This window comes from Lentzea albida, assembly GCF_900111005.1.
GTDB classification, from domain to species: Bacteria; Actinomycetota; Actinomycetes; order Mycobacteriales; family Pseudonocardiaceae; genus Lentzea; species Lentzea albida.
On record NZ_FOFV01000004.1, the window covers coordinates 391,812 to 447,855 of the forward strand.

General features: G+C 68.1%; 60 protein-coding genes and 4 tRNA genes (2 of these 64 only partly in view). 17 read left to right on the forward strand and 47 right to left on the reverse strand.

The genetic code is table 11. From position 1 onward, the window contains the following. A protein-coding gene (locus BMY74_RS13905; protein WP_245786108.1) for a TetR/AcrR family transcriptional regulator crosses the window boundary here: on the reverse strand, nt 1-97 show its start. Its footprint begins 479 nt before the window's first position; only the first 97 of its 576 coding nucleotides appear in the window; it begins with the start codon at nt 95-97; its stop codon lies off the left edge, out of view. An 82-nt stretch (nt 98-179) separates the two neighbouring features. Here BMY74_RS13905 and BMY74_RS13910 point away from each other — a divergent pair, with 82 nt between their 5' ends. Then, nucleotides 180-1,277, forward strand: a complete 1,098-nt coding sequence (locus BMY74_RS13910) for a DUF418 domain-containing protein (protein WP_089915349.1) — start codon at nt 180-182, stop codon at nt 1,275-1,277. Between the two features lie 54 nt (nt 1,278-1,331). Here the strand turns inward: BMY74_RS13910 and BMY74_RS13915 are convergent, their stop codons facing one another. The 15 genes from BMY74_RS13915 to rplJ all read right to left on the reverse strand — a co-directional run bounded on the left by BMY74_RS13915 (nt 1,332) and on the right by rplJ (nt 22,233). Beyond that, the gene (locus tag BMY74_RS13915; protein WP_089915352.1) at nt 1,332-5,228 is read right to left on the reverse strand and encodes a DNA-directed RNA polymerase subunit beta'; all 3,897 of its coding nucleotides are present in this window, start codon (nt 5,226-5,228) and stop codon (nt 1,332-1,334) included. A gap of 102 nt (nt 5,229-5,330) precedes the next feature. Next, nucleotides 5,331-8,816: a DNA-directed RNA polymerase subunit beta gene (gene rpoB, locus BMY74_RS13920; protein ID WP_089915355.1), complete on the reverse strand. Its 3,486-nt coding sequence runs from the start codon at nt 8,814-8,816 to the stop codon at nt 5,331-5,333. 1,072 nt (nt 8,817-9,888) lie between these two features. Continuing rightward, complete coding sequence (locus BMY74_RS13925) at nt 9,889-10,722, reverse strand: hypothetical protein (RefSeq protein ID WP_089915358.1); 834 nt, start codon at nt 10,720-10,722, stop codon at nt 9,889-9,891. 87 nt (nt 10,723-10,809) lie between these two features. Next, nucleotides 10,810-11,310: a hypothetical protein gene (locus tag BMY74_RS13930; RefSeq protein WP_089915360.1), complete on the reverse strand. Its 501-nt coding sequence runs from the start codon at nt 11,308-11,310 to the stop codon at nt 10,810-10,812. Next, nucleotides 11,310-12,542: an MCE family protein gene (locus BMY74_RS13935; protein WP_089915363.1), complete on the reverse strand. Its 1,233-nt coding sequence runs from the start codon at nt 12,540-12,542 to the stop codon at nt 11,310-11,312. The genes BMY74_RS13930 and BMY74_RS13935 overlap by 1 nt, the downstream gene beginning before the upstream one ends. Next, entirely contained in the window at nt 12,539-13,693 is a 1,155-nt protein-coding gene (locus tag BMY74_RS13940; RefSeq protein WP_089915367.1) for an MCE family protein, read from the reverse strand. The genes BMY74_RS13935 and BMY74_RS13940 overlap by 4 nt, the downstream gene beginning before the upstream one ends. Next, the gene (locus tag BMY74_RS13945; RefSeq protein WP_089915370.1) at nt 13,690-14,856 is read right to left on the reverse strand and encodes an MCE family protein; all 1,167 of its coding nucleotides are present in this window, start codon (nt 14,854-14,856) and stop codon (nt 13,690-13,692) included. Before BMY74_RS13945 ends, BMY74_RS13940 begins: the two co-directional genes overlap by 4 nt. After that, entirely contained in the window at nt 14,853-15,854 is a 1,002-nt protein-coding gene (locus BMY74_RS13950) for an MCE family protein (RefSeq protein ID WP_089915767.1), read from the reverse strand. Before BMY74_RS13950 ends, BMY74_RS13945 begins: the two co-directional genes overlap by 4 nt. Further along, on the reverse strand, nt 15,851-16,882 hold the full coding sequence (locus BMY74_RS13955) for an MCE family protein (RefSeq protein ID WP_089915373.1): 1,032 nt from the start codon (nt 16,880-16,882) through the stop codon (nt 15,851-15,853). Before BMY74_RS13955 ends, BMY74_RS13950 begins: the two co-directional genes overlap by 4 nt. Beyond that, nucleotides 16,879-18,183, reverse strand: coding sequence for an MCE family protein (locus BMY74_RS13960; RefSeq protein WP_089915377.1), 1,305 nt, complete (start codon nt 18,181-18,183; stop codon nt 16,879-16,881). Before BMY74_RS13960 ends, BMY74_RS13955 begins: the two co-directional genes overlap by 4 nt. Next, complete coding sequence (locus tag BMY74_RS13965) at nt 18,180-18,989, reverse strand: MlaE family ABC transporter permease (protein ID WP_089915380.1); 810 nt, start codon at nt 18,987-18,989, stop codon at nt 18,180-18,182. Before BMY74_RS13965 ends, BMY74_RS13960 begins: the two co-directional genes overlap by 4 nt. Before the next feature lie 2 nt (nt 18,990-18,991). Continuing rightward, nucleotides 18,992-19,777 (reverse strand): MlaE family ABC transporter permease, encoded by a 786-nt coding sequence (locus tag BMY74_RS13970; protein WP_089915383.1) that lies wholly within the window; start codon nt 19,775-19,777, stop codon nt 18,992-18,994. Continuing rightward, nucleotides 19,774-20,841, reverse strand: coding sequence for an ABC transporter ATP-binding protein (locus BMY74_RS13975; RefSeq protein ID WP_089915386.1), 1,068 nt, complete (start codon nt 20,839-20,841; stop codon nt 19,774-19,776). The genes BMY74_RS13970 and BMY74_RS13975 overlap by 4 nt, the downstream gene beginning before the upstream one ends. A 394-nt stretch (nt 20,842-21,235) precedes the next feature. Continuing rightward, on the reverse strand, nt 21,236-21,622 hold the full coding sequence (rplL, locus tag BMY74_RS13980; RefSeq protein WP_089915389.1) for a 50S ribosomal protein L7/L12: 387 nt from the start codon (nt 21,620-21,622) through the stop codon (nt 21,236-21,238). A gap of 56 nt (nt 21,623-21,678) precedes the next feature. After that, nucleotides 21,679-22,233 carry a 50S ribosomal protein L10 gene (gene rplJ / locus BMY74_RS13985; RefSeq protein ID WP_089915392.1) on the reverse strand — a complete coding sequence of 185 codons (555 nt, stop codon included), beginning with the start codon at nt 22,231-22,233 and terminating at the stop codon, nt 21,679-21,681. Between the two features lie 245 nt (nt 22,234-22,478). Between rplJ and BMY74_RS13990 the strand changes: the two genes are divergently transcribed. Beyond that, complete coding sequence (locus BMY74_RS13990) at nt 22,479-23,180, forward strand: hypothetical protein (RefSeq protein WP_089915395.1); 702 nt, start codon at nt 22,479-22,481, stop codon at nt 23,178-23,180. A 9-nt stretch (nt 23,181-23,189) separates the two neighbouring features. Beyond that, complete coding sequence (locus tag BMY74_RS13995) at nt 23,190-23,960, forward strand: methyltransferase domain-containing protein (protein WP_089915398.1); 771 nt, start codon at nt 23,190-23,192, stop codon at nt 23,958-23,960. On the opposite strand, the gene BMY74_RS14000 is transcribed toward BMY74_RS13995, so the two are convergent. Then, nucleotides 23,919-24,809, reverse strand: a complete 891-nt coding sequence (locus BMY74_RS14000; protein WP_089915770.1) for an NAD(P)-dependent oxidoreductase — start codon at nt 24,807-24,809, stop codon at nt 23,919-23,921. The two genes, BMY74_RS13995 and BMY74_RS14000, sit on opposite strands and share 42 nt — an antisense overlap. 84 nt (nt 24,810-24,893) lie before the next feature. Here BMY74_RS14000 and BMY74_RS14005 point away from each other — a divergent pair, with 84 nt between their 5' ends. Then, nucleotides 24,894-25,862, forward strand: coding sequence for a GlxA family transcriptional regulator (locus tag BMY74_RS14005; protein ID WP_089915401.1), 969 nt, complete (start codon nt 24,894-24,896; stop codon nt 25,860-25,862). A gap of 61 nt (nt 25,863-25,923) precedes the next feature. Here BMY74_RS14005 and rplA read toward each other — a convergent pair whose 3' ends face one another. The 12 genes from rplA to BMY74_RS14065 form a co-directional block, all read right to left on the reverse strand. Continuing rightward, complete coding sequence (rplA, locus tag BMY74_RS14010; RefSeq protein ID WP_089915404.1) at nt 25,924-26,634, reverse strand: 50S ribosomal protein L1; 711 nt, start codon at nt 26,632-26,634, stop codon at nt 25,924-25,926. 80 nt (nt 26,635-26,714) lie between these two features. Next, a complete protein-coding gene (gene rplK / locus BMY74_RS14015; RefSeq protein WP_065915943.1) occupies nt 26,715-27,149 on the reverse strand; it encodes a 50S ribosomal protein L11 in 435 nt (144 codons plus the stop codon). Between the two features lie 85 nt (nt 27,150-27,234). Continuing rightward, a complete protein-coding gene (gene nusG / locus BMY74_RS14020) occupies nt 27,235-28,035 on the reverse strand; it encodes a transcription termination/antitermination protein NusG (protein WP_089915406.1) in 801 nt (266 codons plus the stop codon). Between the two features lie 40 nt (nt 28,036-28,075). Next, nucleotides 28,076-28,489, reverse strand: coding sequence for a preprotein translocase subunit SecE (gene secE / locus BMY74_RS14025; protein WP_089915773.1), 414 nt, complete (start codon nt 28,487-28,489; stop codon nt 28,076-28,078). A 36-nt stretch (nt 28,490-28,525) separates the two neighbouring features. Continuing rightward, nucleotides 28,526-28,598: transfer RNA gene (locus BMY74_RS14030), tRNA-Trp, on the reverse strand. Nucleotides 28,599-28,836: 238 nt separating this feature from the next. Continuing rightward, on the reverse strand, nt 28,837-29,256 hold the full coding sequence (locus BMY74_RS14035) for a MaoC/PaaZ C-terminal domain-containing protein (RefSeq protein WP_089915409.1): 420 nt from the start codon (nt 29,254-29,256) through the stop codon (nt 28,837-28,839). After that, on the reverse strand, nt 29,253-29,702 hold the full coding sequence (locus tag BMY74_RS14040; RefSeq protein WP_089915412.1) for a MaoC family dehydratase N-terminal domain-containing protein: 450 nt from the start codon (nt 29,700-29,702) through the stop codon (nt 29,253-29,255). The genes BMY74_RS14035 and BMY74_RS14040 overlap by 4 nt, the downstream gene beginning before the upstream one ends. 70 nt (nt 29,703-29,772) lie before the next feature. Continuing rightward, the gene (gene rpmG / locus BMY74_RS14045) at nt 29,773-29,937 is read right to left on the reverse strand and encodes a 50S ribosomal protein L33 (RefSeq protein ID WP_053733184.1); all 165 of its coding nucleotides are present in this window, start codon (nt 29,935-29,937) and stop codon (nt 29,773-29,775) included. A 101-nt stretch (nt 29,938-30,038) separates the two neighbouring features. After that, nucleotides 30,039-30,111 (reverse strand) — tRNA-Met (locus BMY74_RS14050). Nucleotides 30,112-30,156: 45 nt separating this feature from the next. Further along, nucleotides 30,157-30,229 (reverse strand) — tRNA-Thr (locus BMY74_RS14055). 72 nt (nt 30,230-30,301) lie between these two features. Then, nucleotides 30,302-32,908 (reverse strand): putative bifunctional diguanylate cyclase/phosphodiesterase, encoded by a 2,607-nt coding sequence (locus BMY74_RS14060; RefSeq protein ID WP_089915415.1) that lies wholly within the window; start codon nt 32,906-32,908, stop codon nt 30,302-30,304. A 158-nt stretch (nt 32,909-33,066) separates the two neighbouring features. Then, nucleotides 33,067-33,819 (reverse strand): PhzF family phenazine biosynthesis protein, encoded by a 753-nt coding sequence (locus tag BMY74_RS14065; protein WP_089915418.1) that lies wholly within the window; start codon nt 33,817-33,819, stop codon nt 33,067-33,069. 30 nt (nt 33,820-33,849) lie between these two features. Between BMY74_RS14065 and BMY74_RS14070 the strand changes: the two genes are divergently transcribed. Next, nucleotides 33,850-34,662 (forward strand): GNAT family N-acetyltransferase, encoded by an 813-nt coding sequence (locus BMY74_RS14070; protein WP_177229732.1) that lies wholly within the window; start codon nt 33,850-33,852, stop codon nt 34,660-34,662. A 140-nt stretch (nt 34,663-34,802) separates the two neighbouring features. Beyond that, a complete protein-coding gene (locus tag BMY74_RS14075) occupies nt 34,803-35,012 on the forward strand; it encodes a hypothetical protein (RefSeq protein ID WP_245786109.1) in 210 nt (69 codons plus the stop codon). A 122-nt stretch (nt 35,013-35,134) separates the two neighbouring features. Here BMY74_RS14075 and BMY74_RS14080 read toward each other — a convergent pair whose 3' ends face one another. Next, on the reverse strand, nt 35,135-35,869 hold the full coding sequence (locus BMY74_RS14080) for an SDR family NAD(P)-dependent oxidoreductase (protein ID WP_089915425.1): 735 nt from the start codon (nt 35,867-35,869) through the stop codon (nt 35,135-35,137). Beyond that, nucleotides 35,866-36,684, reverse strand: a complete 819-nt coding sequence (locus BMY74_RS14085; RefSeq protein WP_245786110.1) for an NAD(P)-dependent oxidoreductase — start codon at nt 36,682-36,684, stop codon at nt 35,866-35,868. The genes BMY74_RS14080 and BMY74_RS14085 overlap by 4 nt, the downstream gene beginning before the upstream one ends. Nucleotides 36,685-36,766: 82 nt before the next feature. On the opposite strand from BMY74_RS14085, the gene BMY74_RS14090 reads away from it, so the two are divergent. Continuing rightward, on the forward strand, nt 36,767-37,120 hold the full coding sequence (locus BMY74_RS14090; protein WP_089915428.1) for a winged helix-turn-helix transcriptional regulator: 354 nt from the start codon (nt 36,767-36,769) through the stop codon (nt 37,118-37,120). An 8-nt stretch (nt 37,121-37,128) separates the two neighbouring features. Here BMY74_RS14090 and BMY74_RS14095 read toward each other — a convergent pair whose 3' ends face one another. Both BMY74_RS14095 and BMY74_RS14100 read right to left on the reverse strand, forming a co-directional pair. Continuing rightward, entirely contained in the window at nt 37,129-37,806 is a 678-nt protein-coding gene (locus BMY74_RS14095; protein WP_089915431.1) for a protein phosphatase 2C domain-containing protein, read from the reverse strand. Between the two features lie 92 nt (nt 37,807-37,898). Continuing rightward, entirely contained in the window at nt 37,899-38,249 is a 351-nt protein-coding gene (locus BMY74_RS14100; protein ID WP_089915434.1) for a nuclear transport factor 2 family protein, read from the reverse strand. A 78-nt stretch (nt 38,250-38,327) separates the two neighbouring features. Between BMY74_RS14100 and BMY74_RS14105 the strand changes: the two genes are divergently transcribed. Continuing rightward, a complete protein-coding gene (locus tag BMY74_RS14105) occupies nt 38,328-39,122 on the forward strand; it encodes a MerR family transcriptional regulator (protein ID WP_089915437.1) in 795 nt (264 codons plus the stop codon). Between the two features lie 492 nt (nt 39,123-39,614). Here the strand turns inward: BMY74_RS14105 and BMY74_RS14110 are convergent. Then, a tRNA-Tyr gene (locus BMY74_RS14110) sits at nt 39,615-39,695 on the reverse strand. A gap of 119 nt (nt 39,696-39,814) precedes the next feature. Between BMY74_RS14110 and BMY74_RS14115 the strand changes: the two genes are divergently transcribed. Together BMY74_RS14115 and rfbA are read left to right on the forward strand one after the other, a co-directional pair. Continuing rightward, complete coding sequence (locus tag BMY74_RS14115; RefSeq protein WP_089915440.1) at nt 39,815-40,306, forward strand: YajQ family cyclic di-GMP-binding protein; 492 nt, start codon at nt 39,815-39,817, stop codon at nt 40,304-40,306. Continuing rightward, nucleotides 40,303-41,175 carry a glucose-1-phosphate thymidylyltransferase RfbA gene (rfbA, locus tag BMY74_RS14120; protein ID WP_089915443.1) on the forward strand — a complete coding sequence of 291 codons (873 nt, stop codon included), beginning with the start codon at nt 40,303-40,305 and terminating at the stop codon, nt 41,173-41,175. Before BMY74_RS14115 ends, rfbA begins: the two co-directional genes overlap by 4 nt. A gap of 8 nt (nt 41,176-41,183) precedes the next feature. On the opposite strand, the gene htpX is transcribed toward rfbA, so the two are convergent. From htpX to BMY74_RS14140, 4 genes are read right to left on the reverse strand one after another with little or no spacing between them, the layout of a single operon-like run. Then, nucleotides 41,184-42,047, reverse strand: coding sequence for a zinc metalloprotease HtpX (gene htpX / locus BMY74_RS14125; protein WP_089915446.1), 864 nt, complete (start codon nt 42,045-42,047; stop codon nt 41,184-41,186). Between the two features lie 17 nt (nt 42,048-42,064). Continuing rightward, on the reverse strand, nt 42,065-42,517 hold the full coding sequence (locus BMY74_RS14130; RefSeq protein WP_089915449.1) for a 4Fe-4S binding protein: 453 nt from the start codon (nt 42,515-42,517) through the stop codon (nt 42,065-42,067). After that, nucleotides 42,514-43,044, reverse strand: a complete 531-nt coding sequence (locus BMY74_RS14135) for an NADH-quinone oxidoreductase subunit C (RefSeq protein ID WP_089915452.1) — start codon at nt 43,042-43,044, stop codon at nt 42,514-42,516. Before BMY74_RS14135 ends, BMY74_RS14130 begins: the two co-directional genes overlap by 4 nt. Beyond that, nucleotides 43,041-43,451, reverse strand: coding sequence for an NADH-quinone oxidoreductase subunit B (locus BMY74_RS14140; RefSeq protein WP_089915455.1), 411 nt, complete (start codon nt 43,449-43,451; stop codon nt 43,041-43,043). Before BMY74_RS14140 ends, BMY74_RS14135 begins: the two co-directional genes overlap by 4 nt. 225 nt (nt 43,452-43,676) lie before the next feature. Between BMY74_RS14140 and BMY74_RS14145 the strand changes: the two genes are divergently transcribed. Next, nucleotides 43,677-44,708, forward strand: a complete 1,032-nt coding sequence (locus BMY74_RS14145; protein ID WP_089915458.1) for a LysR family transcriptional regulator — start codon at nt 43,677-43,679, stop codon at nt 44,706-44,708. Between the two features lie 23 nt (nt 44,709-44,731). Here the strand turns inward: BMY74_RS14145 and BMY74_RS45035 are convergent, their stop codons facing one another. The 4 genes from BMY74_RS45035 to BMY74_RS14160 form a co-directional block, all read right to left on the reverse strand. After that, nucleotides 44,732-44,884, reverse strand: a complete 153-nt coding sequence (locus tag BMY74_RS45035; RefSeq protein WP_177229733.1) for a hypothetical protein — start codon at nt 44,882-44,884, stop codon at nt 44,732-44,734. 139 nt (nt 44,885-45,023) lie between these two features. Continuing rightward, complete coding sequence (locus BMY74_RS46820; RefSeq protein WP_342716840.1) at nt 45,024-45,704, reverse strand: transglycosylase SLT domain-containing protein; 681 nt, start codon at nt 45,702-45,704, stop codon at nt 45,024-45,026. A 603-nt stretch (nt 45,705-46,307) separates the two neighbouring features. Continuing rightward, on the reverse strand, nt 46,308-46,685 hold the full coding sequence (locus BMY74_RS14155) for a hypothetical protein (protein ID WP_089915461.1): 378 nt from the start codon (nt 46,683-46,685) through the stop codon (nt 46,308-46,310). Nucleotides 46,686-46,694: 9 nt separating this feature from the next. After that, complete coding sequence (locus tag BMY74_RS14160) at nt 46,695-47,525, reverse strand: phosphotransferase family protein (protein WP_089915464.1); 831 nt, start codon at nt 47,523-47,525, stop codon at nt 46,695-46,697. A 799-nt stretch (nt 47,526-48,324) separates the two neighbouring features. Here BMY74_RS14160 and BMY74_RS14170 point away from each other — a divergent pair. Beyond that, complete coding sequence (locus BMY74_RS14170; RefSeq protein WP_089915469.1) at nt 48,325-48,702, forward strand: MerR family transcriptional regulator; 378 nt, start codon at nt 48,325-48,327, stop codon at nt 48,700-48,702. 304 nt (nt 48,703-49,006) lie between these two features. Here BMY74_RS14170 and BMY74_RS14175 read toward each other — a convergent pair whose 3' ends face one another. From BMY74_RS14175 to BMY74_RS14185, 3 genes are all read right to left on the reverse strand, one after another. Beyond that, complete coding sequence (locus tag BMY74_RS14175) at nt 49,007-49,306, reverse strand: putative quinol monooxygenase (RefSeq protein WP_089915472.1); 300 nt, start codon at nt 49,304-49,306, stop codon at nt 49,007-49,009. Nucleotides 49,307-49,431: 125 nt separating this feature from the next. Then, nucleotides 49,432-49,659, reverse strand: a complete 228-nt coding sequence (locus tag BMY74_RS45710; protein ID WP_218159616.1) for a helix-turn-helix domain-containing protein — start codon at nt 49,657-49,659, stop codon at nt 49,432-49,434. Nucleotides 49,660-49,741: 82 nt separating this feature from the next. Then, on the reverse strand, nt 49,742-50,122 hold the full coding sequence (locus BMY74_RS14185; RefSeq protein WP_089915478.1) for a DEAD/DEAH box helicase family protein: 381 nt from the start codon (nt 50,120-50,122) through the stop codon (nt 49,742-49,744). A gap of 177 nt (nt 50,123-50,299) precedes the next feature. Between BMY74_RS14185 and BMY74_RS44195 the strand changes: the two genes are divergently transcribed. Next, nucleotides 50,300-50,539, forward strand: a complete 240-nt coding sequence (locus tag BMY74_RS44195) for a hypothetical protein (protein ID WP_143091567.1) — start codon at nt 50,300-50,302, stop codon at nt 50,537-50,539. An 18-nt stretch (nt 50,540-50,557) separates the two neighbouring features. On the opposite strand, the gene ddaH is transcribed toward BMY74_RS44195, so the two are convergent. Further along, complete coding sequence (gene ddaH / locus BMY74_RS14190) at nt 50,558-51,442, reverse strand: dimethylargininase (protein WP_089915481.1); 885 nt, start codon at nt 51,440-51,442, stop codon at nt 50,558-50,560. A 75-nt stretch (nt 51,443-51,517) separates the two neighbouring features. On the opposite strand from ddaH, the gene BMY74_RS14195 reads away from it, so the two are divergent. From BMY74_RS14195 to BMY74_RS14210, 4 genes are all read left to right on the forward strand, one after another. Continuing rightward, a complete protein-coding gene (locus tag BMY74_RS14195) occupies nt 51,518-51,958 on the forward strand; it encodes an Lrp/AsnC family transcriptional regulator (protein WP_089915782.1) in 441 nt (146 codons plus the stop codon). A gap of 10 nt (nt 51,959-51,968) precedes the next feature. Next, entirely contained in the window at nt 51,969-52,709 is a 741-nt protein-coding gene (locus BMY74_RS14200) for an enoyl-CoA hydratase (RefSeq protein ID WP_089915785.1), read from the forward strand. A 211-nt stretch (nt 52,710-52,920) separates the two neighbouring features. Then, entirely contained in the window at nt 52,921-54,759 is a 1,839-nt protein-coding gene (locus tag BMY74_RS14205; protein WP_089915483.1) for a 2-oxoacid:acceptor oxidoreductase subunit alpha, read from the forward strand. After that, nucleotides 54,756-55,805 (forward strand): 2-oxoacid:ferredoxin oxidoreductase subunit beta, encoded by a 1,050-nt coding sequence (locus tag BMY74_RS14210; protein WP_089915486.1) that lies wholly within the window; start codon nt 54,756-54,758, stop codon nt 55,803-55,805. Before BMY74_RS14205 ends, BMY74_RS14210 begins: the two co-directional genes overlap by 4 nt. 50 nt (nt 55,806-55,855) lie before the next feature. Here BMY74_RS14210 and BMY74_RS14215 read toward each other — a convergent pair whose 3' ends face one another. Then, nucleotides 55,856-56,044 carry the end of a catalase family peroxidase gene (locus BMY74_RS14215; protein WP_089915489.1) on the reverse strand. It continues 735 nt past the right edge of the window, so the window shows 189 of its 924 coding nt (coding positions 736-924); its start codon lies beyond the right edge, outside the window — the gene reads right to left on this strand; the stop codon is at nt 55,856-55,858.

The window sequence follows — 56,044 nt, forward strand, 5'->3', positions numbered from 1 at the left end:
TCGTCAGTTGCCCGAGACCAGCGTCCACCACCTCGGCCAGCACGGCCTCGTGGATGGCGCGGATCAGCGCCTCGCCTCGCCGACGCTCAGTCGCCACTGCCCACCTTCCCATTAGAGCTACGGTGCCGTATCTTATCACTCCAATAAGCTACGCATGCGTATCTAATGGGGGTTCGGGGATGCTCACATCCACCCGGCGCGCGCTGGCGCCGGATCTCGCCCGCGGCGTGATGCTGCTGCTCATCGCACTGGCGCACGCACATATGTACCTGTCGCCGAAGGAAACGGGCTTCAGGTCGTACGCGCTCGACGGCAGCCCGCTCGACCTGGTCGTCACCGGACTCCAGGTGACCTTGGTCGACGGCCGGGCCATGCCGATGTTCGCCGCGTTGTTCGGCTACGGGTTCGTGCAGATCGCCGCAAGACGAGGCGATGACGCTCGGCGCGTGCTGCGGCGGCGCAGCGCGTGGCTGTTCGTGTTCGGGTGCGCCCACGCACTGCTGCTGTTCTTCGGCGACGTCCTCGCCGCGTACGGGCTGCTCGGCCTGGTCCTCGCCGGCGCGGTGCGGTGGAAGGACCGGTCGCTGCTGGTGTTCGCCGGACTGTGGCTGGCGGTGCACGGCGCGGCGCTCACGTTGGCGGGCCTGCGGATCGCGGAGTTCGGCGGCGCATCGGGACTGGCCTCGGCGACGGATCCGGTGACCGCGATGATCGACCGGATCACGTTGTGGAGCGCGCTCACGCCGTTCCTGGTCATCGATCTGGTCGTGCCGTTCCTGCTCGGCGTGTGGGCGGCCAGGCGGAGGATGCTGATCGAGCCGCAGGAGCACCAGAAAGCTTTGCGCGCCATCACGTTCATCGGCATCGGCACGGCCGTCGCGGGCGGAATCCCGTTGGCTCTCGTCGACACCGGACTCTGGAACGGCGCACCGGAGGTCACCCTCTACGTGCTGCACGGCCTGAGCGGAGTCGCCGGTGGCCTCGGTTACGCCGCCCTCATGGGGCTGCTGGCCGTCCACCTCAGCCCGGGCCCGGTGGTCACAGCCCTCGCTGCCTGCGGCGAGAGGTCGATGACCTGCTACCTGCTGCAGTCCGTGGTGTTCGTGGCGGTGTTCGTGCCGTACGCCGGCGGACTCGGCACGGAACTGGGCACGGCCGCCGCGTCCGGCATCGCTGTGCTCACCTGGCTCGCGACCGTCGCGACCGCGGAGGCGTTGCGGCGCAACGACGTTCGCGGCCCGGCCGAGACGCTGCTGCGCAGGCTCGCCTACCGGTGAAACGGGAACGGCCCCCGGAGCGGGAGGCTCCGGGGGCCGTTCCAAGACAACCGACTAGCGGTAGTCGCGACCGAAGTCGTAGTCGTCCAGCGGCACCGCGGCACCAGTGCCCGTGCCGAAGACGTCGGGGGTGTAGTACCCGTCGTCGTACGAGGGGATCGCGTACGCAGCGGCACGCGCCTCCTCGGTCGGCTGGACCTGGATGTTGCGGTAGCGGTTGATGCCCGTACCGGCCGGGATCAACTTACCGATGATGACGTTCTCCTTCAGACCGATGAGCTTGTCCGAACGCCCGTTGATGGCGGCGTCGGTCAGCACACGAGTGGTCTCCTGGAACGACGCGGCGGAGAGCCACGAGTCCGTCGCCAGCGAGGCCTTCGTGATACCCATCAGCACCGGACGTCCGGCCGCCGGCTCGCCACCCTCGGCGACGACGGCGCGGTTGCCCGACTCGAAGTCCGCGCGCTCGACCAGCGAGCCCGGCAGGAACTCCGTCGCACCCGAGTCGATGATCGTGACCCGGCGGAGCATCTGCCGGACGATGACCTCGATGTGCTTGTCGTGGATGGCCACACCCTGGGCGCGGTACACCTTCTGCACTTCCTGCACCAGGTGCAGCTGGGCCTCGCGCGGGCCCATGACGCGCAGGACCTCGTGCGGGTCCGGAGTACCTTCCAGCAGCTGCTGGCCGACGGCCACGTGGTCGCCGTCCTGCAGCGGGCCGGTCGCCGTGTTGGCGAGACGCTGACGCTTCGACAGCTTCTCGAACACGATCTCCTCGGAACCGTCGTCCGGGATCAGCGTGATCTTCCAGAAGCGGTCGCCGTCCTCGATGCGGACGCGGCCGTCGACGTCGGCGATCGGCGCCTTGCCCTTCGGGACGCGGGCCTCGAAGAGCTCCTGGACACGCGGCAGACCGGTCGTGATGTCGTCACCGGCCACACCACCCTGGTGGAACGTACGCATCGTCAGCTGCGTGCCGGGCTCACCGATCGACTGGGCGGCGACGATGCCGACGGCCTCGCCGACGTCGACCAGCTGGCCGGTGGCCATCGAGCGGCCGTAGCAGGACGCGCACACACCGACCGCGGACTCGCAGGTCAGCACCGAGCGGACCTTCACGCGGATGATGCCCGCGTCGACCAGCGACTGCAGCGCCGGGTCGCCGAGGTCGTCACCGCGGTTCAGGACCAGGTTGCCCTGGGCGTCGGTGATGTCGTCCGCGACCGTGCGGGCGTAGACCGACGTCTGCGCGAACTCGTGCAGGCCGACCTTGTCGCCCAGCTGCTCGCCGACGGTCATCTGGACACCACGGGTGGTGCCGCAGTCGACCTCGCGGATGATGACGTCCTGCGAGACGTCCACCAGACGACGGGTCAGGTAACCCGAGTCGGCGGTGCGGAGCGCCGTGTCGGCCAGACCCTTGCGGGCACCGTGCGTCGCGATGAAGTACTCGAGCACCGACAAGCCCTCGCGGAACGAGTTCTTGATCGGGCGCGGGATGTACTCACCCTTCGGGTTGGTCACCAGACCACGCATACCCGCGAGCGAACGGACCTGCGTCATGTTGCCGGCGGCGCCGGACTGGACGATGACGCGGATCGAGTTGTCCTCGGGGAAGTTGTCTTCCATGATCTCGTGGACCTGCTCGGTGGCCTTCGTCCACACCTTGACCAGCTCGGAGTTGCGCTCCTCGTGGGAGAGCTGACCGCGCTGGTAGCGCTTCTCGACGGCGTCCGCGAGGCGCTCGTGCTCCTCGAGGATGTCCTGCTTCGCCGCCGGGACGAGGACGTCCGAGATCGCGACCGTGACACCGGAGCGGGTGGCCCAGTGGAAACCGGCGTCCTTCAGCTTGTCCAGCGTCCGGGCGACGGTGACCATCGGGTAGCGCTCGGCCAGGTCGTTGATGATCACGGCCTGCCGCTTCTTGGGCATGACCTCGTTGATGAAGGCGTAGTCCTGCGGCAGGATCTCGTTGAACAGCACGCGACCCAGCGTGGTCTCCGCGAGCCACGGCTGACCGGGCTCCCAGCCCTCGGGCTCCTGGCCCTTCGGCGGGTTCTTGTCGGAGACGCGGATCTTCACCATCGCCTGCAGGCCCAGGACCTTGCGGTCGAACGCCATCAGGGCCTCGGCGGGCGACGAGTAGAAGTGGCCCTCGCCGATGTCGCCGGCCTTGTGGCGGGTCAGGTGGTACAGACCCGTCACCATGTCCAGACGCGGCATGGCCAGCGGCTTGCCGGACGCCGGGGACAGGATGTTGTTCGACGACAGCATCAGGACGCGGGCCTCGGCCTGCGCCTCGGCGGACAGCGGCAGGTGGACTGCCATCTGGTCACCGTCGAAGTCGGCGTTGAACGCCTCACAGACCAGCGGGTGCAGCTGGATGGCCTTGCCCTCGACCAGCTGCGGCTCGAAGGCCTGGATGCCGAGGCGGTGCAGCGTAGGAGCACGGTTCAGCAGCACCGGGTGCTCGGTGATGACCTCTTCCAGCACGTCCCACACGGCCGGGCGCGCACGCTCGACCATCCGCTTGGCGGACTTGATGTTCTGCGCGTGGTTGAGGTCCACGAGCCGCTTCATCACGAACGGCTTGAACAGCTCCAGCGCCATCTGCTTGGGCAGACCGCACTGGTGCAGCTTGAGCTGCGGGCCGACCACGATGACCGAACGGCCGGAGTAGTCGACGCGCTTGCCGAGCAGGTTCTGGCGGAACCGGCCCTGCTTGCCCTTCAGCAGGTCGGACAGCGACTTGAGCGGGCGGTTGCCGGGACCGGTGACCGGGCGACCACGGCGGCCGTTGTCGAACAGCGCGTCGACGGCCTCCTGCAGCATCCGCTTCTCGTTGTTGACGATGATCTCGGGCGCGCCGAGGTCGATCAGTCGCTTGAGGCGGTTGTTGCGGTTGATCACGCGGCGGTACAGGTCATTCAGGTCGGACGTCGCGAAACGGCCACCGTCGAGCTGCACCATCGGGCGCAGGTCCGGCGGGATGACCGGGACGCAGTCCAGCACCATGCCCTGCGGGTTGTTGCGGGTCGCCTGGAAGGCGGCAACGACCTTGAGGCGCTTGAGCGCACGCAGCTTCTTCTGGCCCTTGCCGCTGCGGATCGTCTCGCGCAGGACCTCGGCCTCGGCGTCCACGTCGTAGTCACCCAGGAGCTTCTGGATGGCCTCGGCGCCCATGGCACCGGTGAAGTAGTCGCCGTAGCGGTCGTACAGCTCGCGGTAGAGCAGCTCGTCCGCGATCAGCTGGGCGCGCTCGAGCTTGGTGAAGGTGGACCAGATCTCGTCGAGGCGGTCCAGCTCGCGCTGGGCGCGGTCGCGGAGCTGGCGCATCTCACGTTCGCCACCCTCCTTGACCTTGCGGCGCACGTCGGACTTGGCACCCTCGGCCTCGAGCTCGGCCAGGTCGGCCTCGAGCTTCTGGGCGCGGGCCTCCACGTCGGCGTCGCGGCGGTTCTCGACGCGCTTGCGCTCGACCTGCATCTCGCTCTCGAGCGTCGGCAGGTCGTTGTGGCGCAGCTCCGCGTTCACGCCCACGATGACGTAGGCGGCGAAGTAGATGATCTTCTCGAGGTCCTTGGGGGCCAGGTCGAGCAGGTAGCCCAACCGGCTGGGGACGCCCTTGAAGTACCAGATGTGCGTGACCGGAGCGGCGAGCTCGATGTGGCCCATGCGCTCACGACGCACCTTCGCGCGGGTCACCTCGACGCCGCAGCGCTCACAGATGATGCCCTTGAAGCGCACGCGCTTGTACTTGCCGCAGTAGCACTCCCAGTCCCGGGTGGGACCGAAGATCTTCTCGCAGAACAAGCCGTCCTTCTCAGGCTTGAGCGTGCGGTAGTTGATGGTCTCGGGCTTCTTGACCTCGCCAAAAGACCACTGGCGGATGTCGTCCGCGGTCGCGAGACCGATGCGGAGCTCATCGAAGAAGTTGACGTCGAGCACGTCTACTCTCTTCCCCTTTTTAGATCGGTGGCAAAAGGAGCTGGTCGGGAAGGCTGGGGAGCGCTACGCGGGAGGCATTGCGCTCCCCAGCCGGCGAGGTGACTAGTTGACGACGTCGTCCACGGAGGGCGACTCGGACCTCGACAGGTTGATGCCGAGGTTCGCGGCCGCGCGCTCCAGGTCCTCGTCGTCGCCGTCGCGCATCTCGATCGCGGCACCGTCCGAAGACAGGACCTCGACGTTGAGGCAGAGCGACTGCAGCTCCTTGAGCAGCACCTTGAAGGACTCCGGGATACCGGGTTCCGGGATGTTCTCGCCCTTGACGATGGCCTCGTAGACCTTCACGCGGCCGAGCACGTCGTCGGACTTGATGGTGAGCAGCTCCTGCAGGGTGTATGCGGCGCCGTACGCCTGCATCGCCCAGCACTCCATCTCACCGAAGCGCTGACCACCGAACTGCGCCTTACCACCCAGCGGCTGCTGCGTGATCATCGAGTACGGGCCGGTCGAACGCGCGTGGATCTTGTCGTCCACCAGGTGCAGCAGCTTCAGGATGTACATGTAGCCGACCGACACGGGGAACGGGTACGGCTCGCCGGAGCGACCGTCGAAGAGCTGCGCCTTGCCGTTCTCCTTGACCATCCGCTCGCCGTCGCGGTTCGGGATCGTCGAGCCGAGCAGGCCCGTGATCTCCTCTTCCTTGGCGCCGTCGAAGACGGGGGTCGCGGTCTTGGTGCCGGGCTCGACGTCGTACAGCTCCTCCGGCAGGTTCTTCGCCCAGTCCGGGTCGCCGTTGACGCTCCAGCCCTGCTTGGCGATCCACCCGAGGTGGGTCTCCAGCACCTGGCCGATGTTCATACGACGCGGCACACCGTGGGTGTTCAGGATGATGTCGACCGGCGTGCCGTCCTCGAGGAACGGCATGTCCTCCGCGGGGAGGATCTTGCCGATGACGCCCTTGTTGCCGTGGCGGCCGGCGAGCTTGTCACCGTCCTGGATCTTGCGCTTCTGGGCCACGTAGACGCGGACGAGCTCGTTGACGCCCGGAGGCAGCTCGTCGTCGTCCTCACGGCTGAAGACGCGGATGCCGATGACCTTGCCGTACTCGCCGTGCGGCACCTTGAGCGAGGTGTCGCGGACCTCGCGCGCCTTCTCACCGAAGATCGCGCGGAGCAGGCGCTCCTCCGGCGTCAGCTCGGTCTCGCCCTTGGGCGTGACCTTGCCGACGAGGATGTCGCCCGGCTGCACCTCGGCACCGATGCGGATGATGCCGCGCTCGTCGAGGTCGGCCAGGACCTCCTCGGAGACGTTCGGGATGTCCCGGGTGATCTCCTCGGCGCCGAGCTTCGTGTCGCGGGCGTCGATCTCGTGCTCCTCGATGTGGATCGAGGTGAGAACGTCGTCCTGCACGAGGCGCTGCGACAGGATGATCGCGTCCTCGTAGTTGTGGCCTTCCCACGGCATGATCGCCACGAGCAGGTTCTTGCCGAGCGCCATCTCACCGTTCTCGGTGCACGGCCCGTCGGCCAGGACCTGGCCCTCCTGCACCCGGTCGCCCTCGTTCACGATGGGCTTCTGGTTGATGCAGGTGCCCTGGTTCGAGCGGCGGAACTTGTGCAGCGCGTAGGTGTTGCGCGCACCGTCGTCGGCCATGACGGTGATGTAGTCGGCGGAGACCTCCTCGACGACACCCGTCTTCTTCGCGACGACGACGTCACCGGCGTCGACCGCGGCGCGCAGCTCCATGCCGGTGCCGACGAGCGGCGACTCGGAGCGGAGCAGCGGCACGGCCTGGCGCTGCATGTTCGCACCCATCAGGGCGCGGTTCGCGTCGTCGTGCTCGAGGAACGGGATCATGGCCGTCGCGGCCGACACCATCTGGCGCGGCGAGACGTCCATGTAGTCGACGTCGGTCGGGTCGATGAACTCGACCTCGCCGCCCTTCTTGCGGACCAGGACGCGGTCGTCGGTGAAGTTGCCCTCGTCGTCGGTCGGCGAGTTCGCCTGCGCCTTGACGAAGCGGTCTTCCTCGTCCGCGGTCAGGTAGTCGATCTGGTCGGTGACCCGGCCGTCGGTGACCTTGCGGTACGGCGTCTCGATGAAGCCGAACGGGTTGACCCGCGCGTAGCTCGAGAGCGAACCGATCAGACCGATGTTCGGGCCTTCCGGCGTCTCGATCGGGCACATGCGGCCGTAGTGCGACGGGTGGACGTCGCGGACCTCCATGCCGGCGCGCTCACGGGACAGACCACCGGGACCCAGCGCCGACAGGCGGCGCTTGTGGGTCAGACCCGCGAGCGGGTTGGTCTGGTCCATGAACTGCGAGAGCTGCGAGGTGCCGAAGAACTCCTTGATCGCCGCCACGACGGGACGGATGTTGATCAGGGTCTGCGGCGTGATGGCCTCGACGTCCTGCGTGGTCATGCGCTCGCGGACGACGCGCTCCATGCGGGACAGACCGACGCGGATCTGGTTCTGGATCAGCTCGCCCACGGTGCGCAGACGGCGGTTGCCGAAGTGGTCGATGTCGTCGACCTCGACGGGCACGTCGCCACCGGCGGCGGCGTCCATGATCGTCTCACCGGCGTGCAGGCGGACGAGGTACTCGATCGTCGTGACGATGTCGTCCTCGGTCAGGACACCCGTGTTGATATCGGTGTCCAGGCCCAGCTTCTTGTTGACCTTGTAGCGGCCAACCTTCGCCAGGTCGTAGCGCTTGTCCTTGAAGAACAGGTTCTCCAGCAGGGCCTGCGCCGACTCCTTCGTGGGCGGCTCGCCCGGACGCAGCTTGCGGTAGATGTCGAGCAACGCCTCGTCGGTACCCGCGGTGTGGTCCTTCTCGAGCGTGGTCAGCAACGTCTCGCTGAACGCGAACCGCTCGCGGATCTGCTCCGTGCTCCAGCCCAGAGCCTTCAACAGCACCGTCACCGGCTGGCGACGCTTCCGGTCGATGCGGACACCGACGGTGTCGCGCTTGTCGACGTCGAACTCCAGCCAAGCACCCCGGGACGGGATGATCTTGACGCTGAAGACGTCCTTGTCGGTCGTCTTGTCGACCGCGGTGTCGTAGTACACACCGGGCGAACGCACGAGCTGAGAGACCACCACGCGCTCGGTGCCGTTGATGATGAACGTGCCCTTGTTCGTCATCATCGGGAAGTCACCCATGAACACCGTCTGGCTCTTGATCTCGCCAGTGGTGTGGTTGGTGAACTCCGCCGTGACGAACAGAGGTGCCGCGTACGTCATGTCCTTGTCCTTGCACTCTTCGGTCGAGGCCTTGACCTCGTCGAAGCGCGGGTCGGAGAAGGACAGTGACATGGAGCCGGAGAAGTCCTCGATCGGCGAGATCTCGTTGAGGACCTCTTCGAGGCCGCCCGTCGGGGTCTCGTCACCGGCGTCGACGCGGCGCTGGAACCACGCCTCATCGCCGGTGAGCCACTCAAAGGACTGGATCTGCAGGTCAAGCAGGTTGGGCGTCGACAGCGGTTCGTGAATCTTCGCGAACGAGACCCGCTTCGGCGCTCCGGGGATCCCCGACGTGGAGTTGGTCGCAGCAGTGGCCTTGGTCGCGCGAGAGATCGCCAAGATGCGTCCTTCCAGGGACAGGTAGCTGGCTAGAGCGAACTAGCACGGCTGTCAAGGGTGCGGCGATGCCCGCATAATCCACGCTCTCGGCGAAGGGCAAGCGGAAAATGGGCAGCGCAAAGGGGCAGTCTAGCCACGCGCACGGCGACTGTCGAGAGGCACCTGGAAGGACCCTCCTCTTGCTCACCGACAGAGTGACCCTGCATGAGCGTGCAGTCAAGATGTTGCGAACCGATCCACCCTCTGGATGGAGCGCCGTTTGCTTCTTTTCACCCATTCAACCTGCACAAACACGTGTGCGGCCGTGTTGGTGGGAAGTTGGCGGCTTCAAGTGGGGTTGCAGAGCGCCACGAGAATCGGTGTGACTGAGATCACGCGTGTCGGGGCTGGCGGAGGGGGTCTCATCGGTGCTTCTGGGGCTGGTGGGACGTCCTCACAGCGGTAGTTGATCTTAGGGGACGGGTGGGTGGTACCCGCCACCGGCCTGGGCCAAACGACCGGGGTCTGCGGGGTGGTGGGGTGTCAGGGCTGCCGGGGACCGGCGGGTGGCGGGGCCGGCGTACTGCGAGCGCGTGAGAAGCGCCGGGGCCGAGGCTCGGCGGGGGTGCCGCGAGGCCCGCACCGCGGTGGGTGAGGCGTCGGGACGGCAAGCGCGAGGTGCCGCGGTGCTGCGAGGCGGGGGCGTCAGATGGGTGCGCGAGGTGCCGCGGCGGGCCGAGGAGCGCAGCGGCAGGCGGGGGTGCGCGCAAGGTGCGGCGGCGGGCCGAAGAGCTCGGCGGCAGGTGGGGTGCCCGTCCCTGAGCGGGCGGGCCGAGGAGCGCTGGGCATGGACGGTGCGCCCGAGGTGCGGCGGCGGGCCGAGGAGCCGGCAGGTGGGGTGCGCCCTGAGTGGGCGAGCGGGCCGAGCGGCGCTCGACACGGGTGGCGTGCGCCCCAACAAGCGGCCGGGCCGAGCAGCGCTGCACGTGGGTGGGGTGGGCGGCCGGGGTCCGCGGAGGCGGGTGCGGGCCGCGGGTGCCGGACCGGCCACCAGCCCTGGAGGTGGCCGGTCCGCGTTCCCGGAACCGGCCCGTCAGCAGCCCTGGAGCTGCTGGTTCTGCTCCGCCGTCGCGCCGAACATCTCCATGTTGTCGATCTTCCAGCGGCCGCCGTCGTCGATCGTGCTCACGCGGAGCATGGCGGTGCCGCCGCCCGACTGGTTGTCGGTGGTGCGGGTGGTGACCTGGTCGGCGAAGACCAGGACGGTGGCGCGGTCGCCCTTGAGGGACGACACGGCCGAGGAGACCACTCGGACGGTCACGACGAGCTTCTGCTGCGGCGCGACCTCCTTCACCGGGCCGAAGACGGCGTTGTACTGGCACAGGGCCTTGCCGGTGAGGAGTTCCCTCGCGGCCTTCTCGGTGGCCTCGACGTCGGCGAAGTTGTACGAGAACGACTTCTCGACGGCCTCGCGGACCTGGCCGTTCACCTCCGAGGTGGTGGCCGAGTCGACCAGGGCGGCGTCGTAGGACACCGAACGCGACTTCACCAGGAAGAACGTGCCCAGGCCGCCGAGCAGGACCGCCACCAGCAGCAGGGCGGCCGGGAGCAGCCAGCCGGGCCTCGCGGCCGGGGAGGACGGCTCGGCACCGGACTTCTCCCCCGCGGGCTCCTCCTCGACGACCTCGACGACCTCGGCGGGCTTCTCGTCAGCGGCGGCGGGAGCGGCCTTCTTCGCGGGCTTCGCGGTGGTGGACGGCTTCCAGTCGTCCGGCTCCGGCGCCTTGAGGTCCGGCTCGACGTCCGCCTTCTCGTCCGCGACGACGTCCTCGACCACCGGCTCGGCCACGACCTCGGGCTCGACGGCCGGTGCGGCGACAGGCTCGACGGCGGGGCCGGCGGGCGTGCGGCGGTTCAGGCCGGCCACCTTCGGGCGGCCTCCTGCCGGTGGCGTGGGGATGGGGCGGCGGCGGGGTGGAGGCACGTGCACTCGTTCCAATCAGCTCTGGCCGAATCAGACGCCTGACCGCAACGGGCCGAGCTGCGAGAGCTTCCAGCCGTCCTCGGTGCGGGTGAGCTTGGTCAGGTACCGGTTGATCTTGGTGACCTTCTGGCCGCCGTCGGGGACCACGGTGCTCTCGACCACGGCGATCATGGACGCGCTGCCGGCGCGGTCGTCGAGCTCGGTGATGGCCGCGTCGAGGACCTTGGAGGTCGTCACGGACTTGGCGTCGACCAGCTGCTTCTTGCGCGAGTCCTTGTCCCTGTCGATCTCGGCGCGCAGCTCGCCGGTGGACGAGTTGAGCCAGCGCTGCAGGTCCTCGTCGACCTTCTTGTAGTCGAGCGTCAGGAAGTTCGCGACGCCGACCTGGCCGGAGCGCAGGGCGTCGTCGCGCACCGAGGCGAACGACGACTCCGACGAGTTCGACGCCGAGTACCAGGCCACGCCCGCGTAGGCGGCGTAGCCGAACGTCAGCACCGCCAGCACCGCGGCGACCACCGTGAAGATCCGCACTACTTCTTCCCCTCCGCGGGCAGCCCCAGCAGCTGGCCCAGCGACGTCAGCAACGGCACCTCCGGCACCGCGGCCTGGCCGGTCGGTTCCCGACCCGGCTGGGTCGTCGCGTTGCCGACCGGCGTCGTCGGCGTCCCACCGTACGGCGCGTTCTGCGAGCCTCGCACCGACGTCGCCGACCCGCGCGCGAGGGCGCAGTACGCCTGCGTGTTCAGCGGCGCCGCCGACGTGTCCGCGCCGGTCCGGATGGTCGTGCCCTCGTAGCCAACGGTGCACGGCAGCGGGTCGAACACGTTCAGGGCCAGCCCGAAGTGCGCCTTGCCGTCCCCCGGCGCCACGGTGAAGCCTCCCGCCACGGCGATGGGGTACGTCACCGCGATCTGCTCCAAACCGTCGCGCCTGGTCACGAGGATGTTCGAGGTCGTCAGCAGGTTCGCGAAGACCACGCCGAGGTTCGGCCCGCTCTCCTTCAGCAGCGCCGACACCTGCTCGGACGCCGGCGGCACCGCCACGATCAGCCGCCGCAGGTCGCCGTCGGAGGCCTTGAGCTGCTCGGCGAGCAGCCGCAGGTCACCGCTGAACGACCGGATCGCCCCGCCCGAGGCGGCCTGCGTGGCCAGCACGATCCGCCCGTCCTGGAGCAGCTGCGTCGTCTGCGGCAGGTGTTCGCGAGCCGCCGCCGTGAACGCCGCGGTGTTGTCGATCAGCACCTGCAGGTCGCCACCGGTGCCGCTGAACGCCGTGTGCAGCTCGTCCACCACGGTCCGCAGGGAGTCCGTCGGCACCGAGGAGGCGAACGAGTCCAGGTTGGACAGCAGTCCGTCGACGGGCGGCGGCGTGCGGGTCGAGGACCGCGGGATGACCGACCCGGCCTCCAGGTACGGGCCGTCGTCGCTCTTCGGCCGCAGGTCCACGTACTGCTCACCCACGGCCGAGCGGTTGGCCACCACGGCCTCCAGAGCGGAGGGCACGCGCGGCGCGTCCGCGTCCAGCTCCAGGTCGACCTCGATGCCGTCCGACGTCAGCCGCAGCTGCCCGACCCGTCCGATCGTCACGCCGCGATAGGTCACCTCGGCGTTGGAGAAGATGCCGCCGGAATCGGCGAGTTGCATCGTCACGACCGTCGACGACGACTTGAACAGACCGATGTAGGTCGCACTCACGTACGACACGCCCAGCAACGCGACCAGCACGAACGCGCCGATCTTGAGCTTCGTCGACCGCAGGATCACTTGCGACCACCTCCCAGCAGCCCGCCGAGCAGGTCGCCCAGCCCGGACCCGGTGCCCTGCCCGAGGTTCGGCAGCGGGATGTTCGGCAACGGGATGTTGGGCAGGGGCAGCGGCGTCCCCTGCGACGGGATCAGCGAGTCGACCGGCGACTGCCGCGACCGCCCGAGGTTGTCGAGCACGGTGCCGAGGTTCAGGTCGAGGTCCATGAACGCGTTGGTGTAGTCGCCCTTGATCCCGTCGAGCGCCTCGTCCGGGAACGGGTAGGTCAGCAGCAGCTCGAGCGACTTCGGCAGGTTCTGGCCCGACTGGGCGAGCTTCGTCAGCGTCGGCTGCAACGCCTTCAGCGACGCCACGATGTCGTCACGGCTCTTGTTCACCGTGTCAGTCGCGACGTCCGAGAGCTTGTCCAGCGACTGGAGCAGCGTCACGAGCTGCGTCCGCTGCTCGGCCAGCACCTTCAGGCCGGGCTCCAGGTCCGTCAGCGCGACCGCGATCTTCTCGCGCTGCTGCGCCAGCGTTCCGGAGAGCCGGTTGAGGGAGTCGAGCGCGCGGACGATCTCCGCCTTGTGCTTGTCGAGCTCCCCGACGAACGTGTTGAGGTTGCCCAGCAACGAGCGGATCTCCTGCTCGTTGCCCGCCATCGCCGCGTTGAGCTCCTTGGTGATGTTCTGCAGCTGCGCGACACCACCACCGTTGAGCAGCATCGACAACGCCCCGAAGACCTCTTCGACCTCGGGGTTGCGGTTGGTCTTGTCCAGCGGGATCACGGCGTTGTCCGCCAGCGTGCCCGAGGCGTCCTTGGGCTTGCCCAGCTCCACGAACTTCTCGCCGAGCAACGCGGACTGGCGCAGCTTCGCGAACGCGTTGGCGGGCAGCCGCACGTCGCCGTTGACCAGCATGGTCACCTCGGCGGTCCAGCCGTCGGGGCCGAGATCGATCTTCTCGACCCGTCCGACCGGCACGTCGTTGACCTTCACGCCGGCCTGCGGCACCAGGTCGAGAACGTCCTTGAACTGCGCCTTCACCGTGTACGGGTGGTCGCCGACGTCGGCGCCGCCGGGCAGCGGCATGTTGTAGACGCCGTCGAACCCGCCCGAGCCGCAGCCCGACACGAGCACCACCGCGGAGAGAACCAGAGCCAGCTTCCTCACTGCGGCACCCCCGCGAGCGGCAGGGGCAGCGGCAGCTTGCCCGCGTTCAGGTCGCCCAGCACCTCGGCCGGCGTCTTCAGCGGCAGCGCGCCCGTCAGCAACGGCTCCAGCTGCCGGCACGTGTCCGCCAGAATCGGCGGCACGTTGTTCGGCGTCGCCTGCTGGACGAGCTTGCAGACCAGCACGATCGGCGGCTGGTTCAGCTCGTTGATGTCCGCGCGGACGTCGAGCGTGCCGGACGCCGCGTTGTAGGAGTTCTGCAGGTTGCCCAGCGCCAACGGCGCCACGTCCAGCGTCTCCGCCAGCGCGGCCCGCTGGTTCACCAGCACCTGCGTGATCGAGGCGAGCTTGTCCACGTTGGACTTGAGCACCTCGCGGTTGTCCTTGATGAACCCCTGGACCTGTCCGAGCGCGGTCGCGAGCTCGCTCAACGCCGCGCCCAGGTCCCCGCGTTCGTCGGCGAGCATCTTCGACACGTCCGCGAGCTGCTTGTTGAAGTCGCGCACCTGGCTGTCGTTCGCGGCCAGCATGGCCGTGAACTTCTGCAGGTTGTCGACGGTCGCGAAGAGGTCCTCCTTGGACCCCGACAGCGTCCGGGTGGCCTGGCCGAGGTTCTTCAGCGTGTCGTTGAGCGCCTGGCCGTTGCCTTCGAGGTTGCGGGCCGCGGAGTTCAGCAGGTCCGCCAACGCCCCGTCGGCGTTCGCGCCGTTGGGGCCCAACGCGGTCGTGAGCTTGTCGAGCGACGAGTACAGCTCGTCCAACTCCACCGGCGTCGCGGTGCGCTCGCGCGGGATCACGGCGTTGTCGGCCAGCGTCGGACCGCCGGTGTAGGCGGGCGCGAGCTGCACGTACCGGTCGGAGACCACGCTCGGCGAGACCACGACGGCCTGCGCGTTCTCCGGCACCCGCACGTCGCGGTCGAGCGTGAACACGACCTTCACGGTCTTGCCCTCGGGCGTGACCTCGTCGATCGTGCCGACCTTCACGCCGAGCACCCGCACGTCACCGCCGGGGTAGACGCCGACGGCGGCCGCGAAGTGCGCGGTGACCCTGCGCCCGTTCATCCCGGCGAAGACCCACCACAGCGCGGCCGTCACGACCAGCGCGAGCACGCACGCGATCGCGATGAACCGGCCGACCTTGCTCTGTGCCACTTCCGTCATCGCTGCACCCCCGGAGGCAGGCAGCCTTCCTCGTTGAACCCGACGACGCCGAGGTTCACCGCGGGCGGCAGCAGACCGCAGATGTAGGTGTCGAACCAGCGCCCGTTGCCCAGGGTGTTCGCGAAGACGCGGTAGAACGGCGCCATCAGCGCGAGGCTGCGGTCGAGGTTCTCCTGGTTGCGCTCGAGGATCGTGGTGACCCTGCCGAGCTGTTCCAACGCGGGCTTGAGCTGGCTCTGGTTGTCGTTGACCAGCCCGCTGAGCTCACGGGAGAGGTTCCGCGTGCCGGTCAGCAGCGCGCTGATGGCCTCGCGGCGCTTGCGCAGCTCGCCGAGCAGCAGGTTGCCGTCCGACAGCAGCTTCTCGAACTCGGCGTTGCGGTCGGCCAGCGTCTTGGTCAGCTGCCGGGTGTTGTCGAGCAGCTTCGCCAGCTGCTCGTCGCGCGAGGAGATCGTCTTCGACAGCGCGGACAGGCCGTCCAGCGCTCCCCTGACGTGCTCGGGCGAGTTCTTGAAGGTGTCGGACAGGACCGTGAAGCTGTCCGCGAGCTGCTTGGTGTCGATCTGCCCGACGGTCGTCGCGAGCCCGTTGAACGCCTCGTTCACGTCGTACGGCGCGAGCGTGCGTTCCTTCGGGATCGGGTCGCCGGGCGAGAGCGGCTGGGTGCCCTGCGGGTCCAGCGCCACGAACTTCTGGCCCAGCAACGTCTTGATGCGGATCATCGCGGTCGTCCGGTCGCCCACCCAGGCGTCCTTGACCTTGAAGGTGACCCGCACCCGGTCGCCGTTGAGCTTGACCTTGGTGACCTTGCCGACCTTCACGCCGGCGACGCGGACCTCGTTGCCCGGCACCAGTCCCGCGGCCTCGCTGAAGTCCGCGGCGTAGCTCGTGCCGCCGCCGACGATCGGCAGGTCGTCGGAGTAGAACGCGGCCAGCAACAGCAGGGCGATCAACGTCAGGCTGATCGCGCCGGTCCTGATCGGGTTGGCGGTCCTCATCGGCGGCACCTCTGCTGTGTCACCGGCAACGCCGTGATCGGAATCGGATTGGTGATCAGCGGCGGGACCGCGACCTGGCCGGTGCCCTCGCACAGGTAGAAGTTGAACCACGAGCCGTAGGTCGCGGTCCGCGTGATCGTCTCCAGCTTGTTCGGCAGGCGCTGCAACATGCCGTCGACCACCGCCTCGCTGTCGCCCAGGGTCTTCGAGACGATGCCGAGCTGCGCGATGTCGTTGCGCAACGGCTCGCGCCCCTGTTCCAGCAGGCCGGAGGTGGCCTGCGTCAGGTCGCCGAGCGCGGTGATCGCGTCCCCGATCGGCTGGCGGTCCTGCGCGAGCCCGGACACCAGCGTCTGCAACGTGATCACGAGGTTGTTGAAGTCCTCGTCGCGCGAGTTGACGGTCTCCAGCGCGGTGTTGAGGTTGTCGACGACCTCGCCGATCACCTTGTCCTTGCTGGCCAGCGTGCTGGTCAGCGAGGCCGTGCGCTGCAGCAGGCTGTCGATCGTGCCGCCTTCTCCCTGCAGCACCTGGATGATCTCGAACGACAGTTTGTTCACGTCGTCGGGCGACAGGGCCTGGAAGAGCGGCTTGAAGCCGTTGAACAGCACGGTGAGGTCGAGTGCGGCCTTCGTGCGCTCCAACGGGATCGTGCCGCCCTCGGGCAGCACGGCCGCGGTGTCACCAGTACCGGACTCCAGCGCGATGTACCGCTGCCCCACCAGGTTCCGGTACTTGATGGTCGCGGTGACGGCCTCCGGCAGCTTGCGGTCGCCGTCGATCGAGAACGACACCTCGGCGGTCTTGCGGTCGACGACCTCGATCTCGTCGACCTGCCCGACGCGGACACCGGCGATGCGGATGTCGTCGCCCTCGTTGAGCGCGGTGACGTCGGTGAACCGGGCCTTGTAGTCGGTGGCACTGGCCAGGTTCACGTTGGCGATGGTGACCGCGAGCAGCGACGTGGCGAGGATCGTCACCACGGCGAACGCGATCAGCTTGAGCAGCGGGGAGAGCAGGCCCTTCACTCGACCGTCACCTCCGTTCCGCGGACGAGCGGACCGAGCAGCAGGCTCGACCAGCCGGGCATGTCCTGCGGGTCGACGCCGACGCGCGGGCCGAAGAGCGCGGCGATCAAGCGGGCCTCCTCCGGGGAGTTGGCGAGCCTCAGCACGTCCGCGGACTGCGGGACGGTCGCGCCGGGAGGGATCAGGCCGTCACTCGCGTTGCGGGCGGGCGGCGGCGAGCTGGACCCGTCCTTCACCGGCCCCTCCGGCGGGTACTGCGGGAACGGGTCCGGCCGCGGGACCAGGTCGTAGCAGCGGGGGCCGCGCTTGTCGGCGTACTCGGGCTCGTCGAGGTTCGGCTTGTACTTGCCGCGGTTCTGCGTGATCTCCAGCGTGATGTGCAGGCCGGGCTTGTCGGTGCCGGCGCCGAACGCCTTGCTGATGACCGGTTCGAACTCCGCGAGGCCCTTGAGCAGGCACGGGTACTCGGGCGCGTACTTCGCGAGCAGCTCGAGGGTCGGCCTGCCGGTGTCGGCGAGCGCGATGATGTTGTTCTTGTTGACCGTGACGAAGCTGGTGAGGTCCTGCGACGTCGTGGTCAGCGACCCGTAGAGCGCGAGCAGGTTGTCGCGCTGCTCGACGACGGTCTTGGTGGTCGTGGTCATGTCGTTGAGCGCCTGCAGCAGGTCCGGCGCCGCGTCCGCGTAGACGTTGGAGACGTCCGCGAGCCTGGAGATGTTCTCCTTCAACGCGGGCAGCTGCGGGTTGAGCTCACCGAGGTAGGAGTCGAGCGACACCAGCGTCTCGCCGAGCGGCTTGCCCCGTCCGTCGAGCGCCTGCGACAGCGCCGTCAACGTGGTGGCGAGCTTCTCCGGCTGGATCGCCTGCAGCACCGGCATCAGGTTGTCCAGCACGCGTTCGAGCTCGATCGCGCTGCTGGTGCGGTCCTGCTCGATGACCGCGCCCTCGCTGATCGCGGCCTGCTTCTGCTGCGGCAGAACGAGGTTCACGTACCGCTCGCCGAACAACGTCTTGGGCAGCAGGCGCGCGCTGACGTTGGACGGGATCTGGCCGACCTTGTCCGGCTCCAGCGCCAGCTCCAGCTCGGCGCCGTCACCGCTGGTGCGCACGGCCTTCACCGAACCGACGATCAGCCCGCGCACCTTGACGTCGCTCGCGGTCTGCAGCTGGTTGCCGATGTGGTCGGTCCTGAGCGTGACCTTCACGTACTCGCTGAAGGCGTCCTTGTAGAGCGCCACCGTGAGCGACAGGAACATGGCGATCGCCAGGAGGAAGGCGATGCCCAGCACGCGTTTCCTCATCCGGCGATCCTCACGGTCGTAGTGGCACCCCAGATCGCGAGGCTCAGGAAGAAGTCGAGCAGCGCCGTCGTGACGATCGCGGTCCGCACCGCACGCCCGACCGCGACACCGACGCCGGCGGGACCGCCGGACGCGCGGTAGCCGTAGTAGCAGTGGGTCATGATGATCACGACCGCGAAGACCAGCACCTTGCCGAACGACCAGAGCACGTCGACCGGCGGCAGGAACAGGTTGAAGTAGTGGTCGTACGTGCCCGCCGACTGCCCGTAGAACTCGACGGTGATCGTTCTAGCCGCGAGGTAACTGGTCAGCAGGCCGATCACGTAGAGCGGGATGATCGCGACGAAGCCGGCGATGATCCGCGTGGTGACGAGGAACGGCAGGCTGGGGATGCCCATGACCTCCAGCGCGTCGATCTCCTCGGAGATCCGCATCGCACCGAGCTGCGCTGTGAAGCCACTGCCGACCGTGGCACTCAGTGCGAGTCCCGCGACCAACGGCGCGATCTCACGGGTGTTGAAGTACGCGCTGACGAACCCGGCGAACGCGCTGGTGCCGATCTGGTTGAGGGCCGTGAAGCCCTGCAGACCGACCACCGTGCCGGTGAACACGGAGAGCCCGACCATCACGCCGATCGTGCCGCCGATGACCGCGAGCGCACCGCTGCCGAAGCTGACCTCGGCCAGCAGCCGCAGCGTCTCCTTGGAGTACCGCTTGAGCGCGCGGGGCGTCCAGGCCAGTGCCTTGATGTAGAACGACAGCTGGTCGCCGAACCCGTCGAGGGTGGAGAGCACCTTGTTCGCCATCGTCAGCTCCCCTTCGCGGGCACGACCTGCAGGTAGATCGTGGTGAGGACGAAGTTGACGAAGAACAGCAGCAGGAACGTGATGACCACGGCCTGGTTCACCGCGTCGCCCACGCCCTTGGGCCCACCGGCGGGGTTGAGGCCGCGGTAGGCGGCCACGATGCCCGCGATGAACCCGAAGATCAGGGCCTTGATCTCACTGATCCACAGGTCGGGCAGCTGGGCCAGCGCGCTGAAGCTCGCGAGGTAGGCGCCCGGCGTGCCGTCCTGCATGACCACGTTGAAGAAGTAGCCGCCCATCACGCCGACGACGCTCACCATGCCGTTGAGCAGCACGGACACGAGCATCGCCGCCAGCACCCGCGGCACCACCAGCCGGTGGATGGGGCTGACGCCGAGCACTTCCATCGCGTCGATCTCTTCACGGATCTTGCGCGAGCCGAGGTCCGCGCAGATCGCGCTGCCACCCGCTCCGGCGATCAGCAGCGCCGTCACGATCGGACTGGCCTGCTGGATGATCGCGAGCACGCTGGCCGCGCCCGTGAAGGACTGCGCACCGATCTGCCGCGTGAGAGAGCCCAGCTGGAGTGCGATGACCGCGCCGAACGGAATGCTGACGAGGGCCGTCGGCAACACCGTGACGCTGACGATGAACCAGCTCTGCTGGATGAACTCCCGGAACTGGAACGGCCGCCGGAACGTCGTCCGCACGACGTCGATCCCGAGCTGGCAGAGCTTCCCGGTCTCCCGCAGCGCACCGGCACCGGGGAACGACGTCTGCGTGGTCACAGCACACCACCCCGCCGGGGCCACGGGCTGGGCGTCGGCGCCACCGCGGGCACCCCGGCGTGCACGCCGTACCGCACCTGCTCCTCGGCGGTGAGGCTCTCGATGATCCCCTGCTGGGCCTCGTGCGGCAGCTGGTGGATGATCGACATGACCCGGTCCTTGCGCCGGCGCACGGCGTCCCGGTAAGGCAGCCCGGGCGTCGGCTCCAGCTGCGGCACGATCCCGCGGACGTCACCCTCGGGCGACCCGTCGGAGTGGCCGGCGTCGGCGTGCGCCTGCTCGGCCGCCATCGTGGCCGTGTCCTTCTCCTCGGACATGCCGATGGGCCCGAGCCGCCGCCCGTTCAGGAACTGCTCGACCACGGGCTCGTCACTCGTGAGGAGGACTTCCCTCGGCCCGAACATGATCAGCTCGCGCCGGAACAGCATGCCGAGGTTGTCCGGCACGGTCCGCGCGATGTTGATGTTGTGCGTGACGATCAGGATGGTCGCGTCGATCTGGGCGTTCAGGTCGATCAGCAACTGGCTCAGGTAGGCGGTCCTGACCGGGTCCAGCCCGGAGTCCGGCTCGTCGCACAGGATGATCTCGGGATCGAGCACGAGCGCCCGCGCCAGCCCGGCCCGCTTGCGCATGCCGCCGGAGATCTCACCGGGCAGCTTCTTCTCGGCCCCGACGAGACCGACCATCTCCATCTTCTCGAGGACGATCCGCCGGACCTCGGCCTCCGTCTTGCGGGTGTGCTCCCGCAGCGGGAAGGCGATGTTGTCGTAGAGGTTCATCGACCCGAACAACGCGCCGTCCTGGAACAGCACGCCGAACATCTTCCGGATCTCGTAGAGCTTGTGCTCGGAGCACCGCACCAGATCCGTGCCGTTGATGACGATCTTGCCCTGCTCGGGCTTGAGCAACCCGACCAAGGACTTCAGGAACACGCTCTTGCCCGTACCCGACGGCCCGAGCATCACGCTGACCTCACCCGGCGGCAACGTGAGCGAGACGTCCTGCCAGATGGTCTGCTTGCCGAAGGACTTGGTCAGGCCCTCGACGACCACCTCGACACCCATCCACCGCACCTCCGCACACGCCCGACGACGCCGCAGCGATCGGCGTCACACCTGGGCAACGAGTTCGTTCGCGGGAGGTTACTCACCAGTTGGGCTAATGGCGGTTGCTTTCAGATAACAGCACGCTGTGTGACCTCGCAAAACGGTCACCACGGCCTGGTTCGTCGCCTGATGACAGGAACTTTCGAAACTGATGTGACTCCGAACACAGGCGGCGGCGACCGCAGTCGCCCTCCCATCACAAACACGCAGAGCCCGGCGCGCGGTGCCAACCGGCAGGCGACCCGACCCCAGAAACGCGACCACCCGCCAAACGCAAAACGGGCGTGCACCACAAGGTGCACGCCCGTTCAGGCACTGCAAGGCAGAACGCCAGCCCCCGAGGGGGCGAGTCTCACTTGAGCGAGATCTTGGCGCCGGCAGCCTCGAGCTTCTCCTTGGCGGCCTCGGCAACGTCCTTGGCGACGTTCTCGAGGAGCGGCTTCGGAGCGGACTCGACGAGCTCCTTGGCCTCCTTCAGGCCCAGGCCCGAGACGACCTCGCGGACGACCTTGATGACCTGGATCTTCTTGTCGCCGGCGCCCTCGAGAACGACGGTGAACTCGTCCTTCTCCTCCTCGGCGGCGGCAGCGGGGCCGGCCGGGCCCGCGGCGGCAACGGCGACGGGCGCCGCGGCGGTGACCTCGAAGGTCTCCTCGAACTGCTTCACGAACTCGGACAGCTCCAGGAGGGTCATCTCCTTGAAAGCGTCGAGCAGCTCTTCGGTGCTGAGCTTCGCCATGATCGGCGGTCCTTTCTAATCTCCCGCGCGAAAGCGCCGGGCGTGTCTTCGGGTGATCAGCTTTCGGCGGGAGCGTCGGCCTCGGCGGCGGGAGCCGCGGCGGCCTTCTTCTCCTGCAGGGCAGCAGCCAGGCGAGCGACCTGGGAAGCCGGGGCGTTGAACAGACCCGCGGCCTTGGCCAGGTTGCCCTTCATCGCGCCCGCGAGCTTCGCGAGCAGCACCTCACGGCTGTCGAGGTCCGCGATAGCGGTGACCTCGTCGACCGAGAGCGGGCGGCCATCCATGTAGCCGCCCTTGATGACCAGGGCCTTGTTGTCCTTCGCGAAGTCGCGGATCGCCTTGGCGGCGTCGACGGGCTCGCCCTCGACGAACGCGATGGCGGTCGGACCGGAAAGAAGGGCCTCGAGGCCCTCCACACCGGCGTCCGCGGCGGCCAGCTTGACCAGCGTGTTCTTCGCGACGGTGTACTTGGTGCCCGCGCCGAGAGCGCGACGCAGCGTGGTGAGCTGCGCCATGGAGAGGCCACGGTACTCGGTGACAACCGCTGCCGAGCTGCTGCGGAACTGGTCCGCGAGCTCAGCGACCGCCGTAACCTTCGTGGGCTTCGCCATGATCGCCTCCTCTCTGGGCTGGGTTAGACCGCCGATCAGAGAAGGCTCCGAAACAACAGAAACGCCCACGCGCACAAGCAGCACGGGGCGTCACAAGAAGCTGGGCCTCGTCCTCCCTGCGCGGGCCGCCCGTGTTGCAACGGGGCCTTCGTTCTCCTCGCGGAGAAAACCTGCGGTCTTCGGTAGAACCAGGCAAGAGAGTACGCGAGTCGTATCCGCAGCTCCAAATCGGCATGATGTGACCTGTGACCGACGAGCCCGGCAAGGACCTCGCGCCCCGCCAGCCGCAGCCGCCGCAGCCGCCCGCGCCGCAGATGGATCCGGAGCAGCTGCGGCAGTTCCAGGAGTTCCAGCGGTTCCAGGAGTACCAGCGCTACCAGGAGGCGACGGGCCAGGCCCCCAAGCCGCCCGGTGGCAAGCGCTGGTGGCTGGTCGTGCTCGGCAGCGGCCTGTTCTGGCGCGCGTTGTTCTTCCTCCTCGTCGTCTTCAGCGCGGTGTGGGCCTACAACCACTTCTTCGGCGTCGACGACCCCGGCGACGTCGCGCAGGACAGCGGCGGTGTCACCGGACCGGCCCAGGGCCTCTCCGCACCGGCCGGCCTGCAGGGCACGGTCGGCATGTTCTACAAGCACGTCTCGTTCGCCGACACCACCCGCGCCTGCACGCTCTTCCTGCGCGACGACACCCGCCAGAAGTTCGCGAACGCTTATGGCGCAAGCGATTGCGCCGCCGCCGTCACGCAGCTGAAGACCCAGGTGACCAGCGTCGACCGGTACCAGCAGGTCATGTTCCCGCCGGACATGCTCAAGACCCCGACGTCCACGAAGGTCACCATCGACTCGTGCGCGCTGACCGTCGAGGGCGGCCCGCGCCTCGGCACGTTCGTCGTCGAGAAGATCAACGCCGGTTGGGTGATCACCGACTGGAGCCCCAGCACCTGTGGTTGATTGGGGTGCATGCCAAATGCTCTGGGGGTTCCCAGCCCCGACAAGGTCGCGTACATGGCGGACGCCGCCGACCTCGGCCGGGACTACAAGCACCACCTGCTCGTCTCGCTCGACCTGAAGCCCGGCGACACGGTCCTCGACGTGGGCTGCGGCCCCGGCACGGACTTACCGGTCATGGCCGACGCGGTCACGCCCTCCGGCCGCGTCATCGGCGTCGACGTGGACCCGGCGATGGTGGCCGCAGCCAGGAGCTTCTCGCACTTCTACCCGCAGATCGACATCCGCCGGGGCGACGCGCACGCGCTGCCCGTGGACCCCGGCACCGCCGGCCGGGCTCGCATGGACCGTGCGCTGCAGCACGTCGAGAACCCGGCCGGCGTCCTCGCCGAACTCCACAAGGCGTTGGAGCCGGGCGGTCTGCTGCGCATCGCCGAACCCGACTGGGACGCCCTGCTCGTCGACGGCGACCTCGAGATGAACAGGGCGTTCAACCGGTTCGTCTGCTCGACCATGGTCCGCAACGCGACGATCGGCCGTGAACTCCCCCGCCTCGCACGGGAGGCGGGTTTCGAGGTCGAGGGCGTCCGCGCGGTGACGACGGTCCTGCGCGACTTCGTCAGGGCCGACTACACCCTCGCCCTCACCCGCAACACCGAACGAGCTGTCCGGGCGGGTGCGATCGAACGCGCCGACGGGGAGCGCTGGCTCGCGGAACTGCGGGAGGGCGACTTCCTCGCGTCACTGACGATCTTCCTGCTGTCCGCCCGCAAGCCCCTGTGACACGAGGCCGAACGACTCGACGACACGGGAGAGGCTCGCCTCCCCGTGTCCCGAGTCGATCTGCAGGTCGACGAGGGCCTGGAGCGCGTCGAGCCCGGCGAACGGCACGCCCTGCGCCTCGGTGGCGCGGATGAGCGTGGCCACGCCGGACCGGTTCATCGCGATGCTCGACTCCGCGTTGTCGTAGCTCCCGGCGTCGATCTCCTCCGCGAACGTCGTCAGCGCCGGTTGGAGGTCTTCCAACCAGGACAACAACATCGGCGTGAGCTCGGTGACCGGAATGCCACCGGCTCGCGCCAGCGCGGCGGCGTGCAGGAAGCCGCCGAGCAGCCCGTACATCCCGGACAGGATCGCCACGTCGTACCCGGAGGCGCGGCCCGCATCCGCGCCCAGGAACGTGACCTTTCCCAGCAGCGCCAACGGTTCCCGCCAACGTTCGGGCACGGCCGGCGAACCGCTGTAGATGATCGACGACGCGTCGGTGCCGATCGTCTGGGGTACCGCGTACACCGCCCCGTGCAGGTAATCGGCACCGTTCGCCGCAGCCCACTCGGCCAGTTCACGCGCTTCGCCGGGTGTGCCGGAGGTGAGGTTCACCAGCGCCCGCCCGCGCACGTCCACACCGCGCAGGACCTCTTGCGCCGCTTGGTGGTCGAGCACGGCGACGACCACGAGTCCACTGGCCGCCACCGCCTCCGCCGCACTGCCGGCGACGGTCGCCGCGAGCCCGGAGGCCTTGGCCGCGGAACGGTTCCAGACCGTCACGGGGTGGCCCGCCCGCACGAACGCCTCCGCCAACGCGCGTCCGAGGTTTCCCAGTCCCAGCACGGTGATCGCTTCAGATGTCATGCGTCCAGCCTCGCCGCGCGTGATCACCCCGACCAGTGACCGGAATGACCACCACCACCAAATTCCTGCCATAGGCTGGACCGCATGAGCGCTGGATCCGTCGCCCTGATCGTGCCCAGCGACTTCGGCGTGGCCGACCTCTACGAACTGGGCGTCCCGGCAGCCGTCTTCGGCACGCCGCAGCCCGACCTCGCCGACCCCTGGTACGAGTTGTGGTTGTGCGGCACCGGTTCCCGCACACGCGACACCAAGCCAGGCTTCACGCTGCACAGCACTCACGGCCTGGACGACGTCGTGCGTGCGGACACCGTCATCGTGTCGTGGGTGCCGGACGAGGTCATCGAGGACAACGCGCCCGTTCCACCCGAACTGGTCTCCGCGCTGCGCCAGGCCCACGACAACGGCGCGCGGATCGTCTCCGCGTGCGTCGGCGCGTACGCGTTGGCCGAAGCCGGCCTGCTGGACGGCAAGAGGGCCACCGCGCACTGGATGCACACCGCCCTGCTGGCCGAGCGCTACCCGAAGGTCCAGGTCGACGCCTCGCAGCTCTACGTCGACGAGGGAGACGTGCTGACCAGCGCCGGCATGTCCGCGGGTCTCGACGTCTGCCTGCACCTGGTGCGCCGCGACCTGGGCGCCCACGTCGCGAACCAGCTCGCCCGCCGGATGGTGGTGCCGGGACACCGGCCGGGCCACCTCGGCCAGTTCGTCGACCTGTCGGTTCCCGAGACCGACGAACTGGGCTTGGCGCCGGTGCTCGACTGGGCCCGTGCCCGCCTGGACGAGCCGCTGACGATCGACGACCTGGCGCGCAGGGCCGCGATGAGCCCGCGGACCTTCTACCGCAGGCTCCAGGCCACCACGGGCACGACACCGTTGCAGTGGCTGCTCAACGAGCGCATCACCAGGGCGCAGGTGCTGCTGGAGTCCACCGACCTGCCGATGGAGAAGGTCGCGGCGCTGAGCGGCATCGGCACGGCCAACAACCTCCGCCACCACTTCCTGAAGCAGGTGGGGCAGTCTCCCGGCGACTACCGCCGCACCCGTCGCTGAACAGCAGAAAGGCCCCCGGCGAACCGGGGGCCTTTCTCAGCTAGCTGTGAACCGGCGAGGCTCAGGCCTCGTCCACCAGCATGTTGCGGGTGCGGTTCGGGTCGACCGGGATGCCGGGGCCCATCGTCGTGGAGACGGTGACCTTCTTGACGTACCGGCCCTTGGCCGCGGACGGCTTGGCACGGAGCACCTCGTCCAGCGCGGCCGCGTAGTTCTCGACCAGCTTCTCGGAGTCGAACGACACCTTGCCGATGACGAAGTGCAGGTTGGCCTGCTTGTCAACGCGGAAGTTGATCTTTCCGCCCTTGATGTCGTTGACGGCCTTGGCGACCTCGGGGGTCACGGTGCCGGTCTTGGGGTTCGGCATCAGGCCACGCGGGCCGAGGATGCGGGCGATGCGGCCGACCTTCGCCATCTGGTCGGGGGTCGCGATCGCGGCGTCGAAGTCGAGCCAGCCACCCTGAATGCGCTCGATCAGGTCCTCGGAGCCGACAGCGTCCGCACCGGCGGCCTCGGCCTCAGCGGCCTTGTCACCGGTTGCGAAGACGATCACGCGGGCGGTCTTGCCCGTACCGTGCGGCAGATTCACGGTGCCGCGGACCATCTGGTCGGCCTTGCGAGGGTCGACGCCGAGGCGAATCGCGACCTCGACGGTGGCGTCCAGCTTCACCTTGGACGTTTCCTTGGCGAGCTTGGCGGCCTCCAGCGGCGAGTACAGCCGCTCCCGGTCCACCAGCTCGGCGGCGGCCTTGTAGGCCTTGCTGCGCTTCATAACTCTGTCCTTAATTGCTGTGGATCAGTCGTGGTTCGTGAGCCGCGCTCGGCTCTCCCACGCTTTCAAAGGGGGTGCGATCAGCCTTCGACCGTGATGCCCATGGAACGGGCGGTGCCGGCGATGATCTTCGCGGCCTGGTCGATGTCGTTCGCGTTCAGGTCGACCATCTTGGTCTGCGCGATCTGACGCACCTGCTCCATGGTCACCTTGGCGACCTTGACGCGGTGCGGCTCGCCGCTGCCCTTGTCGACACCAGCGGCGGCGAGGATGAGTCGCGCGGCCGGCGGCGTCTTCAGCTTGAAGTCGAACGAGCGGTCTTCGTACACGGAGATCTCAACCGGCACGACCTGACCGCGCTGCGACTCGGTCGCGGCGTTGTAGGCCTTGCAGAACTCCATGATGTTGACGCCGTGCTGACCAAGCGCGGGACCGACGGGCGGCGCCGGGTTGGCGGCACCAGCCTTGATCTGCAGCTTGATGATCGCTGACAGCTTCTTCTTCTTGGGAGGCATTGTCCGTACTTCCTGTTATTGCGGTGTCCGCGCGCGGCTCTGCCAGCCGCAGCGTGGCCGATCGGTCTCCCTCGCGGGAGACCGCTCAGATCTTGGAGACCTGGCTGAACGACAGCTCGACCGGCGTCTCCCGGCCGAAGATCGACACCAGGACCTTCAGCTTCTGGCCGTCCGCGTTGACCTCGCTGATCGTCGCGGGCAACGTGGCGAACGGGCCGTCCATGACGGTGACCGACTCGCCGACCTCGAAGTCGACCTCGATCGTCGGCTTCGACACGGTGGTGGAAGCGGCCTTCTTGCCCTCGGCCGGCTTCTGCTCCTGCTGCGGGAGCAGGAACTTCAGCACCTCGTCGATCGTGAGGGGCGAGGGCTTCGAGGTGGCGCCGACGAACCCGGTCACGCCCGGCGTGTTGCGGACGGCGCTCCAGGACGCGTCGGTGAGCTCCATGCGGACCAGGATGTAGCCGGGCAGCACCTTGCGCTGCACCAGCTTGCGCTGGCCGTTCTTGATCTCGGTGACCTCTTCGGTCGGCACCTCGACCTGGAAGATGTAGTCCTCCATGTCGAGCGTGTGGATACGGGTCTCGAGGTTCGCCTTGACCTTGTTCTCGTAACCGGCGTACGAGTGCACGACGTACCAGTCGCCGGGCGCGTGGCGCAGGGCCTGACGCAGCTCTTCGGCGGGGTCGGCGATCTCTTCGTCGATCGGGGTCTCGTCGATGGCGAGGACGTCGACGTCCTCGGCCTCGTCGGTGTCCTCGGAGTCCACGTCGTCGGAGTCCACAGCCGCCGACTCGACCGTCTCGTCGGCCGCGGTGTCCTCGGACACCTCGTCGTCGATGAGGTCGGTCTTCTCCTGGGCGTCAACGCCGTTGTCGGAGCTCACTGTGGATCTCGCTTCCTGGTTGCAGCGGCAGCTGTCCGGCTCAGCCGAACAACTCGAAAACAGCCGCGCCGAAGCCGAGGTCGAGAGCCCACACCAGCGCAACCATGAAGACCACGAACACCATGACCACGCCGGTGTACGTGATGAGCTGCTTGCGCGTCGGCCAGATCACCTTGCGGAGTTCGCCGACGACCTCGCGGATGTAGCGGAAGCCCCGCCCGATCAGCGAGGGACGCTTCTCCTGTCCTTCACGGGTCTTGGTCGGGCGACCCTTCTTCGCGTCCTCGTCCGAAGCCTCGGACTTGGCGACGCTCTTCTTCGACTCAGCGCTGCTGCCGTCCTTGCGGGCGGCCGGGCGAGAGGAGGCACGACGTTCACGTCGCGCCGCAGCAGTGGACGGCCGGACAGCGCCTTCGCGCTCCTCCGGCTGGTCCTGCTCGCGGCCCTCGCTCATGCCGTCCTCCACTCCACCCATGACGCGCTTCGACAGCAGGGGCGACAGGACTTGAACCTGCAACCTGCGGTTTTGGAGACCGCTGCTCTGCCAGTTGAGCTACACCCCTTTGAGATCCCGGATGGGGATCCCCTGGCCCAAGCAGGAAGTGTACGGGAGCCTGTCCCGTCCATTCCAACCAGACCGCTCAAGCACTTGCCGAGCGGCCTGTCGCACAGCCTACCCATAGCCGGACCGAGAACACGAATCAGGGTCGTGCAACCGCGCACCGCTCCACGCCCGAATCCGGCGTGAGCACGGCAAACGCCACCGGACCGGGTCGTCCGGTGGTGTTCTTGATCACAAGATCAGCCGACGCGCACGCGGGCGAACGCACCCGTCAACACCGACTTGCCGTCAAAAGCCGCGTTGATGTTGACCTTCACAGTTCCGTCGCCGAGGTCCTTGGTGACCTTCGCGGTGACCTCGACCAGCGCGCCCTCACCGTCGTTCGGCACCACGACGGGCCGCCCGAACCGGCACCCGTACTCGACGATCGCGCCGGGGTCGCCGATCCACTCCGCGACGATCCGCGAGGCCACGGCCATGGTCAGCATGCCGTGCGCGATCACGTCCGGCAGGCCGACCTCCTTGGCCGTCTTCTCGTTCCAGTGGATGGGGTTGAAGTCCAGCGAGGCGCCCGCGTACCGCACCAGGTCGTCGCGCTTGAGGCGCACGGACAGCGCCGGCAGTTCGGTCCCGACCTCGGTGCTCACTGCTGCGCTCACGCGTCTTCTCCTCTCACGACGAGCATCGACTTGGCGGTGGCGACGAGCTCGCCGTCGACCGTGCTGATCTCCGTCCGCACGGTCACCATGTCGTTGCCCATGCGGGACGTGATGGAGTCGATGTGCGCGGTGCTGACGAGCTGGTCGCCCGCGGTGATCGGCCGGTGGTGCGTGAAGTTCTGGTCGCCGTGCACGACGCGGCTGTAGTCGAGCTGCAGCTCCGGGTCGAACATGACCGTCTCGTTCGTCTTCATCGACACGACGATCGCGAACGTGGGCGGCGCGATGACGTCCCTGTGCCCCAACGCCTTCGCCGCTTCGGCGTCGCGGTAGGCCGGGCTGGTCGCGCCGATGGCGTCGGCGAACTCGCGGATCTTCTCGCGGCTCACGTCGTACGGCTGCGACGGCGGATAACTGCGTCCGATGAAGGCGGGGTCAAGAGGCACTTGAAGAGCCTATATGCGACGAGGCCCGCCCCACGTGTGGGACGGGCCTCGGTCGAAAGCCGCTACGCGCTCAGCGGGTTTCCTTGTGCGCGCGGTGCGTCTTGCAGTTCGGGCAGAACTTCTTGACCTCCAGGCGGTCCGGGTCGTTGCGCCGGTTCTTCCTGGTGATGTAGTTCCGGTGCTTGCACTCCTCGCACGCGAGGGTGATCTTCGGACGTACGTCGGTTGCAGCCACGGTCCTTGCCTTCCTGAGAGCACACGAGACCCCGTGGTACCCAGTCCGGGCTTACCGTCTGGCGGGGCGGGCGACGAAGTCACCCGAGGGATCTTGCTGAGTAGCGGTGGCCGGACTTGAACCGGCGACACAGCGATTATGAGCCGCTTGCTCTACCAACTGAGCTACACCGCTTTACACAACTCAAGCCGCAGCGCTCAGCACTGCGGCCAGTTGTAGAGCCCCTTTACGGAATCGAACCGTAGACCTTCTCCTTACCATGGAGACGCTCTGCCGACTGAGCTAAAGGGGCCAGCTCTTCGTTCCTGCTGACACGTAGAACTCTACAACACGCCTCGACCAAGAACGAAATCCGGGGGTCCCCTTAGTGGACCAAGGTGAGCACCGTCTCATCGCGAGCACCCCTGACCTGCACCGTTCGTGCGCGCAGCCACGCCTCGAAGCGGTCCTCGGACAGCGGCCGCGAGATCAGGTACCCCTGCGCGACGTCGCAGCCCATCCCGACCAGCTGGTCGCGAGCGGCGTCGTCCTCCACGCCTTCCGCGACCACGACGAGACCGAGCGAGTGCCCGAGCTCCACGATCGACCGGACCACGGCCATGTCGCCGAGGTCCGTGCCCATGCCGAGCACGAACGACTTGTCGATCTTCACCTCGTCGACCGGCAGCTGGCGCAGGTAGGCCAGGGACGAGTACCCGGTGCCGAAGTCGTCGACCGCCAGCACGACGCCGATCGCGTGCAGGCGCCGCAGCACCGGCAGAGCGCGCTCGGGATCGGCCATGACGCCCGATTCGGTGAGCTCGAAGGTCAGCAGGCCCGAAGGCACGTCGTGGCGTTCCAGAGCGGCTTCCACGCGGTTCGGGAAGTCCTCGTCGCCCAGCGTCCGCACCGACAGGTTCACCGCGATGGACATCCGCAGCCCGCGGTCGAGCCAGCGGCGGACGCGTTCCAGCGCCCTGTCCATCACGAAGTCCGTCAGCACGTCCACGAGCCCGGTGGCCTCGACGGCCGGCACGAACTCGTCCGGGTCGACGCGGCCGAACTCCGGATGTGTCCAGCGCACCAACGCCTCCGCGCCGACGACCTGACGTGACGGCAGGGCGACCTTCGGCTGGTAGTGCACCGAGATCTGGCCCGTCTCGACGGCCTGGCGGAACTGCGTGACGAGCTGGAAGCGGCGCAGGAACAGGTGGCCCATCGACGGCGCGTAGGCCTTCACGGGCGTGCCCTCGGAAGTGGCACGCACGGCGACGTCTGCCCGTTGCAGCAACACGTCGGGATCCGGGTCCTCGGTCTCGGAGTCCGCTTTGGACGCGTAGCCCACTACCGCGGAGGCCTCGACGGTCAGGCGGTCGACGGGGTACGGCACGGAGAGACCGGCGCGCAGCCGTTCCGCGGTCTCGTGGGCCGTGGCAGCGCGTTCGTCGTCGAGGTACGCGGCGAACGCGCCGCCCTCGAGCCGGGCGAGCGGCACGTCGGGGCCGAGCGCGTCGCGCAGCCTGCGCCCGGCGGCGACGACCATGCGGTTGCCCCAGGCCTGGCCCAGCGCATCGGAGACCGTCGACAGGATGTCGAGGTCGATGCGCAGCACCACTCCCCTCTGGGACTCGCGCAGCGGTTCGGCGCACGCCTCGCGGAAGCCCGCGCGGTTCAGCAGGCCGGTCAGCGGGTCGTGGTAGGCGTCGTGCCTCAGGCGGGCCAGCAGGCGCCGGTTGTCGACGGCCGTGGCGAGGTGCGAGGCCAAGGTCCTGAGCAGCTGGATGTCGGCCTTGCCGAAACCGCGCCAGCGCGACAGCCGGTCGTGGGCCTCGACGGCGCCGAGCAGCTGGGTGGCGCCGCGCAACGGGACGACCAGGGCCTCCTGCGCGTCGCGGCGCAGCAGGGCCTCGGTGACGTCCTCGGTCGCGTCGGCCACGCGGTAGTAGCGGACGTGCGTGCCGGGCAGCTGCAGGACGGGGTCCTCGCGGACGGCACGCGGGTCCGTCGCGGTCATCTCCTCGGGCAGCGGTTCGCCGGCGACGAGGGTGATCATGGCTTCCTGCGGGTCGGTGCGCAGGCGCAGCACGACCCTGTTCGCGTTGAGCTGCTCGCGGATGCGTTCCGCGATGAGCTGCCACTCGTCCTCTTCGACGCCGGTGGTGAGGTCGTCGTCGGGCTGGCGCGGGCCGGTGCCGTGCTGGCCCGACCTCGCGACGCGGAGGCTGACCTCGCTCAGCGCCTCCAGGTCGCGCTGTTCGCGCAGCAGCCCGGAGTAGGCGAGGTAGGTGGCCACGATGCCCGCGAGCACCAGGATGATCAGGACGCCGCCCCACGCGGTGGTGGCGACGATCTGGTAGCCGACGAGGCCGATCGAGGTGTTCAGCAGGGCCACGACCAGCGTCTGCAGCACGAGGCGCAGGCTGTTGCCGACGCGCATCGACTTGCCCATGAGGCGCAACGCGCAGAGGCCCAGCACGCTCGCGAGCATCGGCACGGTGATCGTGCCGACGAAGGCGCCCGCCCAGAACGGTCCGCCCGCGCCGATCATCCGGTTCACGGCCTCCGCGGCGGCGAACGCCACGGAGATCTCCATGAACATGAGGCCCGCGTTGTAGACGGCGCGGTCGAGGATCCGCCTGCCGAGCAACGTGCCCACGCCCGCGACCACGTGCGCGGCGAGCACGATCTCGAACGGGGCGACCAGCAGGCCGAGGACCAGCGGGATCTCGGTGAAGGAGATCGTCCACGCGACGCCGCTGCGGACGTCGACGTTGATCGCGAGCTGTTCCGCCAGCAGGAAGCCGACGACCAGGAGGGGGCCGATCCAGAACAGGGAGGTGGTCTCCCTCTCCGGAAGCCATGCCGCGACCATGCCCGCGCAGACGACGCCTGCCACCAGGAGGGTGACGGCGAACGCGCTGAAAGCGCGGTTGGTCGACTTGGCCGACCAGGCGGCCGAGTCCGACACGGGGGCCGACGCTCGGTCGGACATCCAGCCTCCTCGTCGGCCTGGGTGGGGGAACCTCTAGGCGTGACTGAGGGGTCCCGCACTTGGCGATCAGGACCCCTCCAGGGGCACCAATGTACCCCGCTCGGGGGACGAAATGGCAGGTCGAGCACGTTTGGTGACGTCTATTCACCCAGACGTGGTTAGACGGTGAGCCGTCCCCGGAGCACCGTCACGGCCTGCCCGGAGAGCAGCACGCGATCTTGCGCGAGCGTGGCCCTGACGAACCCGCCGCGCGGCGACGCCTGCTCCGCGAGCAGGTCAGCGCGCTGGAGCCGAGGCACCCAATAGGACGCAAGGGTGCAGTGGGCCGATCCGGTGACGGGGTCCTCCGGCACGCCGACCGACGGGTAGAAGCACCGGCTGACGACGTCCGCATCACCGTCTCCGACGGCCGTCACGATTACTCCCCGTGACGGAAATTGTGCCAGTCCTTGGACGTCGGGTCGCACGGAACGGACCTCCGCGGCGCTCTCCAACTCGATCAGGAAGTCGAAGCGCCCACGCGACACGGACTTGATCGTCGCATGTGGCAGCGCTTCCGCTAGACCGATTGGCGGGTCAGTCAACTTCGGGGGGTCCGCGGGGAAGTCCATCCGCACCCATCCATCGTCATTTGCGCATGTGAGCACGCCGCTACGCGTGGTGAACGACTGCTCGCCACCCAGCACGTGCGCGGTGGCGAGCGTGGCGTGCCCGCAGAGGTCCACCTCGGCCTCCGGCGTGAACCAGCGGAGGTGGTTGTCGGGGGTGACGAAGGCCGTTTCGGCGTGCTTCATCTCGGCCGCGACGGCCTGCAGCCAGGCGTCGTCGCGCGGTTCGGCGAGGAGGACGACCCCGGCGGGGTTGCCCGCGAAGGGCCGGTCGGTGAACGCGTCCACGACGTAGATTTCCACAGGGCCGACCCTGCCATGGTCGGATGGGGCGTGACCGAGATCTTTTCCTTCACCGAGACGGATCCGGATTCGCTGGGGGCGACCTGGGGACCGCTGCGCCTGCACCGGCTGGCCTGGCGGCCCGGCTGCGACCTGCCCGCGTTGCTCGACGAGTGGGAGTCCCGGCTCACGTACCCCGGCGACACCGACACCGCGGCGATGGTGACGCTGCCGAGCCACGCAGACGTGCTGCCGTTGGTCCACCGCGGTTTCGCGCCCCTCACCGTGATCGCCGAGCGCCTGGCCGGCCGCTCCCCCGCGCCGCGGCCGTCCGGTGTGGACGTGCGGGCGGCGACCCGCGCCGACCTGGACGTCGCGGTCGAACTGAACCTGCACACGGTCCGGTACGACGCCGCGTTCGGCATGGTCACCGAACGCCCGAACACGGCGGAGCACCTCCGGACGGCGCTCGCCGAGGTGCTCGAGCGCGACCACGAGGCGATGTGGCTCGCGGTCGACGGCGACACGCCCGTCGGCATGATCTACGTCGACATGCCGCAGGATGCGGGGTGGATGGAGCGGTTCGCCTCGGCGCGCCCGTTCGCGTATCTCGCCCATCTCGGCGTACGGCCCGATGTGCGGGGCACGGGCGCAGGCAGCGCTCTCGTGGCACACGCGCACTCGGTGCTGGACGACGCCGGTGTGGCGTCCACGCTGCTCCACCACGCCCTGCCGAACCCGCGCTCGACGCCGTTCTGGTACTCGAACGGCTACCGCCCGCGCTGGACGGTGTGGGTCCGCCGCCCGGCGTTGCGCGCTCCCACCGGCGTGTCTTCGCAACCCGAACGGCCTAGTGAGACATGATCTACCCGTTCACACAAGCGAAGAACCCGAACGAACCCGTACTTGTGGAACGAATCCGGCCTCTATTTCGACAAAGGGGTAAGTGATTCGGACACCACTCCTGGGGGGTCGACATGGAACTCAGCGGAAGAGCGAGGGCGATGCTGCGGGCTGTCGCCGCGGGACGTGCCGAGGTGACAGGCGGTACCGAGCCCGACCTGTACGTCGACGGGCTGCCCTGCTGCGACCGGACGGCGACGCACGACCTCGTGCACGCGGGACTGCTGCGCCCCTCGCAGCCGACGAGTTTCGGTCTCCGGGTCTGCGCGGAACTGACCGACGACGGCCGGGCGGCACTCGCCGCCAGCTGACCGGCGTGTTGATCGCCCAATGATCGAACATTTGTTCGACATGGGGTACGCTTCGCGCTGAAGCCGGCACGCAAGAGAGAGGAAGCTCTTGCGCGCCGGCTTCACCTTTTCCGGCGCAGACCTCAGGCGCTGATCCCCTGGCCGAGCCCGCCGTCGACCGCGAGCTCGGCGCCCGTGGTGAACGTGGCCTCGAAAGCCAGGAACAACACGGCGCTCGCGACCTCGTCCATCGAGCCGTGGCGCTTGAGCGGCGTGATGCGGTCGCCCTCCTCCTTGAACTGCTGGAGGACCTCCTCGGGCACACCCGTGACGCCCATCGACGGCGTGTCGATGAAGCCGGGGCTGACGACGTTCACCCGGACGTTCCTGGGCGCGAGCTCCGCGGCGAGTCCTCGTGCGAACGCCCGCACCGCCGCCTTGGCACCCGCGTAGACGCTCAGGCCCGGCGACCCCAGCACGGTGGCGACGCTCGTGGTGAAGACGATCGAGCCACCGTCCTTGACCAACGGCGCGAGGTGCTGCGCCGTGAAGAACGCACCCTTGGTGTTCACGTCGAACGTGCGGTCGTAGTCGGCCTCGGTGGCCTCGTCGAACGGCGTGAGGGTCGAGAACCCGACGTTGACGAACAGCAGGTCGATGTCCTGGAACCGTTGCGCGACTTCAGTTCTGAGGTCGGCGATGTCGTTGAGGTTCGTCGCATCGGACGCGAAGGCGTGCGCCTTGAGGCCTTCGGCCTGCTTGGTGGTGCGACCGGTCAGCACCACCTCGACGCCGTTGTCGACCAGCATCTCCACCGTCGCGCGCCCCATGCCGTGCGTGCCGCCCGTGACGACGGCCTTCTTGCCCAGGTACTTCACTTCCGGATCTCCTCGATGACGCTCGCGATGCTGTGGTTGCCGTGGCCGTTGCTCTGCGCGCGCTCGAACAGCGCGTGCAACGCCTTCGGCAGGGTCGTGTCGAGGCCTTGTTCTTCGTTGGCCTCGGTGAGCAGGCGCAGCCCGGACACGTTGATGTCCAACGCGGACACGTCGGTCTCGTAGCTCCTGGTCTGCGTCTCCTCGCCCATCTCGGGCAGGAGGGTGCTCATCTCGGTGAGCCAGCTCATGGCCATGGGCGTGAACGTGCGCGGCTCGATGCCCTCGCTGCCCATGAGTGCGACCGCCTGCAGGTAGCCGCCGAACACGGACCACATGAGGCCGAGCAGCGCCAGGTCGTACAGCGCGGCGAGCCCGGCGTCCTCCCCGACGTGCACCGGCTCGCCGAACGCGTCGAGCACGTGGTGGTTCTCGTTGCCGCTGAACAGGATCCTGGCCTGCGGCGTGCCGATCTGCTGCGGCACCGCCATGATCACGCCGTCGACGTACTCGACCCCGTTGTCCTCAGCCCACCGCGCGGTCCTGCGGGCCTCGTCCGGCGTGCCGGACGTCAGGTTCACGAGCGTCTTGATCTCGCCGGTGAGCAACGGCTGCTGGACGTCGTACGTCGACAGGCACGTCACGACGACGTCACTCTGGAACGCTTCTTGTGGCGTGGCAACGCTTCTGGCGTTCGGGATGGTCTTCGGCGTGCGGTTCCACACGCTCACTTCGTAGCCCTCTTCGACGAGGGCGTTGGCGAGCGCGCTGCCCATCCGGCCGAGGCCGAGCACGCTCACGGTTTCCTTGGTCCCCATGCCGAGAATGCTCGTTCCGGCACTGACTTCTCGACAAGTACCTACTATTTTGTCAGGTACCCACTTTTCGGTAAGGATCCTGATGAAGCCACGAAATTACGTCTGCGGCCTCGACGCGGCGATCGACGTGATCGGCGGCCGCTGGAAGGCGCTGATCCTGTGGGCGCTGCACGAGGGCCCGGTGCGCACGGGCGAACTGCGCCGGTCCGTCTCCGGCATCAGCGAGAAGATGCTGATCCAGGTGCTGCGCGAGATGGAGGCGGACGAGATCGTGCACCGCGAGGTGTTCCACGAGGTCCCTCCCCGCGTCGAGTACTCGCTCACTCCGCTGGGCGTGCGGCTGAACGAGGCGCTGCTGCCGTTGGGCGACTGGGGCGAGGACAACATGGCGTCGATCGCCCGCCGCCGCGGCGTCGAACCGGCGCCGCGGCACTGAAGCCCTTGTTACCGGTCGAGGTACACGACGGTCGCGTCGTCCGAAATCTTCTTCCGCGGCCACTCCACGGCCTTGGCGTCTTCCTTTTCGACCGCGCGCATTTTGCGGATGAGGTCGTCCGGTCCGTTCGCCGCCATCAGTTCGAGAGCCTGACGCCAATCGAAGAGGTTGAACAGGTCGACCGCCCGAGCAGCGCCGTCCGACAGGATCGCGACGCGCCGCACATCGGACAGCGGCACCTCGCCGGTCAGCGCGTGCTCGACGTCAGCGGCCTTCGCCCCGGCCGTCCGGTTCGTCTGCGTGTCGCTCACCACGAGCAACTCGCGCTTGGTGTCGATCACGACCGTGGCGTCCCCGAGCACCAGGTACCGCAGCACGTCGTCCTTGATCTGCACCATCGCGACCGCCACGCTGGGCGAGTCCGGGTGATCGAGGTCGCACGTGCCCGAGTGCAGCTCGGCGGCCTGCGTGATCGCCTCGCGCAGAGCCCCGGCGGGCTCCAGGTGGGCGAACCGCAGGATCTCCGCGGACAGCTGGTCGGCGAACCACCCGACGCCGTGCTCGCACCCCGTCTGGGGCTTGGCCGTCACGCCGTCGAGCACGGCGAGCAGGTTCGGCCCGACCAGGGCCCGGTCCTCGCTCGGCGCGGTCGTCCGGCCGGCCTCGGTAGCCATCTGCGTGCGCACTGAGATCTCCTCGGTCCGGCCTCACGAAGCTGCGCGCGAACGCTATCAAGGTTGATCAGGCCGGTGACCGCACCGAGGACGAGAGGGATCGGTCAGGCCGTGTGGTTGGCGATGACGAGTTCGGCGACGAGGTCGTCCCGCAACGCGAACCGGTAGTCGAGTTCGGCGACACCGCCCGGGAAGGTGCCCTCGAGCCGCACGGTCACCACCCAGTGGGCGTCGTCGACGCGGCGAGCGCCGATCTGTTCGGTCGTGTACTCGAACTCGGACCCGGCGTCCCGCAGGAACGCGTGGACCTCCTCCCGGCCGCGGAAGGTCTCGTCCTGGTCGACGACCACCACGTCCTCGGTGAGCAACGACGAGGCGGTGTCGGCGTCGCGGACGACGTGGGCGGCGAAGAACTCGCGCACGGTGGCGGGGAGCAGATCGGTGTGCTGTGTCATGCCCCCACCGTGCGACCTCACGGCGCGGGAGGGTCAAGCCGTGGAGTCTCCCCCAGGGAGAGAGTCCAGAATGCGCAGGTGCTGACCATCGGGGAGTTCTCGCGGCTGACCCACCTGAGCGTGCGGACCCTTCGCCGGTACCACGAAGCGGCCCTGCTGGAGCCCGCCGTGGTCGACGAGTTCACGGGTTACCGCTACTACGCCGTCGACCAGATCCCGACCGCACAGGTCATCCACCGGCTCCGCGAACTAGACGTCCCCCTGAACGACGTGCAGCGAATCCTCCGCACACCCGACCCCGGTGTGCGGGCGGCCCTGGTCGCGGACCACCTGCAACGCCTCGAGCACGAGCTCGACCGCACCAGAGCCGCGGTCGTGTCCCTGCGGCGCCTGCTCAGGCCCGACCCCGCGCCGATCGACGTCGCACTGCGCGCCGAGCCCGCCAGGACGGTCGCGGCGGTGGAGGCCGTCGTCGAGCACCGCGACGTCGAGGCCTGGTTCGCGGGCGCGATGGCCGAACTGGCGGCGGCCGTCGGCGACACCGCGACCGGACCACCGGGCGGCAACTACGACAACGCCCTCTTCGAACAGGAGCGCGGTCACGCACTCGTCTACCTGCCGACCGCGGCGCCCCCTCGCACCGGACGCGTGCACCCCGCGACCCTCCCGGCCGTGGAACTGGCCGTCACCACCCATGCCGGCGAGCACGACGGCATCGAGGTCACCTACGGCGCGCTCGGGACGTGGGTGGTGGAGAACGCGATGTCGGTGGCCGGGCCGGTGCGGGAGGTCTACGTCGTCGGCCCCCGTGACTCGAGCGATCCCGCCGAGTGGCGCACCGAGATCGGCTGGCCGGTCTTTCGCGTCACCTGAGGAGTCGGTGGCGGAGTGCGGAATCGACCGTCACCACGCATAGGAGAAGAAGCTCGCCGGCAAGCGCGCCGCGCCGGACACGATCCGGCTGTGTCGCACGACGTTCGGCAACGCGCTCGACTACGCCGTCGAATGGAAGGCACTCGCCGAAAACCCGCTGAGCGAGGTGGAGCTGCAGAAGCGCAAGACCGTGGTTCACCAGGTCGACCGACGTTCGGATGCCAATCCGATTCAGTGCTGAACGCGGGTGTCGAGGCACCTCGGGTAGCTGCGGGCAGGCCACAACCTGAACGTGCTGCTGCGCACGTACGCCAAGTGCGTTGACGGCGGAGAGGAGACGGCCCGGCAGCGCTAGGCGAACCGGCCGCCCAACTTCGGCACGCCCTCGGTGCAGCCACTCGGAGAACGCCGGTTCGAGCCATCCACAACCGGACCGCACTAGAAAGGCCCTGTGACCAGAACTTCCTGGTCACAGGGCCTTTCTCACTGCTGTGGCGGGTAGAGGATTCGAACCTCTGTAGCTTTCGCGACGGATTTACAGTCCGCTCCCATTGGCCGCTCGGGCAACCCGCCCCACACCGTCGTAACGGTGCGGGCAGAACAATACATAACCCCTTCGGGGCGCCCCAAATCGGGGTACCCCAGTAGCATCGACGCTGGCTGTGACCCCGAGATCGTTGAGGAGTGAAGTCGTGGCGGACCCGTCGTTCGACGTGGTGAGCAAGGTGGACCGGCAGGAGGTCGACAACGCGCTCAACCAGGCGGCCAAGGAGCTGAGCAATCGCTTCGACTTCCGGGGGACCAACACCACGGTGGCCTGGGCCGGCGAGGAGGCGATCACCTTCACCTCCGAGACGGAGGAGCGCTGCAAGGCGGCGATCGACGTCTTCCAGGAGAAGCTGGTCAAGCGCAACATCTCGATGAAGGCGTTCGAGGTGGGCGAGCCCGCGGTGTCCGGGAAGGTGTTCAAGGTCACGGGAAACCTCGTGCAGGGCATCACGTCCGAGAAGGCCAAGGAGATCGCCAAGAAGATCCGCGACGAGGCGCCCAAGGGCGTTCAGGCGCAGATCCAGGGCGACCAGTTGCGGGTGTCCGGCAAGAAGAAGGACCACCTGCAGGACGTCATCGCACTGCTGAAGGGCTCCGACTTCGGCATCGCCCTCCAGTTCACCAACTACCGGTGAAGGGCATCGTCCTCGCCGGTGGCAGCGGGACGCGCCTGCACCCGATCACGCAGGCCGTCTCGAAGCAGTTGCTGCCGGTGTACGACAAGCCGATGATCTACTACCCGCTGTCGGTGCTCATGCTGGCCGGCATCCGGGAAGTGCTGATCATCAGCACCCCGACCGACTTACCGCTGTTCCGGCGGCTGCTCGGCGACGGGTCCCAGTGGGGCATGGCCTTCTCCTACGCGGAGCAGGCCGCCCCGAACGGGCTCGCGGAGGCGTTCGTCATCGGGGCGGGCTTCGTCGGGGACGACGACGTGGCGCTGGTGCTGGGCGACAACATCTTCTACGGCCAGGGCTTCTCCACCACGCTGCAGCACCACGCGTCCACTTTGGACGGGTGTGTGCTGTTCGGCTACCAGGTGAAGGACCCCGAGCGGTACGGCGTGGGCGAGGTCGACGCGACGGGCAGGCTGCTGTCCATCGAGGAGAAGCCCGCGAAGCCGAAGTCGAACAGGGCCATCACCGGGCTCTACTTCTACGACAACGGTGTGGTGGACGTCGCGCGGAACCTCAAGCCGTCGCCCCGCGGCGAGCTGGAGATCACCGACGTCAACCTGCACTACCTGCGCGACGGGCGGGCCCAGCTCGTCGACCTGAGCCGCGGGTTCGCGTGGCTCGACACCGGCACGCACGACTCGCTGCTCGAGGCCGGGCAGTTCGTGCAGGTGCTGGAGCACCGGACGGGCGTGCGCATCGCGTGTCCCGAGGAGATCGCGCTGCGCATGGGCTTCATCTCCGCGCAGGAGTGCTACGCGCTCGGCGAGAAGCTCGGCAAGTCCGGGTACGGCGAGTACCTCATGGCCGTGGCGAAGGCGGGGCGCTAGCCGATCAGCTAGCGCCGGGCCATCTCCTCGAGCCTGCGGATGCGGTCGGCGATCGGCGGGTGGGTCGAGAACCACTTGGCGAACTGTTCCCCCGAGCGGAACGGGTTCGCGATCATCAGGTGGCTCTGCGACACCACCTCCGGTTCCGGCGCGAGCGGTGCCGCCCGCGTCCCCATCTCGATCTTGCGCAACGCGCCGGCGAGCGCCAGCGGGTCGCCGGTGAGCTCGGAGCCGGACTGGTCCGCCTGGAACTCGCGCGAGCGGCTCACGGCCAGGCGCACGACCGTGGCCGCGATCGGGCCGAGCAGCGCGATCAGCAGCAGTCCCAGCGGGCCGGGGCCCTCGTCGTCCGAGTCCCCGCCGCCGAAGATGCTCGCGAACATGGCCAGGTTGGCCAGCATCGTGATCACGCCGGCCAGCGCGCCGGCCACACAGCTGATCAGGATGTCGCGGTTGTAGACGTGCGCGAGCTCGTGGCCGAGCACGGCGCGCAGTTCGCGTTCGTCGAGCAGGTCCAGGATGCCTGTGGTGCAGCACACGGCGGCGTTGCGCGGGTTGCGGCCCGTCGCGAACGCGTTCGGTGCGGCCGTGGGGCTCAGGTACAGCCTGGGCATGGGCTGGCGCGCCTTCTGCGACAGCTCCCGCACGATCGCATAGAGCACGGGTTGCTCCACTTGCGACACGGGCACCGCCCGCATCGCGCGCAGCGCGAGCTTGTCCGAGTTGAAGTACGCGTAGGCGTTCACGCCCAAGGCCAACATCAGGCCGATGACCAGTGCCGTGCGGCCGAACAAGCTGCTGACCAGCACGATCAGCGCGCTCATCCCACCGAGCAGCACGGCCGTCTTCAACCCGTTGAAGTGCTTGTGCACGGTTCCGCCTCCGGGTTTTACGTCCTACCCCTCAACGAACCAGGGCGCCTGCCGGTTCCTGTGGCGGTTTCGGGCGCGGCCTCCGCGGCCGGGTCGAGCGCGGGCGGTGGCGGCACCTTCTCGACCCAGGTGGACAGCACGTCCCGTTCGTGGACGAGTTCCGCGACGGCGCCCTCGCCGTCGATCGAGCCCGTTCCGGGGTAGCCGAACTCCGGCGCCCAGTGCAGGGCGTCGAACGGGCACACCTCGACGCAGATGCCGCAGTAGAGGCACTGGCCGTAGTCGATCGCGAACCGGTCGAGCACGTTGCGGCTGCGCGGGCGGGCGCTGCCGGGCTGCTCCTCGACCTCGGTGTGCGACGTGATGTGGATGCACCAGTCAGGACACTCGCGCGCGCAGATCATGCAGACCGTGCAGTTGGCCTCCAACAGCGCGATGACGCCCCTCGTGCGCGGTGGCAGGTTCGTCACGACGGGCTCTCCTCTTCACGGCGCGGGCCCCACGACGGGTCCGGAACGCCAGGTGGTGCGGTGCGGCGGCGGCTCGGGGCACTCGTGTTGTCCTCGCCGGGTTCGAGACGGCCCGGCCACGGACGCACGACGCGTGAGGCGAGCACGAAGTCCTTGCGCAGCGGGTGGCCCTGGAAGCTGTCGGGCAGCAGCAGGTGTTCGGTGTCGCTGTCCACGGTCACGCCGAACATCTCCGCGGCCTCGCGCTCGTGCCAGCCGGCGCCCTTCCACAGGTGCGCGACGCTCGGCAGCGACTCCCCCGTGCCGATCTCGGTGCGCAGCATGACGCCCTCACGCGTGCGCGGGTCGATCACGTGCAGGAACACGGCGTGGCGCTCGCCCACCGCCCCCGGCCGGCCCGCGTCCTCGACGCCGAGCCAGTCGAACATCACGAACCCGTCGGCGTGGTGGGTGGTGGCGGTCGCGAGCCAGTCGGCGAGCTCCACGTGGTGGATCGTCTGGCCGAACGCCGTCTTCGGGGTGGTCACGCGTTCACCAGCCCGTGCAGCGCCTTGAGGCCTTCGAGCAGCGCTTCGGGCCGGGGCGGGCAACCGGGGACGGCGACGTGGACCGGAAGGGCCTGGTCGATCCCCTTGGTGACGCTGTAGGAATCCCAGTACGGGCCGCCGGTGTTGCTGCAGGCGCCTACGGAGATCACGTAACGGGGTTCGGGCATGGCCTCGAAACTGCGGAGGACAGCAGGCAACATGACGTCCGTGACGGTGCCGGAGACGACGAGAACGTGCGCCTCGCCGGCGCCGTCGACCGGCGTGACGCCGAGGTCGGGAAGGCGGTCGAGAGCTGCCATCACTTCGACTCCGCAGCAGGCGAGTCCGAGTTCGAGCACGGTGACCTGGTAGGTGGTGCCCCAGTCCAGGCGAGCGGAAGCCGTCACAACGGCTGAGGGTAATACTTGGGGGCCCGCGGGCTTGCGCCCGGCGGACCCCCACCCCCCAATGATTCCCCCCGGAATCGGCTCCCACGCGTGGTCGCCGCAGATAGCTTTGTACACCGCGCGATAAGTGTCCAGGGATTTGCCGACAGGATCTCCAGATAATTTGTCGGTGAAATGCGGTCAAGTTCAGTTCAACTGATCAGTAGAACATCAGAGAGGGTCCCGATGTCCGGCTCGTCCCAGTTGGTGCTCCCCACCAGCACCTCGCTGCACCGCCTGCTGAACATGCCCGGTGCACTACTGGATACCACGATGGACCAGCTCAGGACCCTTTTGACCGTTCACGAGACCCGTTCGGCCCTGCGTGCCGCCCGCGCGTTGGGACGGGAGCAGTCGAGCGTGCAGAAGCAGCTCGACACGTTGAACAGGAACTTCCTGGAACTGTGCGGCGAAGCGCTCGTCGTGAAGCAGGGACGCGGAAAAGACGTGCTGTTCACGCCCACTGGTGAGTCACTCGTCGAATTGGCGCGGGAGACGCTCGCGCAGTGGCTCGACGGAATTCACGATTGCCGCCGCAAGCTCGGCACGACCGTCACCGTCGGCACCACGCGGTACATGCTCGACACGCTCGCGAAGGCGTGGCACCACGTGGCGGACGAGTTCCGCGAGCGCGACGTCGACCTCAAGGTCGTGCACATCCGCACCAAGGACATCTGGACGAAGCTGGAGACGCAGGAGGTCGACCTCGTCTGCGGCAGCGTCGTGACGCAGGCCGGCGCCGGCTGGCAGCGGGGCGAGTTCGACGTGATCGAGTGGCGGCGCGGCGGGCTCGCGTTGCTCACGAACCTGCCCGAGACGGTTGTGGGCGAGCGCGTGCGGGTACCTCAGCTGAGGTCGATCCCGTTGGTCGTGCCGGGGGCGGGGTTGATCGCCGAGTTCCTGCGGGGCTGGTTCGGGGCCGACTACCGCCAGGGGCTCGACATCGCGGCCGAGATCGACGAGATCCAGTACGGCATCTCGCTGCTGCGCTCGAACCTCGTCCAGGGAGCCATGATCGTGACGTCTGGTTTGGGCGTGGTGGCGTCGAACAACGAGCTCCGGGAGGGAGGCGGCCTCCGGGTCGTCGAGCTCGCAGATGACTCGCTGGAGCGGCTTGTGGGCGTTTTCGCCCGAACGGACGAGCTGTCGAAGCATCCGGCCGATCACCCGCTCAACCTGCTGTGGTCGGCCTTCCAAGCAGAAGCGCCCCGGCCGTAGCCAGGGCGCTGGTGCTCGTTCTCCTACTTGTTCGCCGCGGGTGTCATGGCGTCGTGCTCAGGCGTGCGTTGCTCGACTTTGGGACGGTGCTGGGCTTTGGCCATCTTGGCCAGCCAGTTCGTCGCCTCCGAGCGGACCTTCGCCAGCTCGTCGTCGCGTGCCTGTTGCTCGTTCATCGGCCACTCCCTGCGTTCGGGGATCGCGTTCGATGGGAGCACTACCGGGCGTGTGCCCGCTAGGGCCGCCATGCTTGTGGGTGAACCTGATTGACAGCATCGCGCGCCGATGGGTTTCCCGCACCCCGACGAGGCCCTTCTAGTACCCCAGGTACCCGCCGCCCAGGTTCATGTTGACCAGACCCGGGTGGTTGTGGAAGCCGCCGTAGCGCGCGTAGGTGTAGCGAACGCCCGCGATGATGTTGTCGACCGGCGCGAGGATGTTGTCGTAGCCGGGCAGCTTGTAGGCGCGGAACGTCGGGTCGATGCACTGCATCAGGCCCTTGGACGGCGTGCCCCGCATCGCGTTGGAGTCCCAGTTGTTCACGGCGTTGGGGTTGCCGTTCGACTCCTTGATGATGATCGTGTAGATCTCGTCCATCGAGCTGTTGTCGATGTTGGTGCCGTTGGCCTGCAGGATCTTGATGGCGTCCTTGATCCAGCCCTCGATCTCGCGCTGCTTGGCGGGCTTGCGCATCTCCGCCTGGCGCTCGGCCTCGGCCTTGGCGGCCGCCTCGCGCTGGGCGTGCGAGTCCGCGGCGAGCTTCGAGGCCTGCTCGAACGTCTGCTGCGCGTACATCTGCTGCATCTGCAGGATCTGGCTGACCTTGGTGCCGGGGTTGACGTTGTGCACCGTCTGGATGTTCTGGACCTTCTGGTCGGGAACAGCACCCAGCTCGGCCGCACCCGCGGCGAGCTCCGTCGCGGGACCGCTGGTGGCGGCGTTGGCGATGGCGGCGGTGCCGGCGGCGACACCTGCGGCGACGACGATCGCGCTCACGCGGTGAGCCAGCGGGACCTTGTCGTCCTCAACGCGATGCGCGCCGGGTTTGAACTCTGCTCTGGGCACGACCGTGTACACGGTTCGGCCATCGGCCTTGCTGTGCCGGGCCAAGGGGGAGCCTCCTGCGTCGGGGAGCTTGGTCTCCGGCGAACCCGGGCGGGGGACTCTGGGCGGACGAAGGACCCTAGTAGCTGCAGTTCCTGTGTCCTGCCGGTGACCAAACCGTTATCGGCGGGCGAGAACGTAACCTCGCGTCACGAGCACAGGCAAGCCTGAGCGCCCGTTGGGTGACTCTCGTCACGTTTCCGATGAGTTGGGCTATCCGTTGCTGACGGACAGTCAGCGAGCCGTGTTCGGTTTTCGTGAGTTCATCGTTGCCTCCTGACGAACTGACGGAGCTGTCTGTTGGTTCGCTGCTAGCCCGGCTCTCGTTATGGGTTACGTCCACGACCACGCGATCGAGTTAATCGATCACGCTTCGTGATTGTTTCGGGGTGCGGTGTCGCTGACCTGCGGGGACCTGATAGCGGGACAGCGTGTTTCTGGGGTCTGCTCAGGTGTACGGAGAGAACGCGCTTCCGGTTCACCCGATGTTGTGGGTTAACGGTTGCGCTTCTGCTCCAAGGCCTTGAGCACCCAGTCCGCGCTGTCGCCGGCGCTGTCGTTGAAGGCGAGCGCGGCCGCCGGTTGGTGCCAGTGCACCTCGTTGACGACGGCTTGGAAGAGCTCCAAGAGCCCGGGCCCCTTCCGGATGCCACCGCCGACCACGACCACGTCGTACGGCTTGCTTCCGAGCTTCTCGGTGAGCTTGGCCTGGGCGCGCCCGTCGAGTTCGTCGAAGTCGATGAGGAAGAGGTCCTCGGCGAGGCCCAGCTCGGCGAACCGCCTGCTGCCCTGCGCGATGGCGGCGGCGACCGGCTCGGGGTCGTAGCCGGGGATGGTGTGCGGGTCGAAGCCGATCACGAGGACGTCGGTCATCCAGTGACGCTACTGCTCGTGCCAGAGGCCGGCGACGAGCTCTTGCAGGAGCTCCAAGACCCGCGGCCGGTCGAAGGGGAGGTCGGCGATCAGATGGGACGCCTCGCGCACCTCGCACTCGATGCGGAGTGTCCGGAGGGGGATCTTCGTCTCGTCGGCGATGAGGGCGAGCACGGCGTGCATGTGCGGGCCGCTGAACCGGGCCAGGAAGAACCAGTCGTCGAGCGGGTCGCCGAAGCGGGCCCACTCGAAGTCCAGCAGGGCCGTGAGCTCGACGCCGTTCGCGAGCCAGTTGTCCCAGTGGCAGTCGGCGTGGACCGGGACGGTGGTCCGCACGTGCAGCGGCGCGCGGGACGCGATCTCACTCAGGCCGTCGGCCACGTCCGGTGGGACTGATTCCTTCTCGATCGCGGTGACGAACGCGTCCCGGCCGGCGAACCCGCCGTGGTCGAGAACCTCGCCGAGGACCCGTTCGGCGGGCGGCGGGGGCGCCCAGGCGTGCAGTGCTTTGAGGCGCTGGATCGCCTGCCTCGCGAGGACGAGCGCGTCCTGTTCGCTGACACCGGGGAGCCCCATGCCGGGCGCGGCGCCGGGTGCGCGGGAGTAGCAGGCATAGCGGACGTCGCCCTGTCGACCGCTCACCAGGAGTGGCGCCGTGATGCCGGACGGAAGATGGGGTGCGAGGGCGATTTCGCGGTCCAGCCGCGTGTGGTCGTCCGCGGCGATGAGCTTCACCACGACGTCGGCGCCCACGTGCACCTGGTGGGAGCGGCTGCTGACCGGGGTCAGCGGGCCGGGATCTCGTCCGAGGGCCTCCTCGGCGACGGCGCGAGCGTCCATGCCTTCGAGGCTTTCACGCCGTTCTCAACGATCCTGGCCGGCCAACCGACCAACCCGTTGTTGTCCGCCTGGTCGGTGAAGTGGAACGAGAGGATTTCCGAAACGTTCGACGTCGTCGGTCCGCCGGGCACGTTCGTCGCAACACTCCCGCGAGGCAGAAAATCTATGGTGACGGGAGTAGACATCCCACGCTGAGCAGATGTAATCTTCTCTTCGTTGGAAGAGAGACAACATGACACGGGAGATGACGAACTACCCGTGAGCTCGATCGCAAGACGGTCAGGTGCTCCGGAGCTGCATTTCGAAGGCTTCGGACAGGCGACCGGAGGCAGCCGGTGAGCAACACCAGAAGTACGCAGGAACCCGGAACCGGCAGCCGCTCGATCAGCAAGTGCAAGACGCAGTCGAAGCAAGTGCAGGACGGTCAGATGCGCCGGAGCCGATCGGCGAAAGGGTTCCGGCAGGTGACCGAGGGCTGTCGGTGGAAGTGAAGCCGGCACGTGCATGAGGTCCGGTGCCGACAGCCACGTGAGAAAAGTAGTGATCAGAGGAGAAGGGAAGGGTTGCACACCATCGGATCGCCCGCCTTCGGCTGAACTCGGCCGGACGGGTACCGCGGTTCCATCAGATTGGAAGGTGGTCTTCGGTTACGCACACGCGATCCCCGCTTCACCCGCTACCGACAGGGGTCATGCGGACAGAGAGAGCCGATCTCACGGTCGGCTAGGTGGAAGTGAAACCCAACAACCCTGGGGCCCCGGTGCTACGGCACCGGGGCCCCTCGTGACGCGGAGGCGCGATGACCCCAGGTAGTCCTGAGAGAGCGGACAACGAGCCGCAGACCACAGCCGAGAAGTTCGACGACGAGCACTACCCCGCCTACACGATGGGCCGGGCCGCGGAACTGCTCAACACCTCGGCGAACTTCCTGCGCAGCCTCGACGAGGTGAAACTCATCGAGCCGCAACGCTCGGCCGGCGGGCACCGTCGCTACAGCCGCCACCAACTGCGTCTGGCCGCCCGTGTCCGCGCCCTGGTCGACCAGGGCACCGGCCTGGACGCCGCCTGCCGCATCGTCACCCTGGAAGACCAGCTCCAGGAAGCGCGGGCGCTCAACGCCAAGCACATGGCCGCGTCAGCACCCGAGGAGCCGCACCCGCCGTTGCGGGGCGTGTGAGCACATCCGAGGACCGGACGTCGACGCGACGCTGAGCCCATCACGGGACCGTGCTCGCGAATCGTGTCGACATCCGGCATCGCACAACCGGCACCGCACAACGGCGGCGCCCAGCGGAAGCCCGGTTCGGGCCCCCTAAAGGAACTGCGTGGGCGAGGTCCAATGAGGTTGAAGTGTTTCCGACGCTTGATCACCAGATCGGAGACAGCGACCGAACACGGAGTGGCGGCGATCGACGTCCATCGACTGACCGGACCGCTGCGGGGGGATCATGGCCCGGGGTCTCCCCCAGGCCATCACCTTGCTACGACGGGATCTTGTCGGCGATGATGTCGATCTTCTCCACCTGCGGCTCGGAGAAGAGGACCCCGGTGTTGGGCCCGAGGGCCTGACCCACACCTCCGGCGAGGTGGGCGTCCCGGGCTTCGTCGTCGGGGAACACGTCGTACACGCCGAACGTCGAGGGCCCGAACTGGATGGCGAACCACGCGACGGTGCCCGGCTCCTCCATCACGATCGACCGCGCCTGGGTGAGGAACTCCGCGAGCTCGGCTTCCTTGCCCGGTAGTGCCTCGAGACGTACGAGAAGTGCTTTGGTCAACATGAGTCGGACTCCTTCGGATGGGAGGTACGCGGTTGGGGTCGCGGCCACGGTTCTCAGGCGCACCGGTCGCCTGCGTCCCCGTGAACACGTGTTCTCGACGCGCCGGAGCCAGATGACTGATCCGCTCAGCCGTGGTGCGGCATCGAGAGCGCCGTCAGCTCGACTCGCGAGTGGATGTCGAGCTCGTGGTAGAGGCGCTCGAGGTGGGCGCCCACCGTGTGGTGGGCGACGTGGAGCTTCTCCGCGATGCTGCGATCGGTCATTCCTGCAGCCACGCAGGGGACGACGCACCGCTCGGCGTCGGTGAGCGACGCCCAGCCGCGGTCCGTGCCGGCCTGGCTGTCTTCGTCCACCTTGACCGTGGATGACCGGGTCGCCGCACCGGAAGCTGCACCAGCCGTGTACTCCGCAGGGTGCACGGACCGGAGTTGTCGATCACGGTGAGATCCAGCAGCACCATGGCGTGAGTGCGAAGAACCTCGACGAGGTGGTCGAAGGCCGATTCGTGGAGGAACAGGTCATCGCGGGCGGGGCGCCGGGCAGCACCCACGACATCTCGTCGGCAGCCCGGAGAAGGTCGAAGTTGTCGTCGATCGCCGCGCATGCCCCAGGCCAGGCTGTCCCCACGACGCGATCCCGGACCGGCGCAGCCTCCATGCCGTCTGTCAGGCACAGACACTTGTCGCCGCGCCGCAGCCCTTCCTCCAGGAAGGGGAACAACAGTGTTTCGCGCTCGCCGGGCGTGAGCAGAGGGCGCGGAAGCGGGTCCCAGGGCTGCTCCCCCGACTCCGGGATGACGAGGCGCGAACCGTTCATGGTGGCCCCCGTCAGCGAGTCTCGGAGAAGAATCCGACGGTACCCGCATTTGGCGCAGGCTGCCGCCCCGGTCGGTCGAGTCCTGCGGGGGCAGGCGATCGGCAGGTGCTCGCAAGGTCGAATCGACGCCTGCGGCCCGCGAGGTGGGAGCAGGCCGGGCATGCGGTCGAGGTCCTGATGAAGGTTTACGCGCGAGTGCTGGACGGTCAGCGGGAGACGTCGAACTGCAAGATCGACGGCACGTTGAACGAACTGACCGACTCGGCCCGGCAGGTGCCTGACGTCGATCAGTTGCGTCCCGTGGACCGTGACAACAACCGTCGTTCGGTGCCGGTCAGTGGCGGACGCGTCTTACCGCCGAAAACAGATCAGCGCTGGTCAGAACCCATTTCAAGGCTCCGACCAGCGCCGGTCTGAAGGACTGCGTGGGCGAGGTCAGCCGCGCAGTTCCATCGTGCAGCACTTCGGGCCGCCGCCCGACTTGCGCAACTCCGAGATGTCCACGAACACGGGCTCGAACCCGCGACGAGCCACCTGCTCGGCCAGATGAACGGCCTCCACAGGCATCACGACGTGCTTGCCGTCCGAAACGGCGTTGAGACCCAGGCAGACGGCGTCGTCGTCGTTGGCGATCACCGCGTCCGGGAACAGGCGCCTCAAGACCTGCTGCGAGCCGGGAGAGAACGCCTCCGGGTAGTAGGCGACCAGAGGCGAAGAAGACTGGTCGTCGAGCATGAACAGGGCCACGTCGAGGTGGTAGAAGCGCGGGTCCACGAGCTGCAGCGAGACGACGGGGACGCCCAGCACCTCTTGGGCCTCGGAATGCGCGAGAGGGTCCGTGCGGAAGCCCGTGCCGGCCAGCAGCAGCGAGCCGGTCCACGTGAAGTCGCCCTCCGCCTCGTTCACGGCGGTGGGCATGACGACGGACTTGTAGCCCGCGCCCAGGAACCAACGGCGGAAGTGGTCCGCCTCGGCCGAGCGCTGGGCGGCGCGGAAACGGGAGCCCAGGACCCTGCCGTCGATGACGGTGCCGCTGTTGGCCGAGAAGACCATGTCCGGCAGGCCGGGCACGGGCTCGATGACCTGGACGTCGTGTCCCAGGCGCTCGTAGGTCTCCTTCAGGGCGGTCCACTGCTCCACGGCCAGCGTCGTGCTGGTGGGCTGGGTGGGGTCCATCCACGGGTTGATGGCGTACTCCACCGTGAAGTACGTCGGCGGGCACATCAGGTACCGACGGGTGGTCGGCACGCGCGTCGGCGCGAGGGGCTGCGCGATGTCGAGCGTGATCGGCTCGCCGGGCCCGGAGATGGAGACGGTCATGGATCGAAATGTAAAGGGCCGTTGGACCAACGAACAACGCCGCGACATTGCGTTGATTAGGGCAGAATGTTGCGTGTGGACAGCATCGACCAGCGAATCATTTCGTGCCTGATGGCCAACGCCCGTTCCAGCTACGCGGAGATCGGCAAGGAGGTCGGGCTGAGTGCTCCCGCGGTGAAGCGGCGGGTGGACAAACTGCTGGACACGGGGGTGTTGCGGGGGTTCACGGCGGTGGTGGACCCGGAGGCGCTCGGGTGGGGTACCGAGGCCTTCGTCGAGGTGCACTGCAAGGGGAACGTCGCGCCCCACGACATCCAGCACCGGCTCGAGCCCATGGCCGAGGTCAGCGCCGCCTACACGGTGTCGGGGGCGGCGGACGCGATCGTGCACCTGCGGGCGGCGGACATCCACCACCTCGAGACGGCTCTGGAGCGGCTGCGGGCCGTGGAGATCATCGACCGGACCGTGTCGACGGTCGTGCTGTCCCGGCTCCTGGACCGGCCGATCGCGCCCTAGGGTGCGGTCCATGGCTGAGGTTCTGCTGGAGCACCACGACTCCGTCGCCGTGATCACGATCAACGATCCGGACCGGCGCAACGCACTGACGATCGACCTGTCGCAGCAGCTCGCGGACAAGGTCGAGGAGGCGGAGAAGAGCGCCAACGCGCTGATCGTCACGGGCGCGCCGCCCGCGTTCTGCGCGGGCGCGGACCTCACGCAGCTCGGCAGTTCCAAGGACGAGGGTCTGAAGCGGATCTACCAGGGCTTCCTCGCGGTGGCGAACGCCACCGTTCCGACGATCGCCGCGGTCAACGGCGCGGCGGTCGGCGCCGGGCTCAACCTCGCGCTGGCCGCCGACGTGCGCGTGGCCGGGCCGAAAGCGCGGTTCGACGCGCGGTTCCTGCAGCTCGGCATCCACCCCGGCGGTGGCATGACGTGGATGTTGCAACGCCTCACGAACCCGCAGACGGCCACGGCGATGACCTTGCTGGGGCAGATCCTCGACGCGGACGAGGCCGTGCGGCTGGGACTCGCCTACGCGAAGGCCGAGGACCCGCTGGCACTCGCGAAGGAGCTCGCGAAGGCGGCCGCCGAGGCGCCGGCGGGACTCGTCCGGACCATCAAGGCCACCATGCGCCTGACCGATGCAATGCACGACCACGCGGAGGCGGTCGAGACGGAGCTGCGCCCACAGGTCGCTTCGATCGACACTCCAGAGTTCGCTGCGAGGCTTGCCGCGATGAAGGCTCGGATCAGCGGGCGGTAGGTGTTACCTTGGGTAACAGGTATCGAGGGTGACGTCCGCCGCATTCGGGTATGCGCAGGTAGTGGTGTGCTTACCGTTGAGTTAAGGACCCGTTGCGGCAGATGGGACAGTTCGTCTCGCCTGGTGGTACACGGCCCGTCTCGCGGGCGGTCCTGGCGACTACCCTCGTGGTGGGGCACGGCCACCCTTGGAGAGAGGTATCGGCGTAGGAATGAGCACTGAGACCCGCAAGCTGGATCGCGTTGTGATCCGCTTCGCCGGCGACTCCGGTGACGGCATGCAGCTCACCGGAGACCGGTTCACGTCGGAAGCGGCGGCGTTCGGCAACGACCTCGCCACGCAGCCCAACTTCCCCGCCGAGATCCGCGCACCACAGGGGACCCTGCCCGGTGTGTCGTCGTTCCAGCTGCACTTCGCCGACTACGACATCCTGACGCCCGGCGACCGTCCCGACGTCCTCGTCGCGATGAACCCGGCCGCGCTCAAGGCGAACGTGGGCGAACTGCCGGACGGCGGCATCCTCATCGTCAACACCGACGAGTTCTCGAAGCGGAACCTGACGAAGGTCGGCTACGACTCGAACCCGCTCGAGGACGACTCGCTCGAGAAGTTCCAGGTCCACAAGATCGCCATGGCCACGCTGACCATCGGCGCCCTGGAGGAGACCGGCCTCGGCAAGAAGGACGCCGAACGCGCGAAGAACATGTTCGCGCTCGGCCTCCTGTCGTGGATGTACCACCGGCCGACCGAGGGCACGGAACGGTTCCTGCGCGAGAAGTTCGCGAAGAAGCCCGACATCGCCGAGGCCAACGTCCTGGCGTTCCGCGCCGGCTGGAACTACGGCGAGACGACCGAGGCCTTCGCCGTCACCTACGAGGTGGCGCCCGCGAAGCTCAACGTCGGCACCTACCGCCAGATCACCGGCAACACGGCGACGGCGTACGGCATCGTCGCGGCCGCGCAGCTGTCGAAGCTGCCCGTCGTGCTCGGCACGTACCCGATCACGCCGGCGTCGGACATCCTGCACGAACTGAGCAAGCACAAGAACTTCGACATCACCACGGTGCAGGCCGAGGACGAGATCGCGGGCATCGGCATCGCCCTCGGCGCGTCCTACGGCGGCGCGCTCGGCGTGACGTCGACGTCGGGGCCCGGCATCGCGCTGAAGTCGGAGACCATCGGCCTCGCCGTCATGACCGAACTGCCGCTGCTCGTGATCGACGTGCAGCGCGGTGGCCCGTCCACCGGTCTGCCGACGAAGACCGAGCAGGCCGACTTGCTGCAGGCGATGTTCGGCCGCAACGGCGAGTCGCCGGTGCCGATCGTGGCGCCGCAGTCCCCCTCGGACTGCTTCGACGCCGTCGTCGACGCGTGCCGGATCGCGCTGAAGTACCGCACGCCGGTGCTGTTCCTGTCCGACGGCGCGGTGGCGAACGGCTCCGAGCCGTGGATGATCCCGGACGTCGAGTCGCTGCCGGACCTCACCGTCGAGTTCGCGACGGACCCCGAGAACTTCCAGCCGTACTCCCGTGATCCGGAGACGCTGGCCCGTCCGTGGGCCGTGCCGGGCACCCCTGGTCTGCAGCACCGCATCGGCGGTCTGGAGAAGCAGGACATCACCGGCAACATCTCCTACGACCCCGAGAACCACGACAAGATGGTGCGCCTGCGCCAGGCCAAGATCGACGGCATCGAGGTGCCGGACGTCGAGGTCGAGGACCCGGACGGCAACGCCAGGGTGCTCGTCGTGGGCTGGGGTTCGTCGTACGGCCCGATCGGCGCGGCGGCACGGCGGGTCCGCAAGCTCGGACTCCCGGTCGCGCACGCGCACCTGCGCCACCTCAACCCGTTCCCCAAGAACCTGGGCGAGGTGCTCCGCAAGTACGACAAGGTGATCGTGCCGGAAATGAACCTGGGCCAGCTGGCGTTGCTGCTGAGGGCGAAGTACCTGGTGGACGCCGTGTCCTACACCAAGGTGCAGGGCCTGCCCTTCAAGGCGGAAGAGCTGCAGGACGTGCTCGCTGACGTGATCAAGGGGGTGTCGGCGTGACTGCCATCGACCTCGGAATCCCGGGCCTGACCGGAGTTCCCACCACCGACGAGAAGCAGACGGCCAGGGACTACAAGTCCGACCAGGAAGTCCGCTGGTGCCCCGGCTGTGGCGACTACATCGTGCTCAACACCATGCAGTCGTTCCTGCCGTCGCTCGGTCTCAAGCGCGAGAACATCGTGTTCGTCTCGGGCATCGGGTGCTCGTCCCGCTTCCCGTACTACATGAACACGTACGGCATGCACTCCATCCACGGCCGTGCGCCGGCCATCGCCACGGGTCTCGCCGTGGCGCGGCCCGACCTGAGCGTGTGGGTGGTGACCGGTGACGGCGACGCGCTGTCCATCGGCGGCAACCACCTGATCCACACGTTGCGCCGCAACGTGAACCTCAAGATCCTGCTGTTCAACAACAGGATCTACGGCCTCACCAAGGGCCAGTACTCGCCCACCTCCGAGGAGGGCAAGGTCACCAAGTCGACCCCGCTCGGGTCGCTCGACCACCCGTTCAACCCGGTGTCGCTGGCGCTGGGCGCGGAGGCCTCGTTCGTCGGTCGCGCGCTGGACTCGGACAAGGCCGGTCTGACCTCGGTGCTGCGCCAGGCCGCGGAGCACCGCGGGTCGGCGCTCGTGGAGATCTACCAGAACTGCCCGATCTTCAACGACGGCGCGTTCGACGTGCTGAAGGACGCGGACGAGGCGCAGCGGCGGATCATCAACGTCGTCGACGGCGAGCCGATCCGGTTCGGTCGTGAGGGCGAGTACTGCGTGGTGCGCGAGGGTTTCGGGCTTGCGGTCGCCAAGTCGGCGGACGTGGACGCGTCCGACATCGTGGTGCACGACGCGTCGGACCTGAACCTGTCGTTCGCGCTCTCGCGGCTGTCGACGCAGGACCTCACGCACACCGTCACCGGCGTTTTCCGGCGTGCGGACCGCCCGACGTACGACGACGGCGTGCGGGCGCAGGTGGGCGCGGCCAAGGCCGCCAAGCCCGCGGACCTCAGCAAGCTGTTGCACGGCAAGGACACCTGGACCGTGGTCGGCTAGACCCCAGAACAACGAGAGGCCCCCATCGAACGCGGTGGGGGCCTTTTTCGTCACCGCTGGTGCGAGCGGCGGTCGTACGAGACCGCGTAGATGGTGCTGCGGGCGGCCAGCACCGGGTCGTCCGACACCTCGATGCCGTCGACGAGAGCCGTCGGGTCGAACACCTGCGACTGCCAGTGCTCCTGGTCGGCGGCCTCGGCCGTGATCTCGATCCGGCCGACGTCGACGGAACGGCGGTC

Coding starts and splice junctions, on each gene's coding strand:
- BMY74_RS13910 (WP_089915349.1), top strand. CDS start 180: ATGCTCACATCCACCCGGCGCGCGCTGGCGCCGGATCTCGCCCGCGGC.
- BMY74_RS13945 (WP_089915370.1), bottom strand. CDS start 14,856: ATGACGGAAGTGGCACAGAGCAAGGTCGGCCGGTTCATCGCGATCGCG.
- BMY74_RS13950 (WP_089915767.1), bottom strand. CDS start 15,854: ATGAGGACCGCCAACCCGATCAGGACCGGCGCGATCAGCCTGACGTTG.
- BMY74_RS13960 (WP_089915377.1), bottom strand. CDS start 18,183: ATGAGGAAACGCGTGCTGGGCATCGCCTTCCTCCTGGCGATCGCCATG.
- BMY74_RS13965 (WP_089915380.1), bottom strand. CDS start 18,989: ATGGCGAACAAGGTGCTCTCCACCCTCGACGGGTTCGGCGACCAGCTG.
- BMY74_RS13975 (WP_089915386.1), bottom strand. CDS start 20,841: ATGGGTGTCGAGGTGGTCGTCGAGGGCCTGACCAAGTCCTTCGGCAAG.
- rplL (WP_089915389.1), bottom strand. CDS start 21,622: ATGGCGAAGCTCAGCACCGAAGAGCTGCTCGACGCTTTCAAGGAGATG.
- rplJ (WP_089915392.1), bottom strand. CDS start 22,233: ATGGCGAAGCCCACGAAGGTTACGGCGGTCGCTGAGCTCGCGGACCAG.
- BMY74_RS13995 (WP_089915398.1), top strand. CDS start 23,190: ATGCCAAATGCTCTGGGGGTTCCCAGCCCCGACAAGGTCGCGTACATG.
- BMY74_RS14000 (WP_089915770.1), bottom strand. CDS start 24,809: ATGACATCTGAAGCGATCACCGTGCTGGGACTGGGAAACCTCGGACGC.
- BMY74_RS14005 (WP_089915401.1), top strand. CDS start 24,894: ATGAGCGCTGGATCCGTCGCCCTGATCGTGCCCAGCGACTTCGGCGTG.
- rplA (WP_089915404.1), bottom strand. CDS start 26,634: ATGAAGCGCAGCAAGGCCTACAAGGCCGCCGCCGAGCTGGTGGACCGG.
- rplK (WP_065915943.1), bottom strand. CDS start 27,149: ATGCCTCCCAAGAAGAAGAAGCTGTCAGCGATCATCAAGCTGCAGATC.
- secE (WP_089915773.1), bottom strand. CDS start 28,489: ATGAGCGAGGGCCGCGAGCAGGACCAGCCGGAGGAGCGCGAAGGCGCT.
- BMY74_RS14060 (WP_089915415.1), bottom strand. CDS start 32,908: ATGTCCGACCGAGCGTCGGCCCCCGTGTCGGACTCGGCCGCCTGGTCG.
- BMY74_RS14075 (WP_245786109.1), top strand. CDS start 34,803: ATGCTGCGGGCTGTCGCCGCGGGACGTGCCGAGGTGACAGGCGGTACC.
- BMY74_RS14085 (WP_245786110.1), bottom strand. CDS start 36,684: ATGGGGACCAAGGAAACCGTGAGCGTGCTCGGCCTCGGCCGGATGGGC.
- BMY74_RS14090 (WP_089915428.1), top strand. CDS start 36,767: ATGAAGCCACGAAATTACGTCTGCGGCCTCGACGCGGCGATCGACGTG.
- BMY74_RS14100 (WP_089915434.1), bottom strand. CDS start 38,249: ATGACACAGCACACCGATCTGCTCCCCGCCACCGTGCGCGAGTTCTTC.
- BMY74_RS14145 (WP_089915458.1), top strand. CDS start 43,677: ATGTCCGGCTCGTCCCAGTTGGTGCTCCCCACCAGCACCTCGCTGCAC.
- BMY74_RS45035 (WP_177229733.1), bottom strand. CDS start 44,884: ATGAACGAGCAACAGGCACGCGACGACGAGCTGGCGAAGGTCCGCTCG.
- BMY74_RS14155 (WP_089915461.1), bottom strand. CDS start 46,685: ATGACCGACGTCCTCGTGATCGGCTTCGACCCGCACACCATCCCCGGC.
- BMY74_RS14160 (WP_089915464.1), bottom strand. CDS start 47,525: ATGGACGCTCGCGCCGTCGCCGAGGAGGCCCTCGGACGAGATCCCGGC.
- BMY74_RS14170 (WP_089915469.1), top strand. CDS start 48,325: ATGACCCCAGGTAGTCCTGAGAGAGCGGACAACGAGCCGCAGACCACA.
- BMY74_RS14175 (WP_089915472.1), bottom strand. CDS start 49,306: ATGTTGACCAAAGCACTTCTCGTACGTCTCGAGGCACTACCGGGCAAG.
- BMY74_RS14185 (WP_089915478.1), bottom strand. CDS start 50,122: ATGAACGGTTCGCGCCTCGTCATCCCGGAGTCGGGGGAGCAGCCCTGG.
- BMY74_RS44195 (WP_143091567.1), top strand. CDS start 50,300: ATGAAGGTTTACGCGCGAGTGCTGGACGGTCAGCGGGAGACGTCGAAC.
- ddaH (WP_089915481.1), bottom strand. CDS start 51,442: ATGACCGTCTCCATCTCCGGGCCCGGCGAGCCGATCACGCTCGACATC.
- BMY74_RS14200 (WP_089915785.1), top strand. CDS start 51,969: ATGGCTGAGGTTCTGCTGGAGCACCACGACTCCGTCGCCGTGATCACG.
- BMY74_RS14205 (WP_089915483.1), top strand. CDS start 52,921: ATGAGCACTGAGACCCGCAAGCTGGATCGCGTTGTGATCCGCTTCGCC.